Raw genomic sequence first — 56,165 nt, 5'->3', positions numbered from 1 at the left:
CCGGCCCTGGTCGCGGTGTTCGCCGCCACCGGCATCGGGCACGTCGTGGTGCGGCCCAGCCCGCGCGTGGTCGTCGTGGCCACCGGCGACGAACTGGTGGACGTGGGCCGGGGCAGCCAGCCCGGCCAGGTGGTGGACACCAACTCGCACGCGCTGACCGCGGCGGCGGCGGAGGCGGGCGCGCTCGCGTACCGGGTGGGGATCTGCGACGACGACCCGGAGGCGCTGCGCGGTCTGCTGGACGACCAGACGTTGCGCGCCGACCTGATCATCACCACCGGCGGCACCGGCACCGGCCCCGGTGACATGGTCCGCCGCATCCTGTCCCGCCGCGACGGCGGCCGGGCCGGGCCGGTCGCCTTCACAGAGGTGGCCCTCTATCCCGGAACGGCTCTCGGGTTCGGTACGGTCGGCGCCGAGGAGGTGCCGGTGGTGTGTCTTCCCGGTGAGCCCGGCGCGGCGCTGATCGGCTTCGAGGTGCTGGCCCGCCCGGCCATCCAGCTGCTGGCCGGCGCCGAGCCGGTGTTCCGGCCGAGCGTCCGCGCGCACCTGCTGGAGACGGTCTCGTCCCCGGTGGGGCTGCGCGAGTTCCGGCCCGCGCACGTGGCCGAGCGGCGTGGCGGCGGGTACACGGTGCAGCCGCTGGCCGGTGGCCCGTACACGCTCTCCGGCCTGGCCGAGGCGAACGGCCTGCTGGTGCTCGGCGAGCGGGTCACCACGGCCGCCGCCGGATCGACAGTGGATGTGTTGTTGCTGGACCGGCGCCGGTGAGCGCGAGGAGTGAGCTTGCGAGCCCCGCAGTCGCGAGCGGAAGGCAAGCTCGGTGAGCGCGAGGAGTGAGCTTGCGAGCCCCGCAGTCGCGAGCGGAAGGCAAGCTCGGTGAGGTTCCGGCGGGTGCCGGGGTGGCCGGCGGTGCTGGTGGACGGTCCGGTGGTGCTGCGGCCGTACCGGCGTTCGGACGCCGCCGCCTGGTCGGAGATCCGGCGCGCGAACCGGGAGTGGCTGGCGCCGTGGGAGTCCCATGTGCCCGGTGGCTGGTACGAGACGAACTCGCCCGCCGCGTTCCGCCTGGTGCACGCCGACCAGCGCAGGTCCGCGCGTACCGGTGAGGGCATGCCGTTCGCGGTCTGCCTGCGCGAGACCGGGCGGGAGCGGCTGGTCGGTCACGTCAACATCGGCAGCATCGTGCGGCGGGCGTTCTGCTCCGGGTACGTGGGCTACTGGGTGGACTCCCGGATGGCCGGCCGTGGCGTGATCCCGACCGCTGTGGCGCTCGCCGTGGATCACGCGTTCGGGCCGGGCGGCCTGCACCGGATCGAGGTGAACATCCGGCCGGAGAACATGCCGTCCCGGCGGGTGGTGGAGAAGCTCGGCTTCCGCGAGGAGGCCTATCACGTGCGCTACATGCACATCGACGGCGCGTGGCGCGACCATATCGGATACGCGATGACGGGCGAGGAAGTCGTAGCCGAGGGCGGCTTGCTGGCGCGGTGGCACCGCGTACGTGACAACCGCCGCTGAGGCGAGCGCCCGGCGCGGCGCACTGTGAACCGGGTCGGCGGCCCGTAACCTCAAGTAACTGCAAGCTGCGGCAAGCGCTGCCCGCCCGCACGAAGTGCGCCGTAAACGACGGTCGACGGAAGAAGTTGCGGCGGTGTGGCGCTCGCCGGAGAACATCGGTGACGGGAGGGGTGAGGGTGCCCACGTCGGTGCTCCTCGCCGTCCTCGCCGCCGCCGGTCTGCTCGCCCTCGCTCCGGCGCTGGTCCGCCGGTACGACGCCACCGAGCGGCTGGTGGCGGAGCGGGCGCAGTCGACGGCGCGGGTGCTCCAGCGCCAGCGTCGACGGCGCACCGTGCCCGGACGGCGACCGCTGCACCCGCCGCGCTCCCTCGTTGTGACGCTCAGTGAAGACTCCGACACGGGTAGTCTCGCCCGCCCGGTATCGGCCCCGCCGCTGCGTCGCCGCTCCGGTCGGCTCCGGCCCGTCTCCGCGGTGCCGGCCCAGTCCCGCCGACGGCACCCGCCCCGGCGGCGGCACACCCCGGCGATCTACCGCCGGCGCCGGGTGCTGGCCGCGCTGCTGTTGCTCAACGTGGTCGAGCTGGGCGGTGTGGTGCTCGTCGGCCCCGGGTTCTGGATCAGCGTCTCGGTCACCGGCACGCTGCTCGTGGCGTACGTCGTACACCTGCGGCAGCGCGCCCTGGCCGAGCGCCGGCGGCGGCGCGCGGACGCCCGCGAGGCAACCTGGCTGGCCGCCCGCCAGGCCGAGGTGCGCCGCGAGCAGGCCCGGCGCGCGGCCGCCCGGCGGGAGGCGCAGCGCCGGCTGGCCGCGCAGCGCGAGGCGGTCCGGCGTACGGCGATGGGGCTGGACCGTCCCGCGGACCTGCCACCGGCGGCGAGCGGCGGCTCGGTGTCCTACCGGCGGGCGGGCGGCCTGCGCGGGCGCCCCTACCAGTCCGGCCGAGGCGCCTGACCGCCTTGCCCGCCTCGTCGGCGCGGCCTTCGTTCGCGTGTGATCTCCCAGCGAGTGGAACGCCGTGGGTGTCTCCGGCCCTCCATGACACCCGCGACGTTCCACTCACGCGGTTCGCGTCGCCCGCGGCGGGCGATCTTGGAGGAAATGGGCCCCTCTGGGGGCCGCCTTCTTCCAAGATCTATGTGCGCGGTGGGGCGGTTCGCGTCGTGGGGGCGCGACCTGTTAGCCTTGTCGCCGGCCCACCCGGTGAAAGCTGGGTGGGACCGACGCCGGTTCGCCGGCGGAGGGGCTGTGGCGCAGACCGGTAGCGCACCTCGTTCGCATCGAGGGGGTCAGGGGTTCAAATCCCCTCAGCTCCACCCAGTTCAAGGGCCGTTTCCCGTGGTGGGAGGCGGCCTTTTTCGATCTTGTACAGCAGTGAAGTGCAGCAGTCATGCGAGCTGGGCCCGCCAGGATGAGGTGGCCGGAGGCGGCTGCGAGGTGTGCGCTCAGCCGCGACTCTCTCCAGGTGGGAGTCGCGTCTTCCGTCTGGATCACGCCTGGTCAGGAGGCAGCGCGCCGGGTTTCGGCGAGATGGTCGACCTTGACGGTTTCTGGATATAAGATGTTTCCGTTCGGAACGGAACTAGCTAATTACCCGAACCCAGCGATGGGGGTGAGGCGTGCGATCCTCACGCAAAGCTTCCCTTGATGCGCCGCCGGAGCGCGAGGCCGATGTCCTCCGCCGCGCCCTGGCACTCGTGGAGGATCGCCTGCCGCCTGGGTGGTCGATCCGCCTTGCTGGCCAGGAGGTGGACCGCCGGATCGACGGTGTAGCCGAGTTAACCGCTCCTGATGGGACGCAAGCGGTCTTCTTCATTGAGGCAAAGCGCTCAGTCGTCACGAGTGATCTTGCTGCGGCCCTTGACCAACTTCGCTCCTACAGCCTTCCTCACGTCGATCGTCCGGCGCCTATGCTCGCCGCGCGATACATCGGGTCTTCCGCTCGCGCATGGCTAGAAGAACGCAGGGTTTCCTACGTTGACGCTACTGGGAACATGCACATCTTGCTTGAACGTCCAGCGATGTACCTGCGTGACAGGGGCGCTGATCGAGATCCCTGGCGGGGGCCAGGCAGGCCGCGCGGAACATTGCAGGGGTCTCCAGCAGCCCGTGTTGTGCGTGCCTTGGTCGATATCGCTGAGCCCATGACCGTTCCGGACTTGATACGCCTGTCTGGGGCGTCGACAGGTGCGACGTACCGAGTGGTTGAGTTCCTTGAGCGTGAAGCGCTTGTTAGACGTGATCGACGCGGCCCGATAGTGGACGTCGAGTGGCGTCGAATCCTAGAGCGATGGAGCGAGGATTACGGTTTTCAGCGCAGCAACACTGTCAACTCTTACTTGAGTCCGCGAGGTCTGCCGGCGTTGCAGGAAAGCCTGCGGGGAGCCCAAGGATTGCGCTACGCATTGACTGGTTCTCTGGCGGCCCATCGCTTAGCGCCGTATGCTCCTGCCAAACTAGCGATGGTTTATGTAGACGACGTAGACCAAGCCGCCGAAAAGCTCAGGCTGCGCGCCGTTGATACCGGCGCAAACGTACTTGTCGCTCAAGGAAAATATGACGTCGTATTCGATCGACTGGTGCAGGATGACGGTCTACTTTATGTGGCTCCGAGCCAAGCTGCTGTCGATCTACTAACAGGTCCTGGGCGGACTCCTGCTGAGGGACAAGAACTCCTTGATTGGATGGAGAAGCATGAGCGGGCTTGGCGACGCTGACCTACTGGTAGCCGCACGTAGCGCGTTACTGGATGCACTGGAAGCCCTCCGCGAGCATGCCGACGCTGTGGTCGTAGTGGGAGCGCAAGCCATATATCTGCACACGGGGGCCGCGCCCATCGCCTTAGCGGAGGCGACCAAGGATTGTGACCTTGCGCTCGACGCACGTGCGCTCCCGCAGGAGCCGTTGCTGGAGGAGGCCATGCGCGCTGCCGGCTTTCATCTCGATGTTCAAGCGCACCAGCCTGGAGCGTGGCTGAATCCCAAAGGCATTCCCGTTGACCTGATGGTTCCGGAAGCGCTTGCTGGTGGATCAAGTCGCCGCGCAGCGAATATCCCACCTCACTCCAAAAGTGCTGCGAGGAGAGCGGTCGGATTGGAGGCCGCGGTCGTCGACCATGATGCGGTTGAAATACATGCGCTCGCTCCGGGGGACAACCGGGTCTATACGGCCAATGTTGCAGGCCCTGCCGCTTTGCTCGTGGCCAAGTTGCACAAGATCGGCGAGCGGCAGGAAACGCCCAGGCGCCTTGTGGACAAGGACGCGCACGACATCTATCGTCTGCTCGTAGCCGTGCCAACCGAGCAGCTTGCTGCCAAGCTACGGGAGCTGCGGGCTGATGATCTAGCTGGACAAGTTACTGACCAAGCCATGGGATTTGTTGCGAACCTATTCGCGGCAGGCCCCGATGCCCTCGGATCGGTAATGGCGGGAAGGGCTGAGGAAGGTATCGGAGATCCCCCCGTCGTTTCGGCCGCCGCTTCTGCTTTGGCTGAGGATTTGCTGGCTTCGGTCGGCTGACTACGGACAGGGATCGAGCCGCCCACCAAGTCGCTTCAAGGCGGCTTGGGTCGCCTCCGAGGTGGCTTCGCTGTAGATGTACATGGTCACGGCGATCTGGCTGTGACGCAGGATCTGCATGGTCACCCGGGGGTGGACGTCGAGCGCCACCAGCAGGGAAGCGCAGGTCCGTCGGGTGGTGTGCACCGAGATCTCCCGTACGCCGGCCTTGCGGCAGCGGGTCTTGAACTCCCGATGGAAGTTCCTCGGCTCGATCGGCGTACCGAGCCGGGTGGTGAAGACCAGGCCGTTGTCCTGCCAGGCCCGGCCGGCGTGTTTCTGATGCCGCTTTTGATCTTCCCCACGGGAGCGCAGGGCAGTGGCGCAGGTGGCCGGCAGAGGCAGGGTCGCCTCCGACGACTCGGTCTTGGTCTCCCGATGCAGGAGCTGCCGGCGGATGCGCTGGAGCTGGTAGGCCACCGACAACTCGTTGACGGTCAGGTCAACGTCCTCCCACCGCAGGCCCAGAACTTCACCCCGGCGCAGCCCGAGGACCAGGATCAGCACGTACGCGGCGTAGAGCGGGTCGCCGTCAGCACGGGCCGACTCCAGGAATTGGCGAACCTCGTCGACGGACCACGGCCTGGCCTTGTGCGGGCGAGGCTTGGCGCCCCGGAGCAACGCCGCTGGGTTGCGGGTCAGCAGCTCGTCGCGGACTGCGTTGTTCAGCGCGGCGCGCAGGGTTGTCCAGGCATCGCGGGCGGTGCGTTCGGACACGGCCCGTTGACAGCAGCGGCCAACGGCACAGCACTTCCGCTTGCCCTCCGGCCGGGCGGCGTCCTTGCCCTGTAGGCAGCACTGACAGGCGGACCGGAGCTGGTTGAGCCAGGTCTGCACGTCCCGCACGGTCAGCTTGTCCACCCGTCGGGAACCCAGCTCTGGGGCGATGTAGAGGCGGACGAACATGTCGTAGTTGGCCGCCGTGGCGGGGGCCAGGTTCGGCTCGACGACGTCACGGAGCCACGAGTCGAGGTAGCCGGCGAGGGTGGGCAGGCGGGTGACGACCGGCCCAGCCTTCGCCTGCTGGTGCAGTTTGATCTACTTGTCGTGGACGGCCTCGCGGGTCCTGCCGTAGATGTACTTGCGGGTGCGTTTGCCGTCCGGTTTGGTGACCCAGACGTAGGCGGCGAAGCCGTTGCGGTACGGGAAGATGGAGCCTTCGCCGTTGGCTCGGGCGCGTCCGGGCATCAGGCGGCCTCCTGGCGTTCGACCTGTTCGCGGATGTAGTCGTCGACCCATTCGGGGAGGATGCGGCGGTACTTGCCGTCCTTGATGGAGCGCAGCTCGCCGGTGGCGATCTTCATCTTGACCTTGGAGATGCCGAAGCCGAGTAGGACGGCGACCTCGGCGGGTGAGTACCAGCGCGGGGTGAGGTCATGGCTCGTGCGGCGGCCCGGTGAGCCAGGCTTTGTGGGCGAGTTCTTCGCGGCCGATCCGTCTGCTTGCTCGTCGCTGCCTGGCGGCGGTGTTGGCCAGGAGTGCGTCTCCGTCGGTGAGCCAGCCGGCCCCGATGTAGGTGAGGGTGCCGACGGTGACGGTGTCGGCGGGATCGTCGTCTTCGGTGCGGCGGTAGGTGGCGCGGGTGTCGCGGAGCAGGCCGAAGGTGACTGAGTAGCGGCGGGCTTTGGTGAGGAAATGGCCGCCGAAGCCGAGCATGTGCGCCCAACGCCGCAGCCCGGCGTAAGCGTTCGGTCTGGTGTCAAGGCTGTCTTGACGGTCGTCGGCGGTTGCGGCGCCGCTGGCGGTGTCGGTGTGGGCCGGGCCAATCAATCCGCTGCTGGCGTCAGTCGAACAGCCGGTCGAGCGCTTCCTGTTCGAGGTCGCACCAGCGCTGGGCGTCCTTCATCGCCTTGGTGATCTCCTTCTCGTCGAGGTGGTGGGCGCCCTCCTCGCGGATGCACGCGACGCTGAACGGGCCGCCGACCGACGGCGAGGTCTTCTCCAGGGCCTCCAGCACCCGTACCACGCCCACCACGCCGTACTCGACGGGGCGCGTCGTCATCCGGAAGTGGGACAGCAGTGCGCCGGCCTGCTGGGCCATGGGCGCGCCGGAGCCGATGGCGTGGAAGCCAACGTCCTCATAGCGGCCGATGAGCCCGTTGGGGTTGATCTCCACGATCCACGGGTTCCCCTGGCTGAAGCCGGCCGCGAGCAGGTACGCCGACACCCCGCCGCCGCTGCCCTCGCCCGGTACGTCGGGGATGTAGTTCTTGTAGTGCTTCTTGAAGATGGGCAGGACGCGCTCCTGCAACTCGTCGCCGATGTCGGGTGCTTCGAGGATGGCGGTGGCCGAGTCCTGGAGGAGAGGGCGCAGGTCGTTGAGTACGCCTCGCGCGCCGCTGCCGCCCCAGGCCGCGCAGTCGCCCAGCGGGTGCAGCTTCTGGGCGGGAAAGCTCAGGCCACGGTCGCTCTCGGTGATCTGGGAGTCCGCGCCGATCACCACCCCGTCGCTGCAGACAACGGCGAGTACGACGGTCATGGGGTCCTCCTGCGCAGGGGTAAGGGGTAACGGGCGAGGTACCCGGCACCCCGCCCGCCTACACCCCGGCAGGTGTCGGCCCGCTCACTGCCCGGATGAGGACGTCGTGCGCGGTCAACCTCTGACTCGATCGAGAGACGCTGAGGGCCGCCGCAACCTCCGCAATATCCCGCCTCGGTGAACCGGCCGGCGTAGCGGTCCAGGTAAAGCGGCCAGCCCTCGTCGTGGCCGACACCGTCACGAACCGACCCCCCGTCCGGACCGTGCCGGTCCAGGTTGCGGTGCTCCAACTCGGCCCGGGTCCGCTGCGGTGTCTCGGCGACGAACCGGACGGCGATGGCCGCCGCCACCGTCAGCTCCGCCGAAAGCTCCGGTTACCCGTGGGTGGCAAGCGAAGTGCTCAGGACGTACGCCGACGACGGCCCGAGGTGCGACGGCGGAACTGCGGACGTTCATCGGCCGGTGCCCCACCGTCGCGTCACCGGGCCAGGACGGCGGCAGCCACCGTTTCGCGGTGGTACCGGGCCGCGACTCGGCTCGCCGGAGCCGCGCTCCGCAGCTTCCAGACGGCCGGATCCTGAACACCCTCGGGCGATCGGCGGCAGCTCACGTCGTCGCGCTACTGAACCACCTGGTCAGCGCGGCTTCCAGCGTCTGCTGATCCGCACCCACCCAGGCCACGTGCCCGTCCGGCCGCAACAGCACCGCCGGCACGTCCAGCTCGTCGGCAGTGCCGGCGACGAGCTGGACCCGGTCGGCCCAGCCGTCCACCGACAGCTTCCCGGTCCCGTCCAGCAACACCCCACTGCCGGTACGCATCAGCTCGTACAGGCGCCCCTCCCGCAGCGGTACGTCGCGCAGCCGCCGCCCGAGCAGGGCGTGTCCCTCGCCGAGGTCGTATCGGACGCCGATCGCCGTGACCTTCTCGATCAGGAAGCGGTTGACCTCGTCGAAGTCCATCAGCTGCGTCAGCACCTCACGCACGGCGTGCGGTCCGGGTTCGTTGGTGGTCAGCAACATCTGCGCGCGAGTGTTCGTCAGCACGTCGGCGGCGACCGGACGCCGCTCGGACTCGTAGGTGTCCAGCAGGCCGTCCGGCGCCCACGCGTTCACCGTCGCCGCCAGCTTCCAGCCCAGGTTGAACGCGTCCTGGATGCCCAGGTTGAGCCCCTGCCCGCCCAGCGGCGGGTGGACGTGCGCGGCGTCGCCGGCCAGGAACACCCGTCCGACCCGGTAGCGCTCGGCCAGGCGGGTCGCGTCGCCGAACCGGGACAGCCAGCGGGGGGAGTGAGCGCCGAAGTCGGTGCCCGCGTACGCGGTCAGTTGCCTTTTGAAGTCGTCGAGCGTCGGCGGCACCGAAGTCACGTCGGCCGCCGGTACGACCACCCGGAACACGCCGGGCCTGCCGGTCGGCCCGAGCCCGAACCGCTTCTCGGTGCGGCGTACCTCGGTCATGATCGCGGCGATCTCGTCCGGGGAGGCGGTCACCTCCATCTCGCCCAGCAGCGTGTCGACTGTCGATGGCTCGCCGGGGAATCCGACGCCGAGCAGCTTGCGGACGGTGCTGCGCCCGCCGTCGCAGCCGACGGCGAACCGCGCCCGCAACGGCTGGGTGCCCTCGTCGTCGAGGTGGACCGTCACGCCCTCGTCGTCCTGCTCCAGGCCCACAACCGCACGGCCGCGCCGGATCTCGGCCCCGACCTCGGCGGCGTGGTCGGCGAGCAGCCGGTCGGTGAGCGTCTGCGGGATGCCGAGGACGTACGGGTGGGCGGTGTCCAGGTCGGCGGGCGCGGGCTTGTCGATGCCGGCGAAGAAGCCCCGGATCGGGTGTGTGCCGCCGTGTTCCAGGAACCGTTCCAGCAGCCCGCGCTGGTCCATCACCTCGATGCTGCGGACGTGCAGGCCGAGCGACCGCACGTACGGCGGCGGTTCGGCGTCCCGCTCCAGCACGAGCACGCCGACGCCCTGAAGTCGCAGCTCACCGGCAAGCATCATGCCGGTCGGCCCACCGCCGACCACGATCACGTCGAACACACACGCCCCCGTGTGGAGTGTCAGGCGACCGTCCTCTCGGGCGGCACGAACCGATCATAGCCCTCGCGTCGGGACGCCCGGGCCCCGAAGGGCAGGCAGGGGCCTGTTCGTTCAGACCCCCCGGCGTCCGCCGTTCCCGGCGAGCCTCGACAGCAGAACGAGGGCACCACCGCCGATGACGAGACCGACGACGGCGAAGGCCAGCGTCTGGAGCAGCCAGTGTGTTCCGCTCAGCAGCGACGTTGCCAGCCACACGCAGAGCAGGCCAGCCGGCGCCGAGAGAACCAGGGCCACGACGACGGCCGTCGTCCACTGCTCGGTCGTGGCCTCCGGGTACGTGTTCCACAAACGCTGTCTCGACCCCTTGATCCGATCCATGATGGATCGGTTACCCGGGCCGGCGCGCCGGCAACCCGGTCAGTCGCGGCGGAACGGCCGGCGGTAGGTGTCCGGCGGCACGCCGACGGTGCCGATGCTGTCGTCGGTGTTCTCCAGCAGCTCCTGCGCCCGCCGGATGCGCTACGTCGCGAGCCACTGGGACGGCGTGGCGCCGGTCGCGGCGGTGAAGTGCCGGACCAGGTTGCGGGTGCTCATGGCGGCCTGGCGGGCGAGGTCGACGGCGGCGGCCTTGCCGGCGGCGGCGAGCACGCACGCGCCGGTGCAGAACGAGACCATCCGGGCGTGGTCCAGCCCGTGGTCGGCTCCCGCGCGTACGGGTGAACGCCCTGACGGCCCGCTTCTTCGCGGGTGTGCCGTGGCGGATCAGCAGTCCCGGCACGAGTTCGCACCGGACCGATGATTCTCGCGGCCGGCGCCGGTCGACAGAGGCATGAAGACGCTCACGCTCCAGACCCCCGAGGTCGACCTGGTCTACGACGTCCACGCTCCCACCGCGGCCGAGGCCGGGCACCGCCCCTTGTTCATGATCGGCCAGCCGATGTGCGCCGACGGCTTCACCACGCTCGCGTCGTACTTCCCGGACCGCAAAGTCATCACGTACGACCCACGCGGGCTCGGCCGCAGCGTCCGCAAGGACGGCCGGACCGACTCGCTGCCCGAGGTGCAGGCCCGGGACGTACGCGACATCGTCGACGCTCTCGGCCTGGGCCCGGTCGACATGTTCGCCAGCAGCGGTGGCGCGGTGACGGCCCTGGCCCTGGTGGCCGCATACCCGGACGTGGTGACCACGCTCGTGGCGCACGAGCCGCCGCTGGTCGCGTTGCTCCCCGACGCCGAGGCGGCCCGCCGGGCGACAGCCGCCTGCCAGGAGGCGTACCAGAAGAACGGCTGGGGCGCCGGCATGGCGGCGTTCATCGCCATGATCTCGTGGCGGGGCGAGTTCACCGACGACTACTTCGCCCAGCCCGCGCCGGACCCCGCCGCGTTCGGGATGCCGGCCGAGGACGACGGCAGCCGGGACGACCCGCTGCTGTCCGACCGGTCCGCGGCGGTCACCGCCTTCCGGCCGGACGCCGACGCGCTACGTGCCGCGCCGACCCGCGTGGTGATCGCGGTGGGCGAGGAGTCGGCCGAGACGCTCACCGCGCGGACGTCGGTGGCCACCGCGGAGCTGCTGGGCGGACCGCCAGCGGTCTTCCCGAGCCACCACGGCGGGTTCCTCGGCGAGGAGATGGGCCAGGCCGGGCAGCCGGAGGCGTTCGCACGCCGGCTGCGGGAGATCCTCGACGCCTGACCGGGCTCAGGCCCGGCGCACGTCGGTGACCATCGCCGGGTAGGGCCCGGCCGGTGTGCCGGGCCCGGCCTGGTCCGCGGGGACCACGTTGTCCATCCGCAGCCGCAGGACGGCCGGGTCGGCGGCGTCGAGGACGATCCGCCACCCCCAGCCGCCGCCGTACTCGGCGGTCAGCTCGACCGCTGCCCCGCCCGCCGCGCCGGTGAGCGTCATCGGGGTCGGCTGCTGGTGCCACGAGTCGCCCCACCAGGCGACGAGCGAGCCCTGCCGCTCGCCGGCGGCGATCACCAGCAGCCCGTCCTGCGGGCCGTCGTCGGGATGCTCCCACGAGTACGACACGGTGGTCAGGTGCCCGCCGGCCGCGGTGGCGACCGTGAGCGCGGCCGTCGACTCGGCGAGCGGATCGGCGGGCATCAGCCGGAAGCCGCTGGTGCCGGCCCACGACCCGGTGGCGTCGGTGAGAATCATCGCCCCAGGATAGGGACCAACCCGGACAGTGGACGTCCGCCGGGCCGGGACCGACCTCGGATGTGTGGCGGGACGCGTCAGGCGGAGAAGTCGTCGTCGGCGCCGCGTCCCCGCTGGCCCGGCCGGCAAACCGCTCCCTGCGGCCGGGCGCGGCCCGCCGTGCGGTTATGCGGGCGGCAGGGCGGCGATCAGGTCCTCGGCGTGCCGCAGCGTGTCCGCCAGCGCGTCGCGCGAGCCGTCGTCCAGCGGGATCGAGCGGGCCTGCCGCACCAGTTCCCGAGCGGAGTCCGGCTCGTCGAGTTGCAGCGCCAGCCCGGCCCGGTAGACCAGCGCCTCCACCTGGACCGCCGGGTCGTCGGCGGCCTCCGGGCGGGTCAGCGCGCCGTCGAGGATCCGCGCGGCCTGAGCGGGATTGCCGCGCGAGTCGGCCTGCACCACCGCGTTGCCCAGCGTGCGGGCCAGGCCGCCCCGGTCGTCGGCCTGGGGTGGCTCGGCCCGGCCGACGAACCGGATCCCACGTACGGGTTCGGGCGCTCCTGCCGGTACGTGATCTCGAAGCCGAGGGCCTGGTAGAAGGGCGCCACGTCGTCCAGGGAGCGGCACGGCAGAAGGGGGATCGTCGTCTCGTTCGCCATGCCCCGAGCCTGGCCACCGTGAGCCGTCATGCGCACATGGAAATGTCCGTTGGGCTGCCGTCGTCACCCGAACGGATACGGGACCGGTCCGCTGTGGACCGGCCCCGTGCGGGGTTTCGCTCGGGTCAGGGCTTCCAGGACCCGGCCGAACGGAAGCGGTGCTTGTACTCGACGACGCCGTTCTGGTCCTTCACGTCGAAGATGAGCTGGCCGCTGCGCTTGGAACCCTCGGGCAGGTTGGTGCCCGAGGTCATCAGCTTTCCGCAACCGGAGAAGGCGCCGCCGATGCCGCTCTCCTCGGTGCCGTCCGCTGCCACCCAGGTGAAGTAGAACGGGTTGATGGAGCCGGTGCCCTTGGTGATCTCGGCGGTCACGTCGGCGATCAGGAACATGCCGTTTCTGGGGCCGGGCATGACCTCGGTGCACGCGGCGTTCCTGGTCTGGAAGTTGCCGACGGTGATCTCGATGGTGCCGCGGTCGTCGTTCACGACCAGCTTGTCGCCGGCCGGCATGTTGAACGTCTTGTCGTCGGTGTTGCCCGGCTGTGGTGTGCCGGTGGGAACGCCCGTCGGTGTGTCACCTGTGGGCTGGCCGTAGGTGACGCCCGGGGTGGGCAGCGAGTCGATCGCCTCCTGGGTCGTCTTCACGCCGCTGTAGATGGCGAAGATCCCGCCGCCGCAACACAGCAGCAGCAGGATCACCGCGATGACGCCGACGGTGATCCAGACGTTCTTGTTCGACTTCTTCGCCGGCGGCCCGAACGGCGCTCCGGGCGGCGGGTACGCGCCACCCGGCGGCGGGTAGCCACCCGGCGGCTGGTACTCGCTGCCCGGCGGGGGGTACGGCGCACCCGAGACGGGCGGCGGCGGGTAGGGCGTGCCCGAGACGGGCGGCGGCGGGTAGGGCGTGCCCGAGGTCGGAGCGGCCGGCGGCGCGTACGGGCTGTCCGGCACCGGCGGCATCGGTGCGGTGGGGAACGCCTGCGTCGGCGGTTCCGGCGGCTGCTGGTTCGGGTCCGGTGACCCGGACGGAGGCTGAGGGTGGCTCACCGTACTCCTTGGGGCGCCTTCGGGACTTGCAGTCGCAACGACGGTACCGGCCGGGCACAACCCGGCCGTCCTGCCTCAGCGACGGGGCAGGACGGCCGCGGTGCGGACCAGGTCCTCGTCCACGGCGAACCGGCCGGTCACCGCCGAGGGGGGATCGGGCACCGGTGCGGCGGCGAGCCGGGCCGGGGCGATCTCGGCACGGAACGTGCCCGCCTCCGGGTCGAGGACGACGCGCGCGTCGGCGAAGCCCAGCCACGTGCCGACGAGCGGGTGCCAGACCTTGTAGACGGTCTCCTTCGCGCTGAACAACACGGTCGGCCAGGGCGTGCCGGACGGCAGCCGGGCCAGGTCCGCCTCCTCGTCGGGGCGGCACACCTTCCGGCGTACCCCCGGGGAGAGCGGCCGGTGCCGTTCGGCGTCGATGCCGACGGCGCGCACGTCGGTGCCGCGGGCGGCTGCCGCGGCGCAGTAGTCGCGGGTGTGGGTGATGGCGCCGACCACGCCGGCGGGCCAGATCGGGGCCCGGTCGGCGCCGGCCGGTACCGGCGTGGCGGGCAGGCCGAGCGCGCCGAGCGCCCGGCGGGCGCAGACCCGCCCGGCGGTGAAGTCGCGGCGACGGCCGGGCACCGCGCGCTCACTCAGGCCCGCCAGCTCGGCCGGGAGCAGCTCGCCGGCCCAGTCGGCCGGGCCGGCCACCGCCACGGCGACCGCGGCCGGAAGCAGATCACGCACGACAGGTGGATGACTGGGACACGCGGTGAACGTACCGTAACGCTTGGGCGTGCCGCCGCGCTGAAGGAGTCTTGCGGGGAGGCAACCGGTGCATCACCACCCATACCCGACCCCGGAAGGAGCGGCCGATGACGCCTGGTGCGGAGTTTTCCGGGAGTACCGGCGAGCACGTGCCGGTGATCCCCGACTGGACCTGCGGCTCGTGCGGTGACGACTGGCCCTGTGCCGCGAAACGTCATCACCTGCTGCGCGAGTACCAGGTGGACCGGGCGTCGTTGAGCGTCTATCTCGGCTCCTGCCTCGCCGCGGCGACGCAGGATCTGCGCTCCGTGCCGGTCACCGCGCTCCAGGACCGGTTCATCGGCTGGGTGCCGCGCGGTCCGCGTACCGCGCAGGCGTGAGCGCGTCCGGTGGCCGCCGCGTCGGGTTCGCGGCGGCCACCGGACGCGGTCTCGGCGGGCGGCGGTCCTCAGGGGCGGCGCGGTCGCCGGGTGAGCCCGAAGCCGACCACGCCGGCCACGGCGGCGAGCACGCCGCCCACAGTGGTCCACACCCAGCGCGAACCGGCCTCGGGAAGCCAGCCGGTCAGGTCGGTCTCCTCGTCGGCCACCGGCGCGGGCGTCGGCTCGGCGCCGAGCACGGTGCCGGCCCTGGTGTTCGGCACCAGCGGCGCGGCCAGTTCGCCGTCGTCGCCGGACGCGCCGCCGGAGTCGGTCGCGCCGACGAGCATCTCCACGTCGATCGGCAGCCCGAGGTCGGGTTCGGGCAGGTCGGTCACGGAGAGCCGGATGTAGTAGGTGCCGGGCAGCGGGTCGCCCGACCAGGGCTCGGCCCACGGCCGTACCCGGCGCAGCGTGCAGCCCAACGCGACGCTCGTCGCCGACGCGTCGGCGGTGGGGGTCTGCGCGCCCGCGGTGCACGCCTGCCGGCGGCGCAGCCCGTCGAAGACGTCGACGGTCCAGGTGGACGCGCCGCTGCGTGGCTTCGGGAACGTGACGGTGGCGGCGATCTTGTGCACCTGCCCGGCGTCGGCCCGGAACGACCAGTACAGGTGGTCGCCGGTCGACGCGCCGACCTGCACCGGCTGGCCGGCGGTGACGGTGGCGGCGGTGAGGAACGAGGTGCCGGCCTTGGTGACGGTGGTCGCGCCCGGTGACGGGCTGGGCGCGGCCAGGGCCGCCGCCGGGGTGAGGGCGAGGCCGGCGGCGGTGGTCGCCGCCGCGGCGCGGATCAGCGTACGCATGCTCAGTTCGTCCTCCACGTGTGCACCCACCAGCGGGTGAGCAGTCCGGCGACCAGCCCGGTGAGCAGTCCGGCGAGCGTGAGCAGGAGCAGCAGCACCCAGCCGCGACCCAGATCCGGCCCGTCCGGCGCGGGGGAGGCGGCCACCACGTCGACGGTCAGCTCCACCGGCATACCGGGCTGGGCCCGGGTGCCGGGCCTGGCCGCGAACGAGTTGCTGACCACCAGGCAGACGGTCCGTACGGCCTGCTCGGCGCCGGGCGTGGGCTCGGCGCTCGGGCCGTCCTCGTCCTCCTCTTCGGCGGCCGACCAGCGCAGCCCGGCGGAGACCACGTCGGTACGACCGCTGCCGGCGTCGACGCCCCGGACCAGTTCGCGGCCGTCCGGCGCGGTGGCGCGCAGCAGCACTCCGTAGTCCGGGTTGACCGGGCGGTCCAGCGCGACGCTCACGGAGGCGCGCAGTTCCTGCCCGGGGCGCACCGGCACCCGGTACCAGCGGTGCTCGGAGAACGCCTCCCGGTCGCTGTAGACGCCGGGGGCGAGCAGCGGCGCACCCTCGCACGCCGTGCCGCCGCCGACCACCGCCGGGGCGGCCGTGTACGTGTCCCGAGCGCGGTCGACGAGCTGCTTGATCCGGCCGGTCAGCTCGTCGGCGCTCTGCGCTGCGGTGTACGTGCCCCCGGTCGCGCCGGCGATGCAGAGCAGCTGCCGGCGGACCTTCTCGTCCGGCGCCAGGCCGAGCGTGTCGACCACCAGCCGGGTGCCCTGGGCGGCCAACTCGCGGGCCACGTCGCACGGGTCGGGCGGCGCGCAGGTGTCCTCACCGTCGGTGATCAGCACGATCCGGCGGGCGGTGCTGCCGGTGCCCAGGTCCTGCGCGGCGGAGCGCAGCGCCAGCCCGACCGGGGTGAAGCCGGTCGGGCGCAGCCCGGCGACGGCGGCCTTGGCCTGGGTGCGGTCCACCGGCCCGACCGGCACGATCTGCTGGGTGTCCAGGCAGCCCTGCTTCTTGTCCTTGCCCCGGTAGGTGGCGCCGAGCACCCGGATGCCGAGCTGTGTCTCGTCCGGCAGGGCGTCGACCACCTCGTTGAACGCCTGCTGGGCGACGGAGATCCGGCTGCGGCCGTCGATGTCTTTGGCCCGCATCGACCCGCTGACATCGAGGACCAGCTCGACCTTGGGTGGTTCGGCGACGGGCTCGGTGGTCTCGTCGTCGGCCCTGGCGGGGCTCGGCCCGATCAGCGCGGCCGCCGCCAGCAGTCCGATGAGGACGGCCGTCGATCGTCTCTTGTTGATCACCGGGCGGAGTGTAGCGGGATCCACATTGGAAGATCATCCGGGTCGGAGTCGCCCCCGGGGTCCGGGTCCGGGTGCCCGGCCGGGCCGTCATGGTCGCGCACGGCCACCCGCCGTCAGCTGCACCAGGTAAACCTTTCAGCCGGTGATGCACTCGTCGGAAATCTGACCGACCCGCACCCGTTGTGCCGTTGCCGGAACGTGGTTAAGCTCTTCTTGCGCGCCCCAATCGCCCGCTTCCCCCGTGGCAGGCGATCGGGGCGCGCTTCTCTGTGCCCGGCACCGCGCGTCAGATCCAGCGGCCGTCCAGCCACATCCGCGCCGACCAGTCCGCGTACGGCAGCACCCGGCCCACGAAGATCGGGTAGAAGTAGGCGAAACAGAGCGCCACGAGCAACACGTACGCGCCCGCGATGATCCCGCCCACCAGGCGGCGGTCGTGGACCTGTTGCGGGTCCGGTGGCGTGGCCGTGCCGGTCACCGGCGCCGGGGTGGCGATCGCGCCGAGCACGTAGACCACCGCGAGCACCAGGAACGGCACCGCCGGCGCGGCGTAGAAGGAGAACATCGTCCGGCCGTCGAGGGCGAACCAGAACCACGGCAGCAGACCGGCGGCGACGCTGAGCAGGATCGCGCCCGCCCGCCAATCACGCCGGGCCAGGCCGAGCCACGCGGTCGCGGCCAGCGCCGGCAGGAACGACCACCACAGCAGCGGCGTGCCCAGCAGCAGCACCTCCGAGGCGCAGCTCGGCGCGCCGCAAGCGCCGTCCCCGGACCAGTGGAACGCCACCGGGCGGCCGAGCAGCAGCCACTGCCAGGGCCAGGACTGGTACTTGTGCGGGTCGTCGAGCTGGGTGTGGAAGCCGAACGAGGCCTTGTGGTACTCCCACAGGTTGATCAGCGCGCCGACGACCGGGGTGTCGCTCAGCTCCGGATTGTTCGGGTAGCGCTCCGCCAAACGGTAGTAGCCGTCCTGTCCGAGCAGCCAGCCCGACCAGGTCGCCACGTAGGTCACGAGAATCAGCACACCCGCGGCGAGCAGCCACGGCAGCTCGTCGAGCACCGCGTCACGCCACGGCCGGCGTACCCCGGACGAGCGGCGGACACCCACCTCCCAGAGCAGCACCAGCAACGCGAACGCCGGCACGAAATAGAGGGCACTCCACTTCACCGAGCAGGCGCAGCCGAGCAGCACGCCGGCCGCCAGCCGCCACCACGGCCAGTCCCGCCAGCCCGACGACGGCCGCCCCGCCCTGCCCGGCTGGGCCGGATCGAGCCCGCCCTCCAGCGCCCGGGCCCAGCGCCGCCGCCGGGCGTCCCGGTCGAGCACCAGCGCGCCGAACGCGGCGAGCACGAACAGCAGCAGGAAGATGTCGAGGATGGCCGTGCGGGACAGCACCAGGTGGAAGCCGTCGAGCGCGAGCAGCAGACCGGCCGCGCAGCCGAGCACCGTGGAGCGGAACATCCGCCGCCCGATGCGGACCAGCAGCAGCACCGACAGCGTGCCGGCCACCGCCGCGCCGAACCGCCAGCCGAACTCCGGCGCGGTGGTGATCAGGTGGCCCGGCACCGAGACGCCGCTGTCCGCGTCCTGGTAGCCGAAGGCCCACTCGCCGATGCCGATCATCCACTTGCCCAGCGGTGGATGGACCACGTACGAGGGGCCGTTGTCCTTGTAGTTCCACTCGAAGCCGCGGTCGATCAGCCCGTACGCGTCCTTGGCGTAGTAGGTCTCGTCGAAGATCTTCCCGGGCGGGAAACCGAGCCCCACGAAACGCAGGATCGCCGCGACGGCCACCACCACCGCTGTCGCCAGCCACGCCTGGCCTCGGCCGATGCGGTCGTCGACGGTGGCGAGCCGGCGCCGCACGGCGGCGGGGAGCCCGCGCCCGGCGCCGTCGCCCCGGTCGGTGGTGGAAGGGTCCGGGTTCGCGCTCTGTGCTGTCGACGCACTCGTCACCCGGCGATCGTAGGCTGCGAGGGTGCCCGGTGGCGTCTGTCGTCTCCGAAATTGGCACGACCGTCGATGAGGGAGCGCACGCCGTGGGGGAAATGTCCGAGCTGGGGCGGCTCGTGTTGCTCGGCGCGCCGCTCGGCAACCCGGCCGACGCGTCCGCCCGGTTCCGCGAGGTGCTGGCCGCCGCCGACGTGGTCGCCGCCGAGGACACCCGGCGGCTCACCCGCCTGGCCCGCGACCTGGACGTGACGGTCCCGGGCCGGATCGTCTCGTACTTCGAGGGCAACGAGGAGCGGCGGACCCCCGAACTGGCCGAGGTGCTCGCCGCCGGATACACGGTCGCGCTGGTCACCGACGGCGGCATGCCGAGCGTCTCCGACCCCGGATACCGGCTGGTCCGGGCCGCGCTGGACGCCGGTGTGCCGGTCACCGCGGCGCCCGGGCCGAGCGCTGTCACCACCGCGCTGGCGCTGTCCGGGCTGCCCTGCGACCGGTTCTGCTTCGAGGGCTTCCTGCCGCGTACCCCCGGTGCCCGCCGCTCCCGGCTGCGCGCGCTCGCCGCCGAGGAGCGCACGCTTGTGTTCTTCGAGGCGCCGCACCGCATCGCCGGTGCGCTCGCCGACCTGGCCGAGGCGTTCGGCGCGGACCGGCCCGCCGCGCTCTGCCGCGAACTGACCAAGACCTACGAGGAGGTCGTCCGCCGGCCGCTCGGCGACCTGGCCGAGTGGGCCGCCGAGGGTGACCCCCGGGGCGAGATCACGCTCGTCGTGGCGGGTGCGCCGGCCACGCCCGCGGTCCGGCCGGACGACGAGACGCTGCGCGCCGCGGTGGCCGAGCGCGAGGCGGCCGGGCTGTCCCGCCGGGACGCGATCACCGAGGTCGCCACCGCGTACGGGCTGCGGCGGCGCGAGGTGTACGCCGTCGTGCACAGCTGAAGGAAGGGCCCCCTCTTAACGCCTCCGGTAGAGGAAGGGCCCCCTTTTAACGCCTCACCTCACCAGGCGGCGGCCAGGAAGCCGACGGTGATCAGCAGCGGCCCGGCCAGTGCCAGGCCGACCGCCCGGCGCCGCTGCCGCTCGTCGGTGAGCCGGGTGGCCCCGGTCCACCTGGCGATCCCGGCGGCGCAGCCGGCAACCAGGGCCAGCCCCAGCAGCCAGTGCAGGTGCCGTCCGGCGCCGGTGTCCGCGTAGGCGGTGGACCCGTCCGGCCCGGTCATCCGCGCGCGCAGCGAGCTGCCGGTGTCGGTGCGCCCGGCCGGTACGCCGCTGACGCGTACCCCGTGGGCCTGGAACCGGTCGCCGTCGGCGGAGAAGATGCCCCGGCAGCGCTGGGTGAATCCGCCGCCCGCGCACTCGGTGATCATCACGGTGCCGCCGGTCGAGTGCCCGACCGCCAGCCAGAACGGCCCGGCGCTCACCCAGGCGAAGAACGCGGCGAGCAGGCTCAGCGTCACCAGCACGGCCAGCCCGGCGGGCGGGCTCGGCGGCGCGGGCGGGCGGACGCGTTCCCGCCGCGCGGGCGGCCGGCCGGGAGGCGGGCGCGGCTCGTCCCGCAGCGGCGTGCCGTCCCAGTGCACCTCCTCGATCGGTGCCCAGCCGCCGGCCGGGGCGGCCTCGCGCTGCCAGCGCGGCTGGCGCACCGGCACCCGGTTCGGCACGGCGTCCACCGGCGCTCCGGTGGTCGGCTCCACCTCCACCGGCGGGTCCGCCGGGTCGAGCCGTGGCTGCGGGGCGAAGGGCCCGCCGGGCGGCACGGGCCGCGCCGCCCGCCGCGTGGCGGCGGCCGACGGCTCGGGCGCCGGTGGTCTGCTGGTCACGATGTTCATTTCACACCGGTACGTCGGTATTGTCGGTTAGCCGAGGCCGCGTGTCGGCGAACAAATCGGACGTACGGTCCGAGCGCACACCCCATTGGTTCGCGGCACACCCGCGGCAATCACTAGGCTTGCTGCTCATGAGTCACGTTCTCGCCGCGGTCGCCTGGCCCTACGCCAACGGCCCGCGCCACATCGGCCACGTATCCGGATTCGGCGTTCCCTCCGACGTCTTCTCCCGGTACATGCGGATGGCCGGTCACGACGTGCTCATGGTCTCCGGCACCGACGAGCACGGCACCCCGATCCAGGTGCAGGCCGACGCCGAGGGGGTCACCCCCCGCGAGCTGGCCGACCGCTACAACCGGGTGATCGCCGAGGACCTGCGGGCGCTGGGCCTGTCGTACGACCTGTTCACCCGCACCACCACGCGCAACCACTACGCGGTGGTGCAGGAGCTGTTCAGTGGCCTGCACCGCAACGGCTACATCGTCCCGAAGGTCACCACCGGGGCGATCTCCCCGTCCACCGGCCGGACGCTGCCCGACCGCTACATCGAGGGCACCTGCCCGATCTGCGGCTACGACAGCGCGCGCGGCGACCAGTGCGACAACTGCGGCAACCAGCTCGACCCGATCGACCTGATCGACCCCAAGTCGAAAATCAACGGGGAGACGCCGGAGTTCGTCGAGACCGAGCACTTCTTCCTCGACCTCCCCGCCCTGGCCGACTCGCTGCGGCAGTGGCTGGACACCCGCGAGGGCTGGCGCCCGAACGTGCTGCGCTTCTCCCGCAACCTGCTCGACGACCTCCAGCCCCGGGCCATCACCCGGGATCTGGAGTGGGGCGTGCCGATCCCGCTCGACGACTGGCGCGACCGCCCGGACAAGCGGATCTACGTGTGGTTCGACGCGGTCATCGGCTACCTGTCCGCGTCCATCGAATGGGCCCGACGCACCGGTGACCCGGAGGCGTGGCGCAAGTGGTGGTCGGCGGACGGCCAGGGGAAGGACGCCCGCTCCTACTACTTCATGGGCAAGGACAACATCGTCTTCCACTCGGTGATCTGGCCGGCGCTGCTCGGCGGCTACTCCGGTGAGGGCGCCCGCGACGGCGAGCCGGGCGAACTGGGCCGGCTCAACCTGCCCACCGAGGTCGTCTCCAGCGAGTACCTGACCATGGAAGGGCGCAAGTTCTCCTCCTCCCGCAAAGTGGTCATCTACGTCCGGGACTTCCTGGAGCGCTACGACGCCGACGCGCTGCGCTACTTCATCGCGGTGGCCGGCCCGGAGAGCAACGACACCGACTTCACCTGGGCCGAGTTCCTGCGCCGCAACAACGACGAACTGGTCGCCGGCTGGGGCAACCTGGTCAACCGGTCGGTGTCCCTGGCGGCGAAGAACTTCGGCGCGATCCCGCCGGTCGACCCGGCCGGGCTCACCGAGGCCGACCAGGCACTGCTGGACACCGCGAAGGCCGGCTTCGCCGTCGTCGGCGACCTGATCGCCCGGCACCGGCAGAAGCAGGCCATCGGCGAGGCCATGAAGGTCGTCGCCGAGGCCAACAAGTACCTCTCCGAGCAGGCGCCCTGGAAGCTCAAGGGCGCTGACGACAAGCCCCGCATGGGCACCGTCCTGCACGTCGCGCTCCAGGTGGTCAGCGACGCCAACACGCTGCTCACCCCGTTCCTGCCGCACTCCGCCCAGAAGATCCACGAGTTGCTCGGCGGCACCGGCGTGCACGCGCCGATGCCGGTCGTCGAGGAGGTCGACGACCTCGACGGCGGACCGTCGTACCCGGTGCTGACCGGCGACTACACGGTCGGAGCGCGCTGGGAGTCCGTACCCCTGGAAGCGGGCCGGCCGCTCGCGGCGCCGAAGCCGGTGTTCCGCAAGCTCGACCCGTCCATCGTCGAGGAGGAACTGGCCCGCCTGGCCGGCTGAGCACACGCGCGGACCGCGGCCCGGGGATCTCCCCGGGCCACGGTCGTCTCTCCCGTCAGGCGGTCGCCATGCTCGGCTCGCCGATGAACTCCATGATGGCCGTGTTGACCTCGGTGGGATGGGTCCACGGCGTGCCGTGCGGCGCACCCCTCAGCGTGACCAGCTCGGCGTCGGACAGCATGTTCACCAGCCGCTGACCCGTCACCGGGAACGGCAGCACGTTGTCCTTGTCACCCTGGATGATCAGCACCGGCACGTCGATGTTCGGCAGGTCACCGCGGAAGTCGGTCTGCCAGGCGTCCACCGAGTCGTGGGTGCCCTTGGCCGACGCCTGCGCGCCGATCTGCCAGTGCGCGCGGTACGCCTCGTCGCTGACCAGCTTCCCCCGGTTCTCGCTGGCGTTGAAGAACGCGTCGCAGAACTGGGTCAGGTAGGCGAACCGGTCCTGGATGATCGCCTTCTGGAACCCGTCGAACATGCTCTTGTCGACGCCCTCCGGATCGTCGGGCGTCTTCAGCAGGTACGGCGCCAACGGGGCCATCAGCACCGCCCGGTCCACCCGGTCCGACCCGTACGCACCCAGGTAGCGGGTCACCTCACCGGTGCCCATGGAGTGCCCGACCAGGATCGCGTCCCGCAGGTCCAGCTCGGTCATCAGCACGTCCAGGTCGGCCGCGAACGTGTCGTAGTCATAGCCCATGGCCGGCTGCGCGGAACTGCCGAACCCTCGCCGGTCGTACGTGATCACCCGGTACCCGGCGTCCAGCAGCGGACCGCTCATCTTCTCCCAGGTCGCCCCGTTGAACGGAAAACCGTGGATCAGCACGATCGGCTGACCGGAACCGTGATCCTCGTAGTACAGGTCGATGGGTGCGGAGTTCTCCGTACCGACAGTGACGAAAGGCATGTCGGGATTCCCCCTCGCGCGGGCTTCTCGGACCCCCCACGCCTTCCCGACCTGCCCTCGTCTATTCGTGGCGGGCCGGATAGGGCACGTCCGCCACCCGGTCGTCGGTCAGCTCGCCGCCGGGCGCCCAGACCTCGTACACGCCGCGTTCCAGGCACTGCGCGCCGGTCGCGGCCACCCCGTCCGGATCCGGGCGGCGCAGCCGCAACCGCAGCCAGCCGCCCTCCTCCCGCAGCACCAGGCACGGCACCCCGCGCCAGACCGCCGTACGCACCCGGCGGGCCGCCGCCTCCACCGGGTACCGGGCCGCCCGGGTCATCGCCAGCACCCGGAACCCGCCCGGCTGGTCGGCCACCGCCTCGTACTCCGAACCGGCGTACGTGCCGACGAGCCGGGTCGAGCGCGGAGCCTCGCCGGTCGGCACGTACTCCTGGTCGGCGGCCAGACCGGGCACCGCGGCGAGCAGGTGCCGCCACTGCGGCCCGGCCAGGCGCAGCCAGCCCCGCTGCTCCGCCTGGTAGGTGTAGAGCACCACCTCCACCCCCTCCGCCGGGTAGGCGAGCAGCGTGGCGTTCGCCGGCATCGGCAGGTCGGCGAACTCCCGGGTGACGAACTCCGGTACGAGCTGCGCGCTGCTCGGCACGAACCCGGTGCCCAGAACCGGCGGCCCGAGCCGGTCCCGGGGCGGCAACGCCATGAGCCCCCGGTGCGCCGGGCCCACCGGCACGTCGTAGTCGGCCGGGTCGGCGGCCCGCCAGCGCAGCGCGTACGCCACGTCGCCGCCCTCGGAGTCGCCCCGCAGCACCGCCATCCCGGCCGGTGTCCGCAGGTGCGCCACGTCGTGCTCCCGGTAACAGAAGCCGTGCGGCAGCCAGCCGCGCACGTACCCGGCGAGCTGCCGGGCGGAGAGCACCTTCACCATCCGGGTACCGGGCCGGACCACCGCCGACGCCCGCACCGCGGCGAGCGTCGGATCGGCCGCCGCGCCCGGCTGCTGGCTGAGCTGGTGCAGGTACGCCCAGCCCCGGTCCCGGTGCACCGGCATCAGCAGCGGCGCGTCCGTGTCGTCCGCCGGCTCGGCGCCCCCGTGCACCGCGTCCACCTCGGTCGCGTGCACGAACCGGCGCCACGGATAGCCGTTGCCGGGCCGGGGACACCACTCGAACCCGGGCGCCTCGTCGGCGCTGAACAACTCGTACGCCGCGCCCCGGGCGATCTCCTCCGCCGGATGCACCCGGCCGCCGTACGTCACGCGCAACCCGGCCCGGTCGGAGGCGGGCCCGCCGGCGTGGTCCGTGACGGTCACTCCAGGACGCTAAGCCCGCCAGATGTGAGCCATGTGAACAGGCGGTGGCGGTCCGGGAACGCCGCACCGGGCGGGTGTGTGATGCTGGCCGCGATGACCGAGCAGACCGAGACCCGCAAGCAGCGCGCCGCCCGCCGGGCCGGGGAGTTCCCGCCCGCCCCCGAGCCGCTGCCCGTACCCGTGCCGGACAGCCACACCCATCTCGACATCACCGTCGGCGAGTTCGGCACGCCTCCCGGCGGCGCATCCGGCGACGACCCGGTGGCCGCCGTGATCGACGTCGCCGCCCGGGCCGGCGTGGACCGCCTCGTCCAGGTCGGGGTGGACGTCGACTCGTCCCGGTGGGGCGCCGACGTGGCCGACCGGTACGCCCCGGTGCTCGCCACCGTCGCGCTGCACCCGAACGAGGCGCCCCGGCTGGCCGACCTGGACGAGGCGCTGCGCGAGATCGAGACGCTCGCCGGCCGGGACCGGGTCCGGGGTGTCGGCGAGACCGGCATGGACTTCTTCCGTACCGGCGACGACGGGCGGGCGGCGCAGGAGGAGAGCTTCCGGGCGCACATCGCCATCGCCAAGCGGCACGGCAAGGCGCTCGTCATCCACGACCGGGACGCGCACGCCGACGTGCTGCGCGTCGTCGACGACGAGGGCGCCCCGGACACCGTGGTCATGCACTGCTTCTCCGGCGACGCCGACTTCGCCCGCGAGTGCGTCCGGCGCGGCTTCCTGCTCAGCTTCGCCGGCACCGTCACGTTCGGCAGCGCCGCCGCGCTGCGCGAGGCCGCCGCCGTCACCCCGCCCGCGCAGATGCTCGTGGAGACCGACGCGCCCTACCTCACCCCGATGCCGTACCGGGGACGGCCCAACGCGTCGTACCTGATCCCGCTGACGGTCCGCTTCCTCGCCGAGACCACCGGCACCGACCTGGACGCCCTCTGCGCCGCCCTCTCCACCAACGGTGAGCGCGCGTTCGGCCCGTGGCGTTAAGAAGGGGCCCCTCCATATCGCGAGGCGTTAAGAAGGGGCCCTTCCTTCCCCGCGGGCGGGGGCGCTTACGCTACGGGGCGTGACCGGACTCCTCGGCCCGGCGGAGATCCGGGAACTCGCCGCGCGCCTCGGCGTCACGCCGACCAAGAAGCTCGGCCAGAACTTCGTGCACGACCCGAACACCGTGCGCCGGATCGTCACCACCGCCGGCCTGACCCCCGACGACGTGGCGCTGGAGGTCGGCCCCGGCCTCGGCTCGCTCACGCTCGCCCTGCTGCCGGTCGCCGCGCACGTGCACGCCGTGGAACTCGACCCGGCGCTGGCCGCCGCGCTGCCGGAGACCGCCGCCCGCTTCGCCGGGACGGCCGCCGGGCGGCTCACCGTCCACCCGGCCGACGCGCTGCGGGTCACCGCCGCCGACCTGGGCGACCCGGCGCCGACCGCGCTGGTGGCGAACCTGCCCTACAACGTCGCCGTGCCGGTCGTGCTGCACCTGCTCGCCGAACTGCCCACGCTGCGCCACGGCCTGGTGATGGTGCAGAAGGAGGTCGCCGACCGGCTCGTCGCCGGTCCCGGCTCCAAGGTGTACGGCATCCCGTCGGTCAAACTCGCCTGGTACGCCCGCGCCCGCGCCGCCGGTAAGGTCCCGCCGAACGTGTTCTGGCCGGTGCCGAACGTCGACTCCGGCCTGGTCGCGTTCGCCCGCCGCGAACCGCCCCGGCCGGACGTACCCCGGAGGACCGTCTTCGCGGTCGTCGACGCCGCGTTCGCGCAGCGCCGCAAGACGCTGCGGGCCGCCCTGGCCGGCTGGGCCGGCGGCGCCGACCGGGCCGCCGCCGCGCTCACCGCCGCCGGCGTGGACCCGGGCGCCCGGGGCGAATCGCTCACCGTCGAGCAGTTCGCCGCCATCGCCGCGTCGGCCCCGGGCGCCCCCGGCGGCGAGCAGTAGGCTGGCGCCGTTGCCCGACCCTGCGCCGAGGAGCTGACCGTGCCGAAGCCGTTCGACATCCGCCCACGTCCGGTGGAGTCCGCCCGGTGACCGAGGCATGGCGACCGGAGGACGAGGACGGGCAGCGGCGCGGGTCCAGCGGCCCGGTCAAGGTGCGGGTGCCGGCCAAGGTCAACCTGCATCTCGGCGTCGGGCCGCTGCGGCGTGACGGCTACCACGAGCTGAACACCGTCTACCACGCGATTTCCATCTACGACGAGTTGACCGCCCGTCGCGGCGACACGCTCACCCTCACCATGGAGGGCGAGGGCGCCGGCGAGCTGGCCCTGGACGACACCAACCTGGCGCTGCGCGCCGCGCACGCGCTCGCCGGCTACGCGGGCGTCGCCCCGCACGCCCGGCTGCACCTGCGCAAGCAGATCCCGCTCGCCGGCGGGCTCGCCGGTGGCAGCGCCGACGCCGCCGCCGCGCTCGTCGCCTGCGACACGCTCTGGGGCACCGGGCTGTCCCGCGACGAACTCGCCGGCATCGCCGCCGACCTCGGCTCCGACGTGCCGTTCCTCATCCACGGCGGCACGGCGCTCGGCACCGGCCGGGGCGAGGCGGTCAGCCCGGTGCTGGCCCGCCCCACCTCCTGGCACTGGGTGGTGGCCATCGCCGACGGCGGCCTGTCCACCCCGGCCGCCTACCGGGAACTGGACCGGCTGCGCGACACCGGAGCCGCCGGCACGCCGCTGGGCAGCACCGACGCACTGCTCGCCGCCCTGCGCCAGCGCGACCCCCTGGTGCTCGCCGCCACGCTCGGCAACGACCTCCAGGACGCCGCGCTGACCATGCGCCCGGCGCTGGCCGAGACGCTCAAGGCCGGCGAAGCCGCAGGCGCGCTCGCCGGTATCGTCTCCGGCTCCGGTCCCACCTGCGTCTTCCTGGCCACCGGCGAGGCCGACGCGGTCCGGATCGCCGCCGAGATCACCGCCGCCGGGGTGTGCCGGGAGGCCCGCGTCGCGCACGGTCCGGTCGCCGGCGCCCGCGTCGTCTGACGCCCCGTACCCTTGACTCAGGCGTCCCGGGCCCCCGGGACGCCTGAGTCGTGAGGGGTGGGTCAGTGGCCAACATCGTCAACCTGGACCGGGTGTCCAAGGGGTACGGCGCCGCGGGGCCGCTGCTCACCGACGTCTCGCTCGGCCTCGACGACGCCGACCGGGTCGGTGTGGTCGGTCTCAACGGCGCCGGCAAGTCGACGCTGCTGCGGCTGCTCACCCGCACCGAGGAACCCGACGACGGCCGCGTCACCCACCGCCGCGACCTGCGGGTGGCCTGGCTGCCGCAGCGCCTGGACCTGGCCGGAGACCTCACCGTGCGGGACGTCGTGCTCGGCACCGCCTGGCTGAGCGAGAGCATGGGCGCCGAGCACGAGTGGGCCGGCGACGCGGGTGTGCGCGCCATCCTCGACGGCCTCGGCATGCCCCACCTCGGCCTGGACACGGCCGTCGGCCCGATGTCCGGTGGCGAACGCCGCCGGGTCGCGCTTGCCGCGCTGCTGGTCCGTGACGCCGACCTGCTCGTCCTCGACGAGCCCACCAACCACCTCGACGTCGGTGGCGTCGACTGGCTGGCCCGGCACCTCGTCACCCGCAAGGGCGCGCTCGTCGTGGTCACCCACGACCGCTGGTTCCTCGACGCCGTCTGCACCACCACCTGGGAGGTCGCCGACCAGACCGTCCGGGCGTACGAGGGCGGCTTCGCCGCCTGGACGCTGGCCCGCGTCGAGCGGCAGCGCGTCGCCGCCGCCACCGAGGCCCGCCGGCAGAACCTGCTCCGCAAGGAGATCGCCTGGCTGCGCCGGGGCGCCCCGGCCCGCACCTCCAAGCCCAAGTTCCGCATCGACGCGGCGAACGCGCTCATCGCCGACGTGCCGGAACCCCGCGACACCATGTCGCTGCAACGGCTCGCCACCGCCCGGCTCGGCAAGCAGGTGTACGACCTCGAACACGTCCGGCTGCACGCCGGGCCGAAGGAGATCCTGCACGACACCACGTGGCAGGTCGGCCCCGGCGACCGCGTCGCGATCCTCGGCCGCAATGGCGCCGGCAAGACCACCCTGCTGCGGATGCTCGCCGGGGTGACCGGTCCCGACGGCGGGCGCTTCGCCGCCGGGCAGACCGTCCGGCCCGCGTTCCTGTCCCAGGAACTCGCCGAACTCCCCGGCCACCTGCGCGTGCTGGAAGCCGTGGAGGAGGTGGCCCGGCGTGTGCAGTTCGGCGACCGGGAGATCAGCGCCGCCCAGCTCGCCGAGATCTTCGGCTTCGACGACAAGCGGCTCTGGACCCCGGTGAGCGACCTGTCCGGCGGTGAGCGCCGCCGCCTGCAGATGCTGCGGCTGCTCGCCGGGGAACCCAACGTGCTGCTGCTGGACGAGCCCACCAACGACCTGGACACCGACACGCTCGCCGCGCTGGAGGACCTGCTCGACTCGTGGCCCGGCACGATCGTGGTGGCCAGCCACGACCGCTACCTGATCGAGCGGGTCACCGACGTCGCGTACGGCATGTTCGGTGACGGCCGGCTGGTGCACCTGCCCGGCGGCGTCGACGAATACCTGGCGCGCGCCGCCGCGGCCGGCGGCCCGGCACCCGCCGACCTCACCCCGGCCACGGCGGCGCCGGCGCGCGAGGGCATGTCCGCGGCCGAGGTACGCGTCGCGAAGAAGGAACTCAACCGGCTGGAACGGCAGATCGCCAAGCTCGAACAGAAGGAGGCGGGCCTGCACGAGCAGCTCGCCGCGAACGCCACCGACTACGCCCGGGTCGCCGAGCTGGACGCCCAGCTCAAGGAGGTGCGGGCCGAGCGGGACCGCACCGAGGAGACCTGGCTGGCCCTCGCCGAGGAGCTTCCGGCCGGCTGACCTGCCGCCGGGGTGGGGGGTGTGCGGTGTCACTGACCGGCGTACGGGACAATCACCTGTGGAACCCTCGTCCGTTCGGTCTTTTGGAGACGCAGAGATGGCCCACACCCCCGTCAACCACCCCGCGCGGCCGATCTACCGGGCGATCGGCGGGCTCGTTGGTCTGTACTTCGTCGTCTTCGGCGGCCTCGGCGTCATCGCCAGCGCCGGCAACGACTTCCTCGCCCAGGACGGCACCAAGGTCCTCGGCCAGGGCACCAACATGGCGTTCTCGCTGCTGTCGATGCTGCTCGGCGTCGTGATCCTGGTCGGCATCGCGATCGGCCGCAACCTCGACGTGGCGATCAACCAGTGGCTGGCCTACACGCTGATGGTGATCGGCCTGGCCGCGCTGGCGTTCCTCCAGACCGACGCCAACATCTTCAACTTCTCGATCATGACCGACATCGTGGTCCTGACGCTGTCGCTGGTGCTCCTGATGGTCGGCATGTACGGCAAGGTCGGCTCCGACGACGAGCACGAGGCCTGGCAGAAGGCCCGCCTGGTGCTCTGATCCCGCCTCGTACCGAAGGCCCGGCCGCTGCGCCGGGCCTTCGCCGTTCTCCGGACGGGAGCGGACAACCCGGGCGACAATGACCCCGAATCAGTCACACGGCTGGAGGGCATCATGGCGCACTTCCCGGTGAACCACCCCGCACGGCCGCTCTACCGGGTGCTGTCCGGGCTCATCGGCCTCTACATCCTGGTCTTCGGTGTCTTCGGCGTCTTCCAGACCTGGGGCGAAGGACTGTTCGGCCGGGACAGCGACTGGGCGCTCGGCCTGCGCACCAACCTGGCCTTCTCGCTGGTCTCGGTGGTCTTCGGCGCGGTCCTGCTGGTCGGCGCGTCCCGCCGCGACAACCTCGGCCACTACATGAACCTCACCGCCGGGGCGGTCTTCCTGGTCACCGGCATCCTCATGATGTCGGTGCTCCAGACCCCGGCGAACTTCCTGAACTTCTCGATGTCGACGGTCATCGTGTCGCTGCTGTTCGGGCTCGTCCTGCTCGCCACCGGCCTCTACGACAAGGTCGGCTCACCCGAGCACGCCGAGGAGGAGCGGCAGCGCCGCTACCACCCGATCGCCGACAACCGCTGAGGCTCAGCCCCGGGGGATCGGCCCCGGCTTCGACTCCAGGTGCGACAACCCGTTCCAGGCCAGGTTCACCAGGTGCGCCGCCACCGTCTCCTTGCGCGGCTTGCGCACCTCCAGCCACCAGCGGCCGGTCAGCGCCACCATGCCCACCAGGGCCTGCGAGTAGAGCTCCGCCAGCTTCGGGTCGTACCCCCGGATGGAGAACTCGCCCGCCAGGATGTGCTCCACCTGGTGCGCCACGTCGTTCATCACGCTACTGAAGTTGCCCGTCGCCGACATCAGCGGGGACTCCCGGACCAGCACCCGGAACCCGCTGGTCTCCTCCTCGATGTAGGTCAGCAGCGTCAGTGCCGCCTGCTCCAGCAGCTCCCGCGGGTTGCCCGCGGTCAACGCCGTGGTGACGCGGTCCAGCAGGGCGCGGACCTCCCGGTCCACCACCACCGCGTAGAGCCCCTCCTTGCCGCCGAAGTGCTCGTAGACCACCGGCTTGGAGACCTTGGCGCGCGCCGCCACCTCCTCGATCGAGGTCGCGTCGAAGCCGCGCTCGGCGAAGATCTGCCGGGCGATCGAGATCAACTGCTCGCGTCGCTGCGTCGCGGACATCCGCACCCGGGAGGGCTTCGCCGCCGGCACGGGCCGCCGTCGGGCGCGTTCACTGCCGGAAACGTCGGTCACCCGTCCATCCTGCCAGGCGCGGCGCCTCCGGTCAGACCGGTCGCTGTCGTACGTACGTTCTACGTTGTGCCGGTGACCGACCCACTCGCCGCCGAGGCGCGGCGCCTGCGCGTGGACGAGCAGCTCTCCGTCGCCGAGATCCGGGCTCGCCTGGGCATCAGCCGCGACCGGGTGTACGCGCTGCTGCGCGGCATCCCGCCGCCGGAGTGGACCCGGCGGCCGCGAGCCCGGGACGACGCGCGGGCCGAGGCCCTGCGGCTGCGCGCGGTGGGCCGGTCGGTCGACGAGATCGCGGTGCGGCTCGGGGTGGCGAAGTCGACCGCCTACCGCTGGGTGGGGCACATACCGCTCGACGCTTCCTCCGACGCCGCAGCACAACGCCGTCGGGCGGCCGGTGCCCGGCGTGCGCTCGTATGGGCGGGGAAGCGGACGCTGCGCGAGGCGGCCGAGTGCGAGGCGCGGAGACGGGCGGCCGACTGGGTCGGGGCGCTCGCGTCGCGGGAACTGCTACTCGTCGGTGCGGTGCTCTACATGTGCGAGGGCACGAAGAGTAGACCGGCCAACCCCCGATACGACCTGACGTTCACCAACAGCGGCATCCGCCTGGTGGAACTGTTCGTCCGCTTCGTCGAGACGCGACCGGGCGAAGCCGCCATGAGCTGAGATATCGCGTGGCCATCCATGAGAACGCGGACGCCGAGGCGGCCGGTCGATGGCGGGCGGCCGAGCTGGGCGTGGACGTCGGTTGCTTCCAGCGAGGGCATGGCCGCGGCCCCTGCCCCCGATCCGAGACCTCCCGGGATGGACGACACCCGCTAAGCTGTCTGCGTCCCTTCGGCCGTGGTGTAACTGGCAACACCCAAGATTTTGGTTCTTGTGTTTCAGGTTCGAATCCTGGCGGCCGAGCAATTCCAGGTATAGGTGCCCTTCTTGGGGTACGCGGCAACCTGCGGGCTGCTCTGGTTAGCATGACCGCGAGACTGTCGCCGTCCCGACGGGAGCCACGTCGTGTCCCAGCCCCACCTCCGCACCGTTGTCGTGCTCGCCGCCGGTGAGGGCAAGCGGATGAAGTCGTCCCTGCCCAAGGTGCTGCACCCGCTGCTCGGCCGTACCCTGCTCGGTCACGTGCTCACCGCGGCCGGTCCGCTCGGTGCGGACCGCACGGTGGTCGTGGTCGGCCACGGCGCCGACCAGGTCCGGGAGCACCTGTCCGAGGTCGCCCCCGGTGCCACGCCGGTGCTCCAGGAGCGCCAGCTCGGCACCGGGCACGCGGTCCGCATGGCGTTGGACGCGGTGCCGGACGCGAGCGGCACCGTCGTGGTCATCAACGGGGACGTGCCGCTGCTGCGGCCGGAGACGGTCCAGGCGCTCGTCGAGGCGCACGAGGACGCCGCCGCCGCGGCGACGGTGCTCGCCGCCGAGGTGCCCGACCCGACCGGCCTGGGCCGGATCGTACGGGACGTGCAGGGGCAGCTGGAGCAGATCATCGAGGAGCGCGACGCCACCCCGCAGCAGCGCGCGCTGCGGGAGATCAACGCGGGTATCTACGCGTTCGACGCGGCCCGGCTGCGGGAGGCGCTGGGCAAGCTCTCCACCGACAACGACCAGGGCGAGGAGTACCTGACCGACGTCTTCGCGCTGCTGCGCGACGCCGGGGAGCCGGTGGCGGTGCACTGCGCCGCCGACTACGTGGAGACGCTCGGCTGCAACGACCGGGTCGAGCTGGCCGCGCTGCGCCGGCTGCTGCGGGACCGGGTGAACGAGGGCTGGATGCGTACCGGGGTCAGCATCCTCGACCCGCACACCACCTGGATCGACGTGACGGTGACCGTCGAGCGGGACGCGGTGATCGACCAGAACACGCAGCTCCAGGGCGCCACGACGGTCGGCGCGGGCGCGCTCGTCGGCCCGGACACCACGCTCATCGACACGGTGGTGGGCGCGGGCGCGAGCATCGTGCGCAGTCACGCGCTCGGCGCCGAGGTGGGCCCGCAGGCGAGCGTCGGCCCGTACGCGTACCTGCGTCCGGAGTCGCGGCTGGGCCGCAAGGCGAAGGTCGGCACGTTCGTGGAGACCAAGAAGGCGTCGATCGGTGACGGTTCGAAGGTGCCGCACCTGTCGTACGTGGGCGACGCGACGATCGGCGAGTACAGCAACATCGGCGCGGCGACCGTCTTCGTCAACTACGACGGGGTACGCAAGCACCACACCACCATCGGCAGTCACGCCCGTACCGGAGCGGACAACATGTTCGTGGCGCCGGTACGGGTGGGCGACGGGGCGTACACGGCTGCGGGTTCGGTGATCACCGGGGACGTGCCGCCGGGCGCGATGGCGGTGGCGCGTGGTCAGCAGCGCAACGTGGAGGGCTGGGTGCTGCGCAAGCGGGCCGGTACGGACGCCGCGGAGGCGGCGCGGCGGGCCGGTGAGGGTGAGCCGGACGTGGGCGGCGCCGCAAGCGAAGGTGACTGAATCCACGGGGATCGGCGGGCCGTGGGTGGATCGCTGAACCGGGGGCATACTGCAACCGAACAGTCCCCGGCCCCACCGCCGCCGGGTACCACCGACATACGGGAGCAGACGGGCCCATGGGCAGCATCGTCGCCGAAAACCGCAAGAGCCTGATGCTCTTCTCCGGGAGGGGTTTTCCGGAGCTGGCCAAGGAGATCGGTGAGGTGCTCGGCGTCGCGCCGACGCCGGCCGACGCGTACGACTTCGCCAACGGCGAGATCTTCGTACGGTACAAGGACTCGGTCCGTGGTTCGGACGCCTTCGTGGTGCAGTCCGTGACGCACGGCGTGAACACCTGGGTCATGGAGACCCTGATCATGGTCGACGCGCTGAAGCGCGGCTCGGCCAAGCGGATCACCGTGGTACTGCCGTTCTACCCGTACGCGCGGCAGGACAAGAAGCACCGCGGCCGGGAGCCGATCTCGGCGCGCCTGATCGCGGATCTGCTGAGGACCGCGGGCGCGAACCGGATCCTGACCGTGGACCTGCACACCGCGCAGATCCAGGGCTTCTTCGACGGCCCGGTGGACCACCTGTTCGCGATGGACGTGCTGGCCGAGTACGTGGAGCACAAGTACGCGGGCCGGCCGATGACGGTGGTCGCGCCGGACTCGGGCCGGGTACGCGTGGCCGAGCGCTGGACCGACCGGCTGGGCGGCTGCCCGCTGGCGTTCATCCACAAGACCCGCGATCCGCTCAAGCCGAACCAGGTGGTGGCGAACCGGGTGGTCGGTGAGGTCGAGGGCCGGGTGTGCCTGATCGTGGACGACATGATCGACACCGGTGGCACGATCACCAAGGCGGCCGACATCCTCAAGGAGCAGGGCGCGGCGGAGATCGTGGTCGCCTCGACCCACGCGCTGCTGTCCGATCCGGCGACGGAGCGGCTGAAGAACAGCCCGATCAGCGAGGTCGTGGTGACGAACACGCTGCCGCTGCCGTCGGAGAAGCAGCTGGACAAGCTGACCGTGCTGTCGATCGCCCCGCTGCTGGCGCGGGCGATCCGGGAGGTCTTCGACGACGGTTCGGTGACCACCCTGTTCGGTGGCCTGAGCTGAGCACGCCGGCCGGTCGCCGGAGAGTCTCCGGCGACCGGACCGATGCCCTGCGGACACCGGCGGGGCGGTGATATGGGGGACTGCCGGAGAGCCGGGAAATCCCTCGGGTAGACTGGTGCGGTTGCCACGGCGAGGGTGCCCGGCGGGCTGCTGACAAGCACCGCACGGAGGCGCCGTCATCGACGCGGTGCTCCGGGCGGTCGTTCATGACCCTAGCCCCAGCGAGCCCCTCGCCCCAGCACCGCCAGACGACAAGCCGCCGCAGCGAAGCATCAGGAGTTTCCCCGTGTCCGAGGTAAAGATCAGCGCCGAGCCCCGTACCGAGTTCGGCAAGGGTGGTGCCCGTCGTACCCGCCGGGCCGGCAAGGTGCCCGCCGTGCTGTACGGCCACGGCGAGAAGCCCAAGCACATCGCGCTTCCGGCGCGGGAGTTCGCCGCCGCGATCCGTAAGGGCGGTGCGAACCAGCTCTTCGCGATCGAGGTCAGCGACGGCACGCAGGTGCTGGCGCTGCCGAAGGCGATCCAGCGTGACCCGATCAAGGACACCTTCGAGCACGTGGACCTGCTGCTGGTCCGCCGGGGCGAGAAGGTCACCGTCGAGGTCCCGGTCCAGCTGACCGGTGAGGCCGCGAGGGACACGCTTATCGTGCACGACCACGACACGCTGTCGGTGACCGCCGACGCGACCAAGGTGCCGGACCACCTGGAGGCGTCGATCGACGGCGCCGAGGTGGGCACCCAGATCACCGCCGCCGACGTCGAGCTGCCGGCCGGCGTCGAGCTGGCCACGGACGCGGAGACGCAGGTCGCCTCGGTGACCGCCGCCCCGACCGCCGAGCAGCTCGAGGCCACCCTCCCCGAGGTCGAGGAGGCCACCGAGGAGGCCGAGGCCGAGGTCGGCGAGGAGACCGCCGAGGCTCCCGAGGGCGCTCCGGCCGCCGAGGGCGAGGAGACCCCGGCCGAGGCGAAGACCGAAGCCTGACCGGTCCGCGAGGCTGTGCGACAGGCGTCCCCGGTTCCCGGGGGCGCCTGTCGGCGTATCGGGACGGCTGGTCGGGCGAGCGAGCGGGAAGGGGCGTCGGGTGACGGACGAGGCGGGGCCGTGGCTGGTGGTCGGCCTGGGCAACCCGGGCCGGGAGTACGCGCACAACCGGCACAACGTCGGGTTCATGGTGGCCGACCTGCTGGCGGGCCGGGTGGGCGCGAAGTTCGGGCGGCACAGGCGCGCGATGGCCGAGGCTGCCGAGGGGCGGCTGGGGTTCGGCGGTCCGAAGCTGGTGCTGCTGAAGCCGTTGACGTACATGAACCTCTCCGGCGGTCCGGTGGCCGGGCTGGCGCAGTTCCACAAGATCCCGCCGGCGCACGTGATCGCGGTGCACGACGAGCTGGACGTCCCGTACGGGCAGGTGCGGGTGAAGTGCGGCGGCGGCGAGGGCGGGCACAACGGCCTGCGCTCGATGTCGAAGTCGCTCGGCACCAAGGACTACGTGCGGGTGCGGTTCGGCATCGGCCGGCCGCCGGGACGGCAGGACCCGGCTGACTACGTACTCTCGGATTTCTCCCCGGCGGAGCGCAAGGAGCTGGAGTTCCTGGTGGACCGCGCGGCGGACGTGGTGGAGTCGGTGGTTCTGAAGGGCGTGGAGCCGACGCAGAACCTGTACCACGGGGGTTGACCGGCGGGGCGGAGCCCGGCCGGTAGCCTCGGGCGACGGGAGCGAACGCGGGTGAGGGGAGCAGCATGGGCAGTCCTCCGATGATCGACGGCGGGTTCGCCCGGTGGCTGGCGTCCCGGGCCGGTCAGGCGCTGACGGCGCTACGCGCGGAGATGGGCTTCGCCGACGCGGGCGCGCTCCGGTCGGCCGGCGACAAGGTCTCGCACGATCTGATCCGGACCGAACTGGCGAAGTGGCGGCCGGCGGACGCGGTGCTGTCCGAGGAGGACGAGGGTTCCCGGCTGGCCTGGACGGCGGAGGTGACCGATGCGGCGCTGTCGCGCCTGACCGCCGACCGGGTCTGGATCATCGACCCGCTGGACGGCACCCGGGAGTACGCGGAGGAGGGGCGCGCGGACTGGGCGGTGCACGTGGCGCTCTGGTCGCGCAACGCGTCGACGCCGCACGGTCTGGTGGCGGGTGCGGTGGCCCTGCCGGCCCAGTACCGGGTGCTCGGCACCGACCACCCGCCGGCGTACCCGCCGATGACTGTGGAGGCGGCCACCGGGGGCGGCGCACGGGTCATCCGGTTGGCGGCCAGCCGTAGCCGTCCACCGGTTTTCCTGACCGACCTGGCAGAGGACGTCGGCGCTCATCTGGTTCCGATGGGCTCGGCGGGCGCGAAGATCGCCGCCGTGGTCACCGGTGAGGTCGACGCGTACATCCACGCGGGCGGTCAGTACGAGTGGGATTCGGCTGCTCCGGTCGCTGTGGCGACGGCCACCGGTCTGCATGCTTCCCGGATCGACGGTTCTGCGCTGAAATACAACGGAGCCGACCCGCGCCTACCGGATCTGCTGGTCTGCCGCAAGGATCTCGCGAGTCGGTTGCTTGCAGCGTTGCAGCGGCATTCCGGGTAACCTGAGCGTTCTTCCTCACGAGTCCGACCTGAAAGGTCTGGAATCCGATGTACGGATCCGAGCGAATCGAGTTCGTGTCATGACGTCCCCCGCCGCGTACCAGGTGTCGCACCTCGACGCGCTCGAGGCGGAGAGCATCTTCGTGATGCGCGAGGTCGTCGCCGAGATGGAACGGCCGGTGCTGCTGTTCTCCGGCGGCAAGGACTCGATCGTGATGCTCCGGTTGGCCCAGAAGGCGTTCGCGCCGGCCAACATCCCCTTCCCGGTGATGCACGTGGACACCGGGCACAACTTCCCCGAGGTGCTCGACTACCGCGATCAGCGGGTGGCCGAGCTGGGCCTGCAGCTCATCGTGGCGAGCGTGCCGGAGGCGCTGAACAAGGGCCTGGTCCGCGAGTCCGCCGACGGCATGCGCAACCGGATCCAGACGCCGGTGCTGCTGGAGGCGGTGGAGAAGCACCGCTTCGACGCGCTGTTCGGCGGGGCCCGGCGCGACGAGGAGAAGGCGCGGGCCAAGGAGCGGGTGTTCAGCTTCCGCGACGAGTTCGGCCAGTGGGATCCGAAGAACCAGCGTCCCGAGTTGTGGTCGCTCTACAACGGCCGGCATCACCCGGGCGAGTCGATCCGGGTGTTCCCGCTGTCGAACTGGACCGAGCTGGACGTCTGGCACTACATCGAGCGGGAGCGCATCCCGCTGCCGTCGATCTACTACGCGCACGAGCGCGAGGTGATCGAGCGCGACGGCATGTTCTACGCGGTGAACGAGTTCTTCCGGGCGCGCGCCGGTGAGCAGTCGTTCACGGCCCAGGTGCGGTACCGGACCGTGGGTGACGCCTCCTGCACCGCGGCGGTCCGTTCGGACGCCGACACGGTGGAGAAGGTGATCGAGGAGGTGGCCGCCACGCGGATCACCGAGCGCGGCGCGACCCGCGGCGACGACCGGGTCAGCGAGGCCGCCATGGAGGACCGCAAGCGAGAGGGCTACTTCTGATGAGCGTCGAGACCCTGGCCCCGGCCGAGAGTGAGACGGCGCGGCCGATGGACCTGCTGCGGTTCGCCACCGCGGGCAGCGTCGACGACGGCAAGTCGACGCTGATCGGCCGTCTGCTCTACGACACCAAGTCGCTGTTCAGTGACCAGCTCGCCGCCGTCGAGGCGGTCAGCGCCGCCCGGGGCGACGAGTACACGAACCTGGCGCTGCTCACCGACGGGCTGCGTGCCGAGCGGGAGCAGGGCATCACCATCGACGTGGCGTACCGCTACTTCGCCACGCCGCGGCGGAAGTTCATCATCGCCGACACCCCGGGGCACATCCAGTACACCCGGAACATGGTCACCGGAGCCTCCACGGCCGACCTGGCGCTGATCCTCGTGGACGCGCGCAAGGGCCTGGTGGAGCAGTCCCGCCGGCACGCGTTCCTCTGCTCGCTGCTGCGGGTGCCGCACCTGGTCCTGTGCGTGAACAAGATGGATTTGGTGGACTGGTCGCAGGAGGTCTACGAGCGGATCGCGGACGAGTTCACCGCGTTCGCGGCGAAGCTCGACGTGCCGGACCTGACGGTGGTGCCGGTGTCCGCGCTCCAGGGCGACAACATCGTCACCCGCTCGGAGAACATGCCGTGGTACGAGGGCCCGTCGCTGCTGCACCACCTGGAGCGGGTGCACATCGCCTCGGACCGCAACCTGGTCGACGTGCGGTTCCCGGTGCAGTACGTGATCCGGCCGCAGTCCACCACCGTCACCGACTACCGGGGTTACGCCGGTCAGGTGGCCTCGGGCGTGCTCAAGCCGGGCGACGAGGTGATGGTGTTGCCGTCGGGCTTCACCAGCCGGATCGCGGCGGTGGAGACCGCCGACGGCCCGGTGGACGAGGCGTTCCCGCCGATGTCGGTGACGGTCCGGCTGACCGACGAGCTGGACATCTCCCGTGGCGACATGATCTGCCGTCCGAACAACGCCCCGACGGCCGTGCAGGACATCGAGGCGATGGTCTGCTGGATGGACGAGACGAGGCCGTTGCAGGTCGGCGGCAAGTACGCGATCAAGCACACGACCCGCTCGGCGCGGGCGATCGTGCGCGGGCTGCACTACCGGCTGGACATCAACTCGCTGCACCGCGACGAGACGGCCGGTGAGCTGAAGCTCAACGAGATCGGCCGGGTCCGGCTGCGGACCACGGTTCCGTTGCTGGCCGACGAGTACCGCCGCAACCGGACCACCGGCGGTTTCGTGATCATCGACGAGTCGACGAACCGTACGGTCGGCGCCGGCATGATCGTCGAAGCCGGCTGACCCCTGCATGTAAGGAAGGGCCCCTTGTTAACAGCTCACTGTTAACAAGGGGCCCTTCCTCTACCGGAGGCGTTAAGAAGGGGCCCTTCCTTACACCTCACCCCAGGCGGGTTACTCCGCTGGACGGCAGGACGGTGAGCGTGCCGGGGGCGGTGAAACCGCGTTCGGCGTACGCCTCGGTGACGGCGGCCGCCACCGCATCGGCGGCGCCGGCGTCGACCAGGGCGAGGACGCAGCCGCCGAAGCCGCCGCCGGTCATCCGCGCCCCGTACGCCCCGGCGGACAGCGCCGCCTCGACCGCGGTGTCGATCTCCGGCACGGTGATCTCGAAGTCGTCGCGCATGGAGACGTGCGAGGCGGTCAGCAGCGGACCGGTGTCGCGGACCCGGCCGGCGCGCAGCAGCGCTACGGTGTCGAGCACCCGTTGGTTCTCGGTCACCACGTGCCGGACCCGGCGGCGGGTCTCGTCGTCGCCGAGGCGGGCCAGCGCGGCGTCGAGGCCGGCCACCGGGACGTCGCGCAGCGCGGTCACCCCGAGCGCCGTGGCGGCGTGCTCGCAGCCGCGGCGCCGCGCGGCGTACTCGCCGTCGGCGTGCCGGTGCGGCGCCCGGCTGTCGACCACCAGCACGGCCAGCCGGGCGCCGTCCAGGTCGAACGGGATCTGCTCGACCTCCTCGGTGCGGCAGTCGAGGAACAAGGCGTGCCCGGCGCGGCCACGGATCACCGCGGACTGGTCCATGATCCCGGTGGGCGCGCCGACGTAGTCGTTCTCGGCCCGCTGGGCGAGCCGCGGCCACCGTTCGGCGGGCAGGTCGAGCCCGCCAAGGTCGACCAGCGCGGCGAGTACCGCCGACTCGATCGCGGCCGACGAGGAGAGCCCGGAGCCGACCGGCACGTCGGAGGCGACGGCGAGCCGCGCGCCCGGAACGTCGTGGCCGTCGGCGCGCAGCGCCCACACCACCCCGGCCACGTAGGCGGCCCACCCGTCGACCCGGCCCGGCTCGTCGGCCTCCGCCGCGCCGAACTCGACCGGCTCGTCGTCCAGCTCCGACCAGACGGTCCAGCGTCCGTCGGGGGCGGGCGCGGCGGCCACCACGGTACGCAGCGGCAGCGCGAAGGGCAGCACGAAGCCGTCGTTGTAGTCGGTGTGCTCGCCGATCAGGTTGACCCGGCCGGGAGCCGCCCAACGGCCCGCGGGCTCGACGCCGTACCGCTGCCGGAAGCCGGCCGTGGCGCGGTCGGCGACATTCATCTGGTGTCTCATTTCGCTCGCGACTGCGGGGCTCGCAACCCCGGCTCACTCCTCGCGCTCACGTGGTGTCTTCTTTCGTTCGCGACTGCGGGGCTCGCAACCCCGGCTCACTCCTCGCGCTCACGCTCACCAGCGACGTGTGCCCGGTAGAAGGCCCAGGCGTCGCCGACCATGTCGTGCAGGGTCGCCTTCGCCGGCGTCCAGCCCAGCTCGTCGCGGGCCAGCGCGGAGGACGCGACCAGCTCGGCCGGGTCGCCCTCGCGACGGGGGGCCACCTCGACCGGCACCGGGTGCCCGGTGACCTCGCGGACCACGTCGACCACCTGCCGGTTGGTGAAGCCGTTGCCGTTGCCGAGGTTGTAGATCCGGTGCCGGCCCGGGGTGGCCGCATCCAGCGCGAGCAGGTGGGCGCGGGCCAGGTCCTCGACGTGGATGTAGTCGCGTACGCAGGTGCCGTCGACAGTGGGGTAGTCGTCGCCGAAGAGCTGGAGCTTGTCCCGCCGCCCGGCGGCCACGTCGAGCGCGATCGGGATGAGGTGGGTCTCCGGGGCGTGCCGTTCGCCGATGGCGAGCCCGTCGCGCAGGTACGCCCCGGCGACGTTGAAGTAGCGCAGCGAGACGGCGGCCAGGTCGTGCGCGATGGCCTCGGAGGTGAGCGCCATGTCGACGGCCAGCTTCGTCGCGCCGTACGTGCTGGTGGGGGCCTTGACGGCGGTCTCCGGGATGGGCAACTCGGTGGGGTTGCCGTAGACGGCGGCGGTGGAGGAGAAGACCATCCGGGGCACCCGGGCGGCGCGGACCGCGTCGATGAGCGCGAGCGAGCCGACCGTGTTGGTGTCCCAGTACAGCTCGGGGCGGATCATCGACTCGCCGGCGGCGATCAGGGCGGCGAAGTGCAGCACGCCGTCGAACCCGGCGTCGGGGGTGAGCACCCGGGCGGCCTCGTGCACCGGCAGCTCGGCGTGGGTGGCGTCGGGGGCGAGGGCCTCCCGGTGACCGGTGCGCAGGTCGTCCAGCACGGTCACCTGGTGGCCGTGGTCGAGCAGCATCCGGGTCACCACGCTGCCGATGTAGCCGGCGCCGCCGGTGACGAGCAGTTTCACGTCGGTCCTCCTGCCTGGGCCGCGTCCCGCGGCGGCCGTCCCGTGATCACCCTACGGGCGGGGGCTGTGTCACGGCTGTCGAGTTGAGCCCGCCTCTATTCCACCATAATCTTTCACGATTGAACAGATCCGCACATTGGGCCGAGCGGGCCGTCGCCGCTGTCTACCATCCTTCTCATGCGGGAGGGTGGTGGTCCCGGGCCCCGGCGGCGACCGTCGGGGCGGCCCCGACGCGAACCCGGCCCGTTGGCCCGCACCGTGGCCCGTCTCGTGGTGCGCGGCGCCGACGGTGCGACCCGTCTGGTGACGGCACTGCTCGGGGCCAGCCCCACCGCCGGGCGGGAGCGGATCAGCGAAGCCGAACTGCGTGACCTGGTCGCCGCGAACACGCTCCTCGACCCGGACGAACGGCGGATCATCGACGAGGTGCTGCTCGCCGGCGCCCGGCTCGTCCGCGAGGTGATGGTGCCCCGCACCGAGGTGGTCTTCCTCAGCGCGGCGCTTTCGCTGGCACAGGCCCAGCGGCTGGTCCGGGCCCACCCGCACACCCGCTACCCGGTGGTGGACGGCACCCACGACGACGTGGTCGGCATGGTGCACCTGCAGGACGTGCTGCTGCGCCCGGAAGCGGACCGCCCGCTGCTGGTCGGCGACCTGATCCGGGAGGTGAAGCGCCTGCCGGACAGCAAACGCGTGCTCGCGGCGCTCACCGAGATGCGCCGGGAGGGCCACCACCTGGCCGTCGTCGTCGACGAGTACGGCGGCACCGCCGGCATCGTCACCTGTGAGGACCTGGTCGAGGAGCTGGTCGGGGAGATCCGGGACGACGAGCACGGCCCGCTCGAACCGGAACCCGCCGGTCTGCCCGCCGTCGTCGACGGCCGGCTCAACCTGACCGACTTCGCCGAGCGCACCGGTGTGCCGCTGCCCGCCGGGCCGTACGAGACGGTGGGCGGGTTCGTGATGGCGGCCCTGGGCCGGCTGCCGGTCGCCGGCGACGAGGTGCCGGTGCCGGTCGGCCCGGCCACCGGATCGGTTCCCGCCGATCCGGCGGGCTGGCTGCTGCGGGTGCTCACACTCGACGGCCGGCGGGTGTCCCGCCTGGCCGTCTCCGCCGCACGGCTGCCCGAGCCCCGGCGTGAGGTGAACGGTCCGCTTCCGCCCGTACCCGCCCGATCCACCGGCCCGTCATGACGGACGCCGGGGCTTGCTGACAGAATTGCCGCCATGTCCGACGTACCCGCCCGCCCGCGCGTCTTCTCCGGCATCCAGCCGACGGCCGACTCGTTCCACCTCGGCAACTACCTGGGCGCGCTGCGGCACTGGGTGGCGTTGCAGGACAGCCACGACGCCTACTACTGCGTGGTCGACCTCCACGCGATCACCGCCGGGCACGACCCGTCGGTGCTCAAGCGCCGCAGCCGGTTGGCCGCCGCGCAGCTGTTCGCGCTCGGCCTGGACCCGGAGCGCAGCACGCTGTTCGTGCAGTCGCAGGTGCCCGAGCACTCGCAGCTGGCCTGGGTGCTCGGCTGCATCACCGGCTTCGGCGAGGCCGGCCGGATGACCCAGTTCAAGGACAAGTCGCAGAAGCAGGGCAGCGAGCGGGCCAGCGTCGGCCTGTTCACGTACCCGATCCTCCAGGCCGCCGACATCCTGCTCTACCAGGCGAACGCGGTGCCGGTCGGCGAGGACCAGCGGCAACACCTGGAACTCTCCCGCGACCTGGCGCAGCGGTTCAACTCGCTGTTCGGCCGCACCTTCACCGTGCCCTCCCCGCACATCGTGAAGGACACCGCGAAGATCACCGACCTCCAGGATCCGGCGGCCAAGATGTCGAAGTCGTCGTCCTCCCCGGCCGGCATCATCGACCTGCTGGAGGAGCCGGCCCGTTCGGCCAAGAAGATCCGCTCGGCGGTCACCGACACCGGCCGCGAGATCGTCTTCGACGCCGAGGGCAAGCCGGGCATCAGCAACCTGCTGACGATCTACTCGGCGCTGTCCGGCCGCTCCATCGACGACCTGGTCGCCGCGTACGACGGCAAGGGCTACGGCGACCTGAAGAAGGACCTCGCCGAGGTGGTGCGGGAGTTCGTCACGCCGATCCAGGAACGTACGAACGCCTACCTGAACGACCCGGCCCAGCTCGACAAGCTGCTGGCGCGGGGCGCGGAGAAGGCCCGGTCGGTGGCCGCCGGGACGCTGCGGGACGCGTACGAGCGGGTCGGTTTCTTCCCGCCGGTGCGGTTCGAGTAACGGCCCGGACGGGCGGGAACGGGTGACGCAGCCGGTGGCCGGAGGGGTGGCGCGCGACGTGGCGGGCAGTGGCACGGCGCCCGGCGGCGCGGACACGATCCAGATCGGGATCGCTGTCGACGTCCCCGAGCCCTGGGGTGGGCTGCTCACCCGCCGCCGGGTCGAGGCCGGCGACCCGCTCGCCGTCCCCGCGCACGTCACCCTCCTCGGGCCCACCGAGATCCCGGTACGCGCGCTGCCCGCTGTCGAGGAACACCTGGACCGGGTCGCCGCCGCGCACCTGCCGTTCACGCTGCACCTGCGCGGCACCGGCACGTTCCGTCCGGTCACCCAGGTGGTGTTCGTGGCGGTGGCGGCCGGGATCAGCGAGTGCGAACTGCTGGCCGCCGCGATCAACTCGGCTCCCGAGCTGCGGCGCGAGCTGCGTTTCCCGTACCACCCGCACGTCACCGTGGCGCAGGACGTGCCGGCCGAGGTGCTCGACAAGGCGTACGAGGACCTGGCCGACTTCTCCGCGTTGTTCCAGGTGGAGGCGTTCACGCTGTTCTCGCACAGCGGGGCGACCCGGTGGCAGCCCCGCCGCGACTTCCGGCTCGGCGGCCGGAGCTGAACATCCGACCGGCCGGGGCCCCTCCGCCACGGGCGGAGATCGGCGAGGATGACGGGGTGAATGTCTTCGGCCGGATCGAGGCGGCGGCGGGGCGCCGCATCGACGCGGCCCGGGGCCGCTCGTCGGTCTTCGACCACGTCTGGCGGGCGGGGACGCTCTACGCCGACCTGCTCGCCGGGCGGCTCGCCGCCGCCATCGCCTACTACGGCTTCTTCGCCGTGTTCGCGCTCGCGCTCGTCGCGTACTGGATCTTCGGGGCGGTGCTGCGGGACAACGAGGAGGTCAGCCGCGGCGCGGCCCACTTCCTGCAGGAGAACCTGCCCTTCCTCGACCCGGTGCAGATCGCCGAGAGCAGCGGCACCGTCGGCGTGGTCGGCCTGGTCATCCTGGTCTTCACCGGCATCGGCTGGGTGGAGGCCATCCGCTCCTCGCAGCGGTTGATGTACGGCTTCAACCAGCAGCCCGGCAACCTGGTGGTGCGGCGCCTGGTCGACCTGGGCGTGCTGGTCGCGGTCTTCGTGCTGCTGTTCGTCTCGGTCGCCGCCGTGGACGCGCTGGAGTCGCTGCTGCGCTTCCTGCTGCGCAGCACCGGCTCGGTGGGCCTGACCACCGTCAGCGCGGTGCTGAGCGTGCTGGTGAACGCCGTGCTCGCCGCCGCGCTGCTGCTGGCGGTGCCCCGGCTGCGGATGAGCCGGCGCCGGCTGCGCCCGGCGGTGCTGACCGTCGCCGTCGGGATCACCCTGCTCAACACAGTGGGGCGCTACTACGTGGTACGCACCGAGCGGAACCCCGCGTACACCGTGGTCGCCACCGCCGTGGGCCTGCTGCTCTACCTCTACCTGCTCAACCAGTTGGTGCTCTTCGGTGCCGCGCTCGCCGCCACCAGCCGGTACGGCCGGGTGGTGGACCTGGCCGAGGGCGGTGCCCGGGAGGTGGACGTGGAGGCGGACGTGCTCGACGAGGAGACCGAACCGGGCACACCGGGGGGAGCGGGATGAGCGCGCGGATCCGGATCGACGCCGAGTCGGCGGTGCCGCCGTACGAGCAGGTGCGGGCGCAGTTCGCCGCGCGCATCGGTGACGGGCGGCTGCCGGTGGGCACCCGGCTTCCGGCGGTGCGGCAGCTCGCCGCCGACCTGGGGCTGGCGGTCAACACGGTGGCGCGGGCGTACCGGGAACTGGAGGGCGCCGGGCTGGTCGAGACGCGGGGCCGGCACGGCACCGTGGTCGCACCCGGCCGGGACGACGCCACCGACCGGCTGCAGCGGGCCGCCGCCGAGTACGCCGAGCAGGCGCGCCGCCTGGGTGTCCCGCCGGAGCGGGCGGTCGCTCTGGTCCGTGCGGCGCTGGACGCCGGTACGCGTGGCTGAGCGTGGTCCCCGAAGCGGGGAGAGTCGGATGATTGCGTTCCCCGGGCCGATGCGTGCCGACCATGATGGGCCGGTGGGCGCACTCGTGACACTGGACCTGCCGGACGACTCCCCGATCCGGGGCCTGCCGTGGATCATCACGTTCGGCCCGCTCGGCGCCGAGGACGACTGGGAGCCGGTGGTCTGCGGCCCGTACGAGCGACCACACGCGCTGGCGCTGGCCGAGGCGGTGGTGGCCGACGAACAGTTGATGGCGGTGGTGGAGCCGCTGCTGCCGGCGCTCACTCCGGAGGAGATCCGCGGCGAGATCGCGGTCGCGCAGATCGCGGCCGAGGACGAGGCGGCGCAGGTCGACCAGGCGGACCTCTACGGCGACTTCGAGGACGTCATCGACGAGGAACTGGAGCGGGCCGCCGAGCGCGAGCCGGAGCCCGAGCCGGCGAGGGCACCCGACCGGGAGGAGATCCGGGCCGGGTTCGCCCGGATCGCCGCGCTGCTCACCACGAAGGGCGGCTGAGGCGCTCAGCGCCACCGACGGACGCCGGCCCCCGGGGAGCACACTCCCGAGGGGCCGGGGCCACCTCACCCCCCACCACAAGGGGTCGGCAGCCCAGCCGCCCGTCGGCGCGGGGCACAACGGACGGCCAGGTCGTTGGCGGGTTACCCGGCTCAGCGCCGTTCGAACCACGCAGCCGCGTCCACCGGCAGGACGTGCCCGTCGCCCCGCTCGGTGAGGTCGGCGCTCGCGACGAGCGGGCGGCCGTAGCCGCGCACCGTCACGTCGGCGCCGCTGATGTTCACCACGCAGGTCACCTCGGCGTCCCCGGTGGTACGGCGGAACGCCAGGACGCCGGGCTCGGTCTCCAGCCAGGTGATGGCGTCCAGACCGGCCAGCGCCGGGTGTTCGTGCCGGATGCGCAGCGCGGTCCGGTACAGCTCCAGTGTCGAGCCGGGCGCCGCGGTCTGGGCGGCCACCGACAGTGACCGCCAGGTCGCCGGTGCCGGCAGCCAGCTCAGCTCGCTGCCGTCCGGCCCGAAGCCGTACGGGGGCAGCTCGCCGCCCCACGGGATCGGCACGCGGCAGCCGTCCCGGCTCTCCCCGGTACGCCGGAACGCCGGGTCCTGACGCAGTTCGTCGGGGAGGTCCAGCACCTCCGGCAGGCCCAGTTCCTCGCCCTGGTAGACGTACACGCAGCCGGGCAGCGCGAACATCAGCAGCGCGGCGGCGCGGGCGCGGCGCAGGCCGACCTCGCCGTCGCCGTACCGGGTGACGTGCCGCTGCCGGTCGTGGTTGGAGAGCACCCAGGTGGTCGGCGCGCCCACGATCGTGGACTCGGCCAGCGCCGTGTCGATCACCTTGCGGAACGAGTCGGCCGACCAGGTGGCGTCGAGGAAGTCGAAGCTGAACGCCTGGTGCAGCTCGTCCGGGCCGATGTAGCGGGCCAGCCGCTGCGGCGTCTCCGCCCACGCCTCGGCGACCGCCATCCGGCCACCCGGGTAGCTGTCCAGGATCGGCCGCCAGGCGCGGTAGATGTCGTGCACCTCGTCCTGGTCGAAGTACGGCAGCCGGCCCTTGCCCAGCAGCTCGGACTGGCGCTGGCCGGTGGTCATCGAGTTGAAGCCGACGTCCGGCAGACCCTCGGCCTTGATCATCCCGTGGGCCACGTCGATCCGGAAGCCGTCCACGCCCCGGTCCAGCCAGAAGCGCAGCACGTCCTCGAACTCGGCCCGCACCTCCGGGTGGCGCCAGTTCAGGTCGGGCTGGGCCGGGTCGAACAGGTGCAGGTACCACTGGCCGTCGACCACGCGCGTCCACGCCGGACCGCCGAAGATGCTCTCCCAGTCGTTCGGCGGCAGCTCGCCCTGCTCGCCCTTGCCCTCGGCGAACAGGTAGCGCTCGCGCTCCGGCGAACCCGGTCCGGCGGCGAGCGCGGCGGCGAACCACGGGTGGGCGCTGGACGTGTGGTTCGGCACCATGTCCACGATGATCCGCAGGCCGAGCGCGTGCGCGTCGGTGATCATCTCGTCGAAGTCGGTCAGGTCGCCGAACAGCGGGTCCACGTTGCGGTAGTCGGCCACGTCGTAGCCGGCGTCGACCTGCGGCGAGGTGTAGAACGGCGTCAGCCAGAGCGCGTCCACGCCGAGGTCCCGCAGGTACGGCAGGCGCTGCCGGATGCCCTGGAGGTCACCCACACCGTCGGAGTTCGCGTCGGCGAAGCTGCGGACGTACACCTGGTAGACGACAGCGGACCGCCACCAGTCGTCGTCGGCGGTGCGTGAGGTGGTGCGGGGGGCGGAGGCCATCGCTGTCGGTCCCGTTCTGTGGCGGCTTCTGGTGCGGCGCAGGGTGTCTGAGCAGAATGCCGCCATCACACTGCAAGAGTCAAGCATTCCTTGCGCAAGAAATGGCCGTCATCACCCGCGCCACCCCCCGCGCCGCCTCCCGCATCCCGGGACGCCCACTCACCCGCACCGCCCGCCCCGCCCAACTCCGGGCGGGTTGAGCGGTGATCAAGGAGTTTGTGTCCGGGAGGGAGATCGACTGCGCCGCAAACTCCTTGATCAACGGGGAGAAGGGGGCGGGGCAGTGGGGGAGTGGGGAGAGGGGGTGCGGGGTCAGGCGGGGATGGGAAGGGACGGGGTGGGGCGCTGGCGCTTGGGTGGGTCGGCGGGGCGGGCCACCGCTGTGGAACCGCGTACCACCAGCTCGGGGCGGAACAGGTACTCCGAGTTCGGGGAGGGGTGCCCGTTGATCTCGTCGACCAGGGCCCGCACCGCGGCCACGGCCATGGCGGCGACCGGCTGACGCACCGTGGTCAGCGGCGGGTCGGTGAACGCCATCAGCGGGGAGTCGTCGTACCCGACCACGGAGATGTCGCCCGGCACCGACAGCCCGCGCTGGCGGGCGGCCCGGATCGCGCCGAGCGCCATCAGGTCGGAGCCGCAGACCAGTCCGGTCACGCCGCGCTCGATGAGCCGTCCGGCGGCCGCCTCGCCGCCCTCGACGCCGAACAGGGACAGCTCCGTCAGCTCGGCCAGTTCGTCGGGGGCGATGTCGGTCAGACGCCCCATCGCGGCCTTGTAGCCGGCGACCTTGCGCTGCACCGGCACGAACCGGTCCGGGCCGGTGATCAGACCGATCCGGCGGTGCCCGAGCGCGACCAGGTGGGCGACGGCGAGTTCGGCGGACTCCCGGTCATCGCAGGAGACGAACGGCGCGGGGATGCCCGGGGCGTAACCGTTGATCATGACGATCGGCAGCGGCCGGGCCAGCAGGGTGCGGTAGCGGTCGTGGTCCGCGGCGGTGTCGGCGTGCAGGCCGGAGACGAAGACGATGCCCGAGACCTGCCGGTCCAGCAGCATCTCCACGTATTCGTCCTCGCGGACGCCACCAGGGGTCTGGGTGCAGAGCACCGGGGTGTAGCCGGTGGGGGCGAGCGCGGACTCGATGATCTGGGCGAACGCCGGGAAGATCGGGTTGTCCAGCTCCGGCACGACCAGGCCGACCAGTCCGGCGCTGCGCTTGCGCAGCCGGGCCGGTCGTTCGTAGCCGAGCACGTCGAGCGCGGTGAGGACGGCCTGCCGGGTCTCGGGGGCCACACCGGGGCGGTCGTTGAGCACCCGCGACACCGTGGCCTCGCTGACTTCAGCCTGTTGGGCGATGTCGGACAGTCGAGCGCGCATGTGCGGCACTTTAGCCCAAAGGCAAAGTCTTGCGTACGCTCCTGCAAGCCCTTCCATTCTCTGCAACCTCTTGCTAACGTCCCCGCAACATGCGAGAGCAGCGGCGCAGCATCCCCGCGCCGGTCAGCAAGAAATTTCAGAGGTTTCCACTGGCGGGCCGCCCTTCCCCCGGCGGGCCCGCCATGACGACAGGAGTACCGATGCGCATCCGTACCGCGGGTGTGGTCGCCGTCCTCGGCCTGGCGCTCGCCGCCTCCGGCTGTGGTGACAGCGGCAGCGACAAGCCGGCCGCCGACGAGTCCGCCAAGGCGACCGGCGGCAAGCTGGTCATCTGGGCCGACGACAAGCGCACGGCCGCCCTCAAGCCGTTCGCCGAGGAGTTCGGCAAGGAGAACGGCGTGACCGTCGAGGTCCAAGCCGTCTCCAAGGACCTGCAGACCAACTTCGTCACCGCCTCGCAGCAGGGCAGCGGCCCGGACGTCGTGGTCGGCGCGCACGACTGGATCGGCAACCTGGTCCAGAACGGCGCCATCGACCCGGTGCAGCTCCCGGCCGAGCAGAAGTCCGGGTTCGACGAGACCGCGATCAAGGCCGTCACGTTCAACGGCCAGCTCTACGGTGTGCCCTACGCGACCGAGAACGTCGCGCTGATCCGCAACACCGAGCTGGCCCCCGAGGCGCCGAAGACGATCGAGGACCTGGTCGCCACCGGCAAGAAGCTCAAGGCCGAGAAGAAGGCCAGCGAGATCCTCTGCCTGCAGTCCGGCCAGAACGGCGACGCGTACCACATCTACCCGCTCTACACCTCGGGCGGCGGCTACCTGTTCGGCACCGCGGCGAACGGCGACTACGACCCGAAGGACCTGGGCGTGGGCAAGCCGGAGTCGATCGCTGCCTTCCAGAAGATCGCCCAGCTGGGTGAGAAGGGCGAGGGTGCGCTGAAGCGCTCCATCACCGGCGAGAACTCCATCGCCACCTTCACCGGCAAGAAGTGCGCGTTCCTGGTCTCCGGCCCGTGGGCCGTGGCCGACGCCAAGAAGGCCGGCATCGCGTACGACATCTCCCCGGTCCCCGGCTTCGCCGGTGGCAAGGAGGCCCAGCCGTTCGTGGGCGTCCAGGCGTTCTACGTGGCCGCCAAGGGCAAGAACAAGGCCCTGGCCCAGGAGTTCGTCACCAACTACGTGACCAAGCCCGAGCTGGCCGTCGCGCTGTACAAGGCCGAGCCGCGCCCGCCGGCGCTGACCGCCGCCTTCGACCAGGTCAAGGGCGAGGACGCGGACCTGGCCAAGTTCTCCGAGGCCGGCAAGAACGGCCAGGTGCTCCCGGCGATCCCGGCCATGGCCGCGATCTGGGACCCGTTCGGCAAGGCCGAGGCCGCCATCATCGGCGGCGCCGACCCGGCCAAGACGATCACGGCCGCCGGCAAGACCATCCAGGGTCAGATCAAGTAATGAGCGCGCCGCCGTCCGGCCCGGGGCCTGCACCGCAGGCCCCGGGCCGGGAGCCCGTACGCCGTGGGCTCCCGCGCACGTCCCGTACCGCGCGGCAACACGCGCCGATCACCGCGACCGGCCTCGTCGTCAAGGTGGTCCTGCTCGGCCTGGTGGCCGGGATCGCGATCTGGGCGGCGTTCCCGCTCATCGAGGCCGAACACTGGATCGGGCTGGGCGTCCTGGTGGCCACCACCGCCGGTCTGTTCTACCTCTACCTGAGCCGCCGGCACATCCCCGCCAAGTACCTGGTCCCCGGCACGCTCTTCCTCATCGCCTTCCAGGTCTTCCCGGTGCTCCACACCGCGAGCACCGCGTTCACGAACTTCGGCGACGGCCACCGTGGCAGCAAGGACGACGCGATCGTCGCCGTGCAGACCTCCTCGGTGAAGCAGGTCCCCGGCTCGACCGAGTACAACCTCACCATCGCCACCACCGGCGATCCGGCGACCGGCTCGCTGACCTTCCTGCTCAGCGACCCGAAGACCCAGGAGGTCTTCGCCGGGGACGCGGACGGGCTCCGCAAGCTCGACGCCGCCGACGTCGAGGTGAGCAGCCTCAGCGGCAAGATCACCGCCGCGGACGGCTTCACCCTGCTGAACATCGGGCAGGCCAGCAGCCGCAGCGATGCGATCACCGCGCTCATCGTGCCCACCGACGAGGGCGCCATCCGCTCCAACGGCCTGACCCGGGCCTACGAGGGCAAGGCGATCCGGGCGTACGACGCCGCGTGCGACTGCGTCAAGGACAGCGAGACCGGCAAGACGTGGACCGCGGACGAGAAGGTCGGCTCCTTCGTCGCCGCCGACGGGGAACGCCTCGCCCAGGGCTGGAAGGTCGACGTCGGGCTGAAGAACTTCAGCACGGTGCTCACCGACCCGAACATCTCCAAGCCGTTCTTCGGCACCCTGGCCTGGAACTTCGCGTTCGCGATCGCCTCCACCGGCTTCACCTTCCTGCTCGGTATGGCGATCGCGCTCGCGCTGCACTCACCCCGGATGAAGGGCACCAACTTCTACCGGGTGCTGCTGATCCTCCCGTACGCGATGCCGTCGTTCGCGATGCTGCTGATCTGGCGGGACATGTTCAACACCGACTTCGGCCTGCTCAACAACCTGTTCGGGCTGAACGTCGACTGGTTCGGCGGCAACTGGTCCGCCCGGATCGCGGTGGTGCTGGTGCAGTTGTGGCTCGGCTATCCGTACATGTTCCTGGTGGCCACCGGCGCGTTGCAGGCCATCCCCCGGGAGCTGACCGAGGCGACCTCGGTGGACGGGGCGTCGCCCTGGCAGTCGTTCCGGGCGGTCACCCTGCCGCTGCTGCTGGTGGCGCTGTCGCCGCTGCTGATCGCGTCGTTCGCGTTCAACTTCAACAACGTCAACGCGATCCTGTTCACCACCGAGGGCGGCCCGTTCGCGCCGGACAACCCGACCAACGGCGCCACCGACCTGCTGATCACCTACACGTACCGGCTCGCGTTCGGCGCACAGGGCGCCGAGTTCGGCCTGGCCGCCACCGTCTCGATCTTCATCTTCGCGATCGTGGCGACGGTGTCGGCGATCAGCTTCCGGCGGACCCGCAAGCAGGAGGAGGTGTACTCGTGACCACCATCGCGCAGACGCAGGCGGCCACCCGCCGGCCGGCTCGCCGCTCGCGCGGCCGCTGGTTCGCCCAGGTCGGCTGGCGGCACCTGGTCGGGGTGCTGGCGGTGGCGTTCAGCCTCTTCCCGATCCTGTTCGTGATCTCGGCGGCGTTCAACCCGCTCGGCACGCTCTCCTCCACCGAGCTGCTGCCGACCGGGGCGTCGCTGGAGAACTTCACGAACCTGTTCGACCAGACCGCGTTCGGCCACTGGTTCCTCAACTCGCTGCTGCTTGCGGGCGTGGCCAGCTTCGCATCGATCTTCCTGTCGTCGCTCGCGGCGTACGCGTTCTCCCGGATGCGCTTCGCCGGACGCCGGGTCGGCCTGCTCGCGCTGCTGCTGATCCAGATGTTCCCGCAGTTCCTGGCGATCGTGGCGATCTTCCTGATCTTCACCACGCTCACCGACCTCTACCCGTCGATCGGGTTCAACACCCCGTGGGGCCTGTTCCTGCTCTACATGGGTGGCGCGCTCGGCGCGAACACGTGGCTGATGAAGGGCTTCTTCGACACGCTGCCGAAGGAGTTGGACGAGTCGGCGACCATGGACGGCGCGTCGCACGTGCAGGTCTTCTTCCGGATCATGCTGCCGCTGGTGGCGCCGATCCTGGCGGTGACCGGCCTGCTCGCGTTCATCGGGTCGATCAACGAGTTCATCATCGCCAACGTGTTCCTCACCGAACCCGAGTCGAAGACCCTCGCGGTCGGCATGTTCGGCCTGGTCGCGGGCGAGCGCAACAACAACTTCGGGATGTTCGCGGCGGGCACGCTGCTCACCGCGATCCCGACGGTGCTGGTGTTCCAACTGCTCCAGCGCTACATCGTCTCCGGGCTCACCTCCGGAGCGGTAAAGGGCTGAGCCTCCTCGGCTCACGCTGCGGCAAGGGCGTCGTGTCGGCGTACACCGGAGCGGTTCTCGGGCGGACCGCCGCGGTCGGGTGAACCGGCCGCGGCGGGTGCCCGCCCCCTCTCCCTGTCGGTACGACGCGAAAGGCAGCACCATGCCCCTTCAGCCGCACCACGACGGCTCCGCCACCTACGTCCCGGAGCAGGAGCCCGCGCTCGGACAGACTGTTCCCGTCTTCGTCCGGGTACCGGCCGGATCCGGCGTCTCCGAGGTGCACGTGCGCACCACCGGCGACGGCGAGCCGCGCTTCGCCGAGGCGCGGATCGACCGCACCGAGAACGGCGATGTGTGGTGGCGGGCCGACGTCGAGGTCCGCAACCCGGTCAGCAACTACCGCTTCCTGCTCGACGGCGAACGCGGCACCCGCTGGCTCAACGCCGCCGGCCTGGCCGGGCACGACGTGCCGGACAACGGCGACTTCAAGCTGGTCGGCTACGCCCCGCCGCCGGCCTGGGCCCGCGACGCGGTGATCTACCAGATCTTCCCGGACCGGTTCGCCCGCTCGGCCGCCGCCGACGGCCGGACCCCGCCGGACTGGGCGATCCCGTGCGACTGGGACACCCCGGTCGTCGGCCGCGGCCCGGAGACGCCCCGCCAGTTCTACGGCGGCGACCTCGACGGCGTCACCGAGCGCCTCGACCACCTGGACCGGCTCGGCGTCAACACCGTCTACCTCACGCCGGTCTTCCCGGCCCGCTCCAACCACAGGTACGACGCGTCGAGCTTCGACACCGTCGACCCGCTGCTCGGCGGCGACGCGGCGCTGGCCCGGCTCGCCGACGCGGTGCACGCCCGGGGCTGGCGGCTGCTCGGCGACATCACCAGCAACCACACCGGCGACGCCCACGACTGGTTCACCGCCGCCGTCTCCGACGTCGACGCGCCGGAACGCGAGCTGTACTACTTCGACCTGCCCGGCTCGGACTACGAGTCGTGGAACGGGGTGAAGTCGCTGCCGAAGCTCAACTGGGGCAGCGCGGAACTGCGCCGCCGGTTCGCCACCGCCGAGGACTCGCTGCTGCGCCGCTGGCTGCGCCCGCCGTACCGGCTGGACGGCTGGCGGGTCGACGTGGCGAACATGACCGGCCGGCGCGGCGCGGACGCGTACACCCACGAGGTGGCGCGGCTGCTGCGCGAGGTGGTGGCGCAGACCCGCCCGGACGGGCTGCTGCTGGCCGAGCACGGCCACGACCACAGCGGTGACCTGGACCGCGACGGCTGGCACGGGACGATGAACTACGTCGGCTTCACCGACCCGGTCTGGTCCTGGCTGCGTCACGGCGACGACCCGGTGCCGAACTTCCTCGGCACCCCGGGCGGGGTACGGCGACGCGACGCGAGCGCGGTGCTCGCCACCATGAACGGCTACCGGTCGCTGGTGTCCTGGCGGTCGTACACGCACTCGTGGCAGCTGCTCGGCTCGCACGACTCGGCCCGGATCCGCACCGTGGTCGGCGACGCGGCCCGGCAGGAGGTGGCGGCCGGACTGCTCGCCACCATGCCCGGCACGCCCGTGGTCTTCGCCGGTGACGAGCTGGGCCTGACCGGTACGAACGGGGAGGGCTCGCGTACCCCGATGCCGTGGCACCGGCCGCAGAGCTGGGACCGGCGCATGTTCGAGGCGTACCGGTCGTTGCTGACGCTGCGCCGCGACGAGCCGGCACTGCGGCACGGCGGCCTGCGGTGGGTGCACGCGGACGCGGACACGCTGGTCTTCCTGCGCGAGGCGCCCACGTCGACGGTGCTGGTGCTGGCCCGCCGGGCCCCCGGCACTCCGGTCCGCCTGACCGGCCTGCCCGCCGCCGACAACGTCTACGGTGGTGCTCCCGCCCTGCGCCCCGGCGCCGACAACAAGGTAACTCTCTCCGCCGAGGGCCCCACGTTCCAGGTCTGGCGCCTGCGCTAGAGGCCGTCCGGGTCATGAACGGACAAGCGGCGCGCCCGGCTGGTTGCCGGGCGCGCCTGCCTGTCATGAGGGATTAGACGATGCGGTTGTAGCCGCCCCAGTTGCTGCCGATCTGGCGGACGTCGCCGTACGGCGTCCCGCCGTCCCGGGTGTAGTTGTTGGAGAAGAGCCACATGGTGCCGTCGGCCTTGATGCCGATCAGGTCGGTGAAGCCGTCGCCGTTGGCGTCGGCGG

Annotated in this window: 51 protein-coding genes, 2 tRNA genes and 4 pseudogenes (1 of these 57 running past the window's edge); 35 read left to right on the top strand and 22 right to left on the bottom strand. The window is 71.8% G+C overall.

Features of this window, described 5'->3' with window-relative positions:
- The 6 genes from GA0070215_RS22670 to GA0070215_RS22650 all read left to right on the top strand — a co-directional run.
- Nucleotides 1-771, top strand: partial view of a molybdopterin molybdotransferase MoeA gene (locus tag GA0070215_RS22670; protein ID WP_018789048.1) — the 3' portion only. The gene continues 543 nt to the left of window position 1, outside the view; 771 of the gene's 1,314 nt are visible here — the last part of the coding sequence; its start codon lies off the left edge, out of view; its stop codon occupies nt 769-771.
- Between the two features lie 108 nt (nt 772-879).
- Complete coding sequence (locus tag GA0070215_RS22665) at nt 880-1,521, top strand: GNAT family N-acetyltransferase (RefSeq protein WP_018789047.1); 642 nt, start codon at nt 880-882, stop codon at nt 1,519-1,521.
- A 170-nt stretch (nt 1,522-1,691) separates the two neighbouring features.
- Nucleotides 1,692-2,474, top strand: a complete 783-nt coding sequence (sepX, locus tag GA0070215_RS22660) for a divisome protein SepX/GlpR (RefSeq protein WP_208600403.1) — start codon at nt 1,692-1,694, stop codon at nt 2,472-2,474.
- A 288-nt stretch (nt 2,475-2,762) separates the two neighbouring features.
- Nucleotides 2,763-2,836, top strand: a tRNA-Ala gene (locus tag GA0070215_RS22655).
- Nucleotides 2,837-3,664: 828 nt separating this feature from the next.
- Nucleotides 3,665-4,237, top strand: a complete 573-nt coding sequence (locus GA0070215_RS28125; RefSeq protein ID WP_141708237.1) for a hypothetical protein — start codon at nt 3,665-3,667, stop codon at nt 4,235-4,237.
- The gene (locus tag GA0070215_RS22650; protein ID WP_091049518.1) at nt 4,215-5,039 is read left to right on the top strand and encodes a hypothetical protein; all 825 of its coding nucleotides are present in this window, start codon (nt 4,215-4,217) and stop codon (nt 5,037-5,039) included. Before GA0070215_RS28125 ends, GA0070215_RS22650 begins: the two co-directional genes overlap by 23 nt.
- Here the strand turns inward: GA0070215_RS22650 and GA0070215_RS22645 are convergent.
- The 7 genes and pseudogenes from GA0070215_RS22645 to GA0070215_RS29875 all read right to left on the bottom strand — a co-directional run bounded on the left by GA0070215_RS22645 (nt 5,040) and on the right by GA0070215_RS29875 (nt 10,266).
- A pseudogene (locus GA0070215_RS22645) lies at nt 5,040-6,266 on the bottom strand (tyrosine-type recombinase/integrase). It abuts the gene before it with no gap.
- Nucleotides 6,266-6,460 (bottom strand): annotated as a pseudogene (locus GA0070215_RS28120) (excisionase family DNA-binding protein); the annotation flags it as partial. The pseudogenes GA0070215_RS22645 and GA0070215_RS28120, both read right to left, overlap by 1 nt.
- A pseudogene (locus GA0070215_RS22640) lies at nt 6,453-6,803 on the bottom strand (replication initiator); the annotation flags it as partial. The pseudogenes GA0070215_RS22640 and GA0070215_RS28120, both read right to left, overlap by 8 nt.
- Before the next feature lie 58 nt (nt 6,804-6,861).
- Nucleotides 6,862-7,557 (bottom strand): Ntn hydrolase family protein, encoded by a 696-nt coding sequence (locus tag GA0070215_RS22635; RefSeq protein ID WP_091049513.1) that lies wholly within the window; start codon nt 7,555-7,557, stop codon nt 6,862-6,864.
- Between the two features lie 606 nt (nt 7,558-8,163).
- Nucleotides 8,164-9,591, bottom strand: a complete 1,428-nt coding sequence (rox, locus tag GA0070215_RS22625; RefSeq protein ID WP_018789167.1) for a rifampin monooxygenase — start codon at nt 9,589-9,591, stop codon at nt 8,164-8,166.
- 111 nt (nt 9,592-9,702) lie between these two features.
- Nucleotides 9,703-9,969, bottom strand: coding sequence for a hypothetical protein (locus tag GA0070215_RS22620; protein WP_141708236.1), 267 nt, complete (start codon nt 9,967-9,969; stop codon nt 9,703-9,705).
- A gap of 141 nt (nt 9,970-10,110) precedes the next feature.
- On the bottom strand, nt 10,111-10,266 hold the full coding sequence (locus tag GA0070215_RS29875; protein WP_018789169.1) for an AraC family transcriptional regulator: 156 nt from the start codon (nt 10,264-10,266) through the stop codon (nt 10,111-10,113).
- A 154-nt stretch (nt 10,267-10,420) separates the two neighbouring features.
- On the opposite strand from GA0070215_RS29875, the gene GA0070215_RS22610 reads away from it, so the two are divergent.
- The gene (locus GA0070215_RS22610; RefSeq protein ID WP_091049508.1) at nt 10,421-11,284 is read left to right on the top strand and encodes an alpha/beta fold hydrolase; all 864 of its coding nucleotides are present in this window, start codon (nt 10,421-10,423) and stop codon (nt 11,282-11,284) included.
- Between the two features lie 6 nt (nt 11,285-11,290).
- On the opposite strand, the gene GA0070215_RS22605 is transcribed toward GA0070215_RS22610, so the two are convergent.
- The 4 genes from GA0070215_RS22605 to GA0070215_RS22590 all read right to left on the bottom strand — a co-directional run bounded on the left by GA0070215_RS22605 (nt 11,291) and on the right by GA0070215_RS22590 (nt 14,168).
- Nucleotides 11,291-11,752: a hypothetical protein gene (locus GA0070215_RS22605; RefSeq protein ID WP_091049506.1), complete on the bottom strand. Its 462-nt coding sequence runs from the start codon at nt 11,750-11,752 to the stop codon at nt 11,291-11,293.
- Between the two features lie 165 nt (nt 11,753-11,917).
- The gene (locus tag GA0070215_RS29265) at nt 11,918-12,190 is read right to left on the bottom strand and encodes a hypothetical protein (RefSeq protein ID WP_244167098.1); all 273 of its coding nucleotides are present in this window, start codon (nt 12,188-12,190) and stop codon (nt 11,918-11,920) included.
- Between the two features lie 322 nt (nt 12,191-12,512).
- A complete protein-coding gene (locus GA0070215_RS22595; protein WP_091049503.1) occupies nt 12,513-13,436 on the bottom strand; it encodes a hypothetical protein in 924 nt (307 codons plus the stop codon).
- 75 nt (nt 13,437-13,511) lie between these two features.
- Complete coding sequence (locus GA0070215_RS22590) at nt 13,512-14,168, bottom strand: 4'-phosphopantetheinyl transferase family protein (RefSeq protein ID WP_167361549.1); 657 nt, start codon at nt 14,166-14,168, stop codon at nt 13,512-13,514.
- A gap of 128 nt (nt 14,169-14,296) precedes the next feature.
- On the opposite strand from GA0070215_RS22590, the gene GA0070215_RS22585 reads away from it, so the two are divergent.
- Complete coding sequence (locus tag GA0070215_RS22585; protein ID WP_026268781.1) at nt 14,297-14,569, top strand: hypothetical protein; 273 nt, start codon at nt 14,297-14,299, stop codon at nt 14,567-14,569.
- 68 nt (nt 14,570-14,637) lie between these two features.
- On the opposite strand, the gene GA0070215_RS22580 is transcribed toward GA0070215_RS22585, so the two are convergent.
- The 3 genes from GA0070215_RS22580 to GA0070215_RS22570 all read right to left on the bottom strand — a co-directional run bounded on the left by GA0070215_RS22580 (nt 14,638) and on the right by GA0070215_RS22570 (nt 18,666).
- Nucleotides 14,638-15,411: a peptidase gene (locus GA0070215_RS22580; protein ID WP_091049499.1), complete on the bottom strand. Its 774-nt coding sequence runs from the start codon at nt 15,409-15,411 to the stop codon at nt 14,638-14,640.
- A 2-nt stretch (nt 15,412-15,413) separates the two neighbouring features.
- Nucleotides 15,414-16,709: a VWA domain-containing protein gene (locus GA0070215_RS22575; protein ID WP_091049495.1), complete on the bottom strand. Its 1,296-nt coding sequence runs from the start codon at nt 16,707-16,709 to the stop codon at nt 15,414-15,416.
- Between the two features lie 286 nt (nt 16,710-16,995).
- Nucleotides 16,996-18,666 (bottom strand): dolichyl-phosphate-mannose--protein mannosyltransferase, encoded by a 1,671-nt coding sequence (locus tag GA0070215_RS22570; RefSeq protein ID WP_018789179.1) that lies wholly within the window; start codon nt 18,664-18,666, stop codon nt 16,996-16,998.
- A 92-nt stretch (nt 18,667-18,758) separates the two neighbouring features.
- Between GA0070215_RS22570 and rsmI the strand changes: the two genes are divergently transcribed.
- Nucleotides 18,759-19,598, top strand: coding sequence for a 16S rRNA (cytidine(1402)-2'-O)-methyltransferase (gene rsmI / locus GA0070215_RS22565; RefSeq protein WP_377468728.1), 840 nt, complete (start codon nt 18,759-18,761; stop codon nt 19,596-19,598).
- Between the two features lie 59 nt (nt 19,599-19,657).
- Here rsmI and GA0070215_RS22560 read toward each other — a convergent pair whose 3' ends face one another.
- A complete protein-coding gene (locus GA0070215_RS22560; protein ID WP_018786027.1) occupies nt 19,658-20,488 on the bottom strand; it encodes a hypothetical protein in 831 nt (276 codons plus the stop codon).
- A 128-nt stretch (nt 20,489-20,616) separates the two neighbouring features.
- On the opposite strand from GA0070215_RS22560, the gene metG reads away from it, so the two are divergent.
- Entirely contained in the window at nt 20,617-22,419 is a 1,803-nt protein-coding gene (gene metG, locus GA0070215_RS22555) for a methionine--tRNA ligase (RefSeq protein ID WP_026268048.1), read from the top strand.
- A gap of 55 nt (nt 22,420-22,474) precedes the next feature.
- On the opposite strand, the gene GA0070215_RS22550 is transcribed toward metG, so the two are convergent.
- Both GA0070215_RS22550 and GA0070215_RS22545 read right to left on the bottom strand, forming a co-directional pair.
- Entirely contained in the window at nt 22,475-23,326 is an 852-nt protein-coding gene (locus GA0070215_RS22550; RefSeq protein WP_091049488.1) for an alpha/beta fold hydrolase, read from the bottom strand.
- Between the two features lie 61 nt (nt 23,327-23,387).
- Nucleotides 23,388-24,632: a hypothetical protein gene (locus GA0070215_RS22545; RefSeq protein ID WP_018786030.1), complete on the bottom strand. Its 1,245-nt coding sequence runs from the start codon at nt 24,630-24,632 to the stop codon at nt 23,388-23,390.
- 81 nt (nt 24,633-24,713) lie between these two features.
- On the opposite strand from GA0070215_RS22545, the gene GA0070215_RS22540 reads away from it, so the two are divergent.
- The 6 genes from GA0070215_RS22540 (at nt 24,714) to GA0070215_RS22515 (ending at nt 30,611) form a co-directional block, all read left to right on the top strand.
- Nucleotides 24,714-25,619: a TatD family hydrolase gene (locus tag GA0070215_RS22540; RefSeq protein ID WP_091049485.1), complete on the top strand. Its 906-nt coding sequence runs from the start codon at nt 24,714-24,716 to the stop codon at nt 25,617-25,619.
- A gap of 79 nt (nt 25,620-25,698) precedes the next feature.
- Entirely contained in the window at nt 25,699-26,568 is an 870-nt protein-coding gene (gene rsmA, locus GA0070215_RS22535) for a 16S rRNA (adenine(1518)-N(6)/adenine(1519)-N(6))-dimethyltransferase RsmA (RefSeq protein WP_018786032.1), read from the top strand.
- A gap of 86 nt (nt 26,569-26,654) precedes the next feature.
- Nucleotides 26,655-27,608: a 4-(cytidine 5'-diphospho)-2-C-methyl-D-erythritol kinase gene (locus tag GA0070215_RS22530; RefSeq protein WP_018786033.1), complete on the top strand. Its 954-nt coding sequence runs from the start codon at nt 26,655-26,657 to the stop codon at nt 27,606-27,608.
- 65 nt (nt 27,609-27,673) lie between these two features.
- Nucleotides 27,674-29,473 carry an ABC-F family ATP-binding cassette domain-containing protein gene (locus GA0070215_RS22525; protein WP_018786034.1) on the top strand — a complete coding sequence of 600 codons (1,800 nt, stop codon included), beginning with the start codon at nt 27,674-27,676 and terminating at the stop codon, nt 29,471-29,473.
- A gap of 97 nt (nt 29,474-29,570) precedes the next feature.
- Nucleotides 29,571-30,026 (top strand): DUF4383 domain-containing protein, encoded by a 456-nt coding sequence (locus tag GA0070215_RS22520; protein ID WP_091049481.1) that lies wholly within the window; start codon nt 29,571-29,573, stop codon nt 30,024-30,026.
- 114 nt (nt 30,027-30,140) lie between these two features.
- Nucleotides 30,141-30,611, top strand: a complete 471-nt coding sequence (locus tag GA0070215_RS22515; RefSeq protein WP_018786036.1) for a DUF4383 domain-containing protein — start codon at nt 30,141-30,143, stop codon at nt 30,609-30,611.
- Nucleotides 30,612-30,614: 3 nt separating this feature from the next.
- Here the strand turns inward: GA0070215_RS22515 and GA0070215_RS22510 are convergent, their stop codons facing one another.
- The gene (locus GA0070215_RS22510) at nt 30,615-31,283 is read right to left on the bottom strand and encodes a TetR/AcrR family transcriptional regulator (protein WP_091049478.1); all 669 of its coding nucleotides are present in this window, start codon (nt 31,281-31,283) and stop codon (nt 30,615-30,617) included.
- A gap of 72 nt (nt 31,284-31,355) precedes the next feature.
- Between GA0070215_RS22510 and GA0070215_RS22505 the strand changes: the two genes are divergently transcribed.
- The 9 genes and pseudogenes from GA0070215_RS22505 to GA0070215_RS22465 all read left to right on the top strand — a co-directional run bounded on the left by GA0070215_RS22505 (nt 31,356) and on the right by GA0070215_RS22465 (nt 39,716).
- Complete coding sequence (locus GA0070215_RS22505) at nt 31,356-31,946, top strand: helix-turn-helix domain-containing protein (RefSeq protein ID WP_244167096.1); 591 nt, start codon at nt 31,356-31,358, stop codon at nt 31,944-31,946.
- Nucleotides 31,947-32,117: 171 nt separating this feature from the next.
- Nucleotides 32,118-32,189, top strand: a tRNA-Gln gene (locus GA0070215_RS22500).
- 102 nt (nt 32,190-32,291) lie between these two features.
- Nucleotides 32,292-33,815, top strand: a pseudogene (glmU, locus tag GA0070215_RS22495) (bifunctional UDP-N-acetylglucosamine diphosphorylase/glucosamine-1-phosphate N-acetyltransferase GlmU); the annotation flags it as partial.
- A 56-nt stretch (nt 33,816-33,871) separates the two neighbouring features.
- A complete protein-coding gene (locus GA0070215_RS22490; RefSeq protein ID WP_018786039.1) occupies nt 33,872-34,852 on the top strand; it encodes a ribose-phosphate diphosphokinase in 981 nt (326 codons plus the stop codon).
- A gap of 286 nt (nt 34,853-35,138) precedes the next feature.
- Nucleotides 35,139-35,834 carry a 50S ribosomal protein L25/general stress protein Ctc gene (locus GA0070215_RS22485; RefSeq protein ID WP_091049474.1) on the top strand — a complete coding sequence of 232 codons (696 nt, stop codon included), beginning with the start codon at nt 35,139-35,141 and terminating at the stop codon, nt 35,832-35,834.
- Nucleotides 35,835-35,934: 100 nt separating this feature from the next.
- A complete protein-coding gene (gene pth / locus GA0070215_RS22480) occupies nt 35,935-36,525 on the top strand; it encodes an aminoacyl-tRNA hydrolase (RefSeq protein WP_091049471.1) in 591 nt (196 codons plus the stop codon).
- A 65-nt stretch (nt 36,526-36,590) separates the two neighbouring features.
- Nucleotides 36,591-37,424 (top strand): inositol monophosphatase family protein, encoded by an 834-nt coding sequence (locus GA0070215_RS22475; RefSeq protein ID WP_026268049.1) that lies wholly within the window; start codon nt 36,591-36,593, stop codon nt 37,422-37,424.
- 79 nt (nt 37,425-37,503) lie between these two features.
- The gene (gene cysD, locus GA0070215_RS22470) at nt 37,504-38,415 is read left to right on the top strand and encodes a sulfate adenylyltransferase subunit CysD (protein WP_018786043.1); all 912 of its coding nucleotides are present in this window, start codon (nt 37,504-37,506) and stop codon (nt 38,413-38,415) included.
- Nucleotides 38,415-39,716, top strand: coding sequence for a sulfate adenylyltransferase subunit 1 (locus GA0070215_RS22465; RefSeq protein ID WP_018786044.1), 1,302 nt, complete (start codon nt 38,415-38,417; stop codon nt 39,714-39,716). The genes cysD and GA0070215_RS22465 overlap by 1 nt, the downstream gene beginning before the upstream one ends.
- Before the next feature lie 97 nt (nt 39,717-39,813).
- Here GA0070215_RS22465 and galK read toward each other — a convergent pair whose 3' ends face one another.
- Entirely contained in the window at nt 39,814-40,968 is a 1,155-nt protein-coding gene (gene galK / locus GA0070215_RS22460) for a galactokinase (RefSeq protein ID WP_091049469.1), read from the bottom strand.
- Nucleotides 40,969-41,075: 107 nt separating this feature from the next.
- On the bottom strand, nt 41,076-42,071 hold the full coding sequence (galE, locus tag GA0070215_RS22455) for a UDP-glucose 4-epimerase GalE (protein WP_091049467.1): 996 nt from the start codon (nt 42,069-42,071) through the stop codon (nt 41,076-41,078).
- A 177-nt stretch (nt 42,072-42,248) separates the two neighbouring features.
- On the opposite strand from galE, the gene GA0070215_RS22450 reads away from it, so the two are divergent.
- The 6 genes from GA0070215_RS22450 to GA0070215_RS22425 all read left to right on the top strand — a co-directional run bounded on the left by GA0070215_RS22450 (nt 42,249) and on the right by GA0070215_RS22425 (nt 46,820).
- Complete coding sequence (locus GA0070215_RS22450; RefSeq protein ID WP_208600402.1) at nt 42,249-43,265, top strand: hemolysin family protein; 1,017 nt, start codon at nt 42,249-42,251, stop codon at nt 43,263-43,265.
- Nucleotides 43,266-43,298: 33 nt separating this feature from the next.
- Nucleotides 43,299-44,324 carry a tryptophan--tRNA ligase gene (gene trpS / locus GA0070215_RS22445; protein WP_018786048.1) on the top strand — a complete coding sequence of 342 codons (1,026 nt, stop codon included), beginning with the start codon at nt 43,299-43,301 and terminating at the stop codon, nt 44,322-44,324.
- A gap of 22 nt (nt 44,325-44,346) precedes the next feature.
- Complete coding sequence (locus GA0070215_RS22440; protein ID WP_018786049.1) at nt 44,347-44,934, top strand: 2'-5' RNA ligase family protein; 588 nt, start codon at nt 44,347-44,349, stop codon at nt 44,932-44,934.
- Between the two features lie 56 nt (nt 44,935-44,990).
- On the top strand, nt 44,991-45,932 hold the full coding sequence (locus GA0070215_RS22435; protein WP_018786050.1) for a YhjD/YihY/BrkB family envelope integrity protein: 942 nt from the start codon (nt 44,991-44,993) through the stop codon (nt 45,930-45,932).
- Nucleotides 45,929-46,303: a GntR family transcriptional regulator gene (locus GA0070215_RS22430; protein WP_091049463.1), complete on the top strand. Its 375-nt coding sequence runs from the start codon at nt 45,929-45,931 to the stop codon at nt 46,301-46,303. Before GA0070215_RS22435 ends, GA0070215_RS22430 begins: the two co-directional genes overlap by 4 nt.
- Nucleotides 46,304-46,376: 73 nt before the next feature.
- Nucleotides 46,377-46,820 carry a hypothetical protein gene (locus GA0070215_RS22425; protein WP_018786052.1) on the top strand — a complete coding sequence of 148 codons (444 nt, stop codon included), beginning with the start codon at nt 46,377-46,379 and terminating at the stop codon, nt 46,818-46,820.
- Nucleotides 46,821-46,972: 152 nt separating this feature from the next.
- Here GA0070215_RS22425 and GA0070215_RS22420 read toward each other — a convergent pair whose 3' ends face one another.
- Nucleotides 46,973-48,607 carry a glycoside hydrolase family 13 protein gene (locus tag GA0070215_RS22420; RefSeq protein WP_091049460.1) on the bottom strand — a complete coding sequence of 545 codons (1,635 nt, stop codon included), beginning with the start codon at nt 48,605-48,607 and terminating at the stop codon, nt 46,973-46,975.
- A 312-nt stretch (nt 48,608-48,919) separates the two neighbouring features.
- On the bottom strand, nt 48,920-49,987 hold the full coding sequence (locus GA0070215_RS22415) for a LacI family DNA-binding transcriptional regulator (protein WP_091049456.1): 1,068 nt from the start codon (nt 49,985-49,987) through the stop codon (nt 48,920-48,922).
- A gap of 200 nt (nt 49,988-50,187) precedes the next feature.
- Between GA0070215_RS22415 and GA0070215_RS22410 the strand changes: the two genes are divergently transcribed.
- From GA0070215_RS22410 to GA0070215_RS22395, 4 genes are all read left to right on the top strand, one after another.
- The gene (locus tag GA0070215_RS22410) at nt 50,188-51,438 is read left to right on the top strand and encodes a sugar ABC transporter substrate-binding protein (RefSeq protein WP_091049453.1); all 1,251 of its coding nucleotides are present in this window, start codon (nt 50,188-50,190) and stop codon (nt 51,436-51,438) included.
- Nucleotides 51,438-53,081 carry an ABC transporter permease subunit gene (locus GA0070215_RS22405; protein ID WP_091049449.1) on the top strand — a complete coding sequence of 548 codons (1,644 nt, stop codon included), beginning with the start codon at nt 51,438-51,440 and terminating at the stop codon, nt 53,079-53,081. The genes GA0070215_RS22410 and GA0070215_RS22405 overlap by 1 nt, the downstream gene beginning before the upstream one ends.
- Nucleotides 53,078-53,977 (top strand): sugar ABC transporter permease, encoded by a 900-nt coding sequence (locus tag GA0070215_RS22400; RefSeq protein WP_018786057.1) that lies wholly within the window; start codon nt 53,078-53,080, stop codon nt 53,975-53,977. Before GA0070215_RS22405 ends, GA0070215_RS22400 begins: the two co-directional genes overlap by 4 nt.
- Before the next feature lie 142 nt (nt 53,978-54,119).
- Nucleotides 54,120-55,931: a glycoside hydrolase family 13 protein gene (locus tag GA0070215_RS22395; protein WP_091049445.1), complete on the top strand. Its 1,812-nt coding sequence runs from the start codon at nt 54,120-54,122 to the stop codon at nt 55,929-55,931.
- The last annotated feature ends 234 nt before the right edge of the window (nt 55,932-56,165 follow it).

Source organism: Micromonospora marina, assembly GCF_900091565.1.
In the GTDB taxonomy this organism is placed as follows: Bacteria; Actinomycetota; Actinomycetes; order Mycobacteriales; family Micromonosporaceae; genus Micromonospora; species Micromonospora marina.
Note: the sequence above shows the minus strand (reverse complement) of the source record. Positions and strands in the feature narration are given on the sequence as shown.

Bases quoted from the DNA above. Each gene is read 5' to 3' on its own strand.
- cysD (WP_018786043.1), top strand. From the start codon at position 37,504: ATGACGTCCCCCGCCGCGTACCAGGTGTCGCACCTCGACGCGCTCGAG.
- GA0070215_RS22475 (WP_026268049.1), top strand. From the start codon at position 36,591: ATGGGCAGTCCTCCGATGATCGACGGCGGGTTCGCCCGGTGGCTGGCG.
- GA0070215_RS22415 (WP_091049456.1), bottom strand. From the start codon at position 49,987: ATGCGCGCTCGACTGTCCGACATCGCCCAACAGGCTGAAGTCAGCGAG.
- GA0070215_RS22520 (WP_091049481.1), top strand. From the start codon at position 29,571: ATGGCCCACACCCCCGTCAACCACCCCGCGCGGCCGATCTACCGGGCG.
- GA0070215_RS22405 (WP_091049449.1), top strand. From the start codon at position 51,438: ATGAGCGCGCCGCCGTCCGGCCCGGGGCCTGCACCGCAGGCCCCGGGC.
- GA0070215_RS22635 (WP_091049513.1), bottom strand. From the start codon at position 7,557: ATGACCGTCGTACTCGCCGTTGTCTGCAGCGACGGGGTGGTGATCGGC.
- rsmI (WP_377468728.1), top strand. From the start codon at position 18,759: ATGTCCGAGCTGGGGCGGCTCGTGTTGCTCGGCGCGCCGCTCGGCAAC.
- GA0070215_RS28125 (WP_141708237.1), top strand. From the start codon at position 3,665: ATGACCGTTCCGGACTTGATACGCCTGTCTGGGGCGTCGACAGGTGCG.
- GA0070215_RS22410 (WP_091049453.1), top strand. From the start codon at position 50,188: ATGCGCATCCGTACCGCGGGTGTGGTCGCCGTCCTCGGCCTGGCGCTC.
- GA0070215_RS22650 (WP_091049518.1), top strand. From the start codon at position 4,215: ATGAGCGGGCTTGGCGACGCTGACCTACTGGTAGCCGCACGTAGCGCG.
- GA0070215_RS22585 (WP_026268781.1), top strand. From the start codon at position 14,297: ATGACGCCTGGTGCGGAGTTTTCCGGGAGTACCGGCGAGCACGTGCCG.
- GA0070215_RS22490 (WP_018786039.1), top strand. From the start codon at position 33,872: ATGGGCAGCATCGTCGCCGAAAACCGCAAGAGCCTGATGCTCTTCTCC.
- GA0070215_RS22515 (WP_018786036.1), top strand. From the start codon at position 30,141: ATGGCGCACTTCCCGGTGAACCACCCCGCACGGCCGCTCTACCGGGTG.
- galK (WP_091049469.1), bottom strand. From the start codon at position 40,968: ATGAATGTCGCCGACCGCGCCACGGCCGGCTTCCGGCAGCGGTACGGC.
- GA0070215_RS22605 (WP_091049506.1), bottom strand. From the start codon at position 11,752: ATGATTCTCACCGACGCCACCGGGTCGTGGGCCGGCACCAGCGGCTTC.
- GA0070215_RS22540 (WP_091049485.1), top strand. From the start codon at position 24,714: ATGCTGGCCGCGATGACCGAGCAGACCGAGACCCGCAAGCAGCGCGCC.
- trpS (WP_018786048.1), top strand. From the start codon at position 43,299: ATGTCCGACGTACCCGCCCGCCCGCGCGTCTTCTCCGGCATCCAGCCG.
- GA0070215_RS22580 (WP_091049499.1), bottom strand. From the start codon at position 15,411: ATGCGTACGCTGATCCGCGCCGCGGCGGCGACCACCGCCGCCGGCCTC.
- GA0070215_RS22610 (WP_091049508.1), top strand. From the start codon at position 10,421: ATGAAGACGCTCACGCTCCAGACCCCCGAGGTCGACCTGGTCTACGAC.
- metG (WP_026268048.1), top strand. From the start codon at position 20,617: ATGAGTCACGTTCTCGCCGCGGTCGCCTGGCCCTACGCCAACGGCCCG.
- GA0070215_RS22560 (WP_018786027.1), bottom strand. From the start codon at position 20,488: ATGAACATCGTGACCAGCAGACCACCGGCGCCCGAGCCGTCGGCCGCC.
- GA0070215_RS22430 (WP_091049463.1), top strand. From the start codon at position 45,929: ATGAGCGCGCGGATCCGGATCGACGCCGAGTCGGCGGTGCCGCCGTAC.
- GA0070215_RS22465 (WP_018786044.1), top strand. From the start codon at position 38,415: ATGAGCGTCGAGACCCTGGCCCCGGCCGAGAGTGAGACGGCGCGGCCG.
- GA0070215_RS22450 (WP_208600402.1), top strand. From the start codon at position 42,249: ATGCGGGAGGGTGGTGGTCCCGGGCCCCGGCGGCGACCGTCGGGGCGG.
- GA0070215_RS22620 (WP_141708236.1), bottom strand. From the start codon at position 9,969: ATGGATCGGATCAAGGGGTCGAGACAGCGTTTGTGGAACACGTACCCG.
- GA0070215_RS22420 (WP_091049460.1), bottom strand. From the start codon at position 48,607: ATGGCCTCCGCCCCCCGCACCACCTCACGCACCGCCGACGACGACTGG.
- GA0070215_RS22395 (WP_091049445.1), top strand. From the start codon at position 54,120: ATGCCCCTTCAGCCGCACCACGACGGCTCCGCCACCTACGTCCCGGAG.
- GA0070215_RS29875 (WP_018789169.1), bottom strand. From the start codon at position 10,266: ATGGTCTCGTTCTGCACCGGCGCGTGCGTGCTCGCCGCCGCCGGCAAG.
- GA0070215_RS22550 (WP_091049488.1), bottom strand. From the start codon at position 23,326: ATGCCTTTCGTCACTGTCGGTACGGAGAACTCCGCACCCATCGACCTG.